The organism is Spirosoma radiotolerans, assembly GCF_000974425.1.
Lineage (GTDB): Bacteria > Bacteroidota > Bacteroidia > Cytophagales > Spirosomataceae > Spirosoma > Spirosoma radiotolerans.
Genome location: NZ_CP010429.1, coordinates 3,056,589 through 3,114,259, shown reverse-complemented (window position 1 = coordinate 3,114,259; position 57,671 = coordinate 3,056,589). Strand labels below are relative to the sequence as shown.

The 57,671-nt window shown below is 51.1% G+C and carries 52 protein-coding genes and 2 tRNA genes (2 of these 54 cut by a window edge); 37 read left to right on the top strand and 17 right to left on the bottom strand.

Annotation, left to right across the window (positions count from 1 at the left end; genetic code table 11):
- The 3 genes from SD10_RS12620 to SD10_RS12610 all read right to left on the bottom strand — a co-directional run.
- Positions 1-9, bottom strand: the beginning of a protein-coding gene (locus SD10_RS12620; protein ID WP_046574112.1) for an MFS transporter. Its footprint begins 1,305 nt before the window's first position; only the first 9 of its 1,314 coding nucleotides appear in the window; its start codon is at positions 7-9; its stop codon lies off the left edge, out of view.
- Between the two features lie 71 nt (positions 10-80).
- The gene (locus tag SD10_RS12615) at positions 81-953 is read right to left on the bottom strand and encodes an alpha/beta fold hydrolase (protein ID WP_046574111.1); all 873 of its coding nucleotides are present in this window, start codon (positions 951-953) and stop codon (positions 81-83) included.
- Between the two features lie 92 nt (positions 954-1,045).
- Positions 1,046-1,504, bottom strand: coding sequence for a hypothetical protein (locus tag SD10_RS12610; protein WP_046574110.1), 459 nt, complete (start codon positions 1,502-1,504; stop codon positions 1,046-1,048).
- A gap of 125 nt (positions 1,505-1,629) precedes the next feature.
- Between SD10_RS12610 and SD10_RS12605 the strand changes: the two genes are divergently transcribed.
- The 3 genes from SD10_RS12605 to SD10_RS12595 all read left to right on the top strand — a co-directional run bounded on the left by SD10_RS12605 (position 1,630) and on the right by SD10_RS12595 (position 6,509).
- Positions 1,630-3,273 carry a T9SS type A sorting domain-containing protein gene (locus SD10_RS12605; protein WP_046574109.1) on the top strand — a complete coding sequence of 548 codons (1,644 nt, stop codon included), beginning with the start codon at positions 1,630-1,632 and terminating at the stop codon, positions 3,271-3,273.
- A 97-nt stretch (positions 3,274-3,370) separates the two neighbouring features.
- Positions 3,371-5,440, top strand: a complete 2,070-nt coding sequence (locus SD10_RS12600; protein WP_046574108.1) for a thioredoxin domain-containing protein — start codon at positions 3,371-3,373, stop codon at positions 5,438-5,440.
- Positions 5,441-5,645: 205 nt separating this feature from the next.
- Complete coding sequence (locus tag SD10_RS12595) at positions 5,646-6,509, top strand: hypothetical protein (protein ID WP_046579453.1); 864 nt, start codon at positions 5,646-5,648, stop codon at positions 6,507-6,509.
- A gap of 232 nt (positions 6,510-6,741) precedes the next feature.
- Here SD10_RS12595 and SD10_RS12590 read toward each other — a convergent pair whose 3' ends face one another.
- Positions 6,742-7,164 (bottom strand): secondary thiamine-phosphate synthase enzyme YjbQ, encoded by a 423-nt coding sequence (locus SD10_RS12590; RefSeq protein WP_046574107.1) that lies wholly within the window; start codon positions 7,162-7,164, stop codon positions 6,742-6,744.
- A gap of 133 nt (positions 7,165-7,297) precedes the next feature.
- Here SD10_RS12590 and SD10_RS12585 point away from each other — a divergent pair, with 133 nt between their 5' ends.
- Entirely contained in the window at positions 7,298-8,122 is an 825-nt protein-coding gene (locus SD10_RS12585; protein ID WP_046574106.1) for a toxin-antitoxin system YwqK family antitoxin, read from the top strand.
- Between the two features lie 156 nt (positions 8,123-8,278).
- Here the strand turns inward: SD10_RS12585 and SD10_RS12580 are convergent, their stop codons facing one another.
- Complete coding sequence (locus tag SD10_RS12580) at positions 8,279-9,019, bottom strand: dioxygenase family protein (RefSeq protein ID WP_046574105.1); 741 nt, start codon at positions 9,017-9,019, stop codon at positions 8,279-8,281.
- A 289-nt stretch (positions 9,020-9,308) separates the two neighbouring features.
- On the opposite strand from SD10_RS12580, the gene SD10_RS12575 reads away from it, so the two are divergent.
- Positions 9,309-9,875 (top strand): outer membrane beta-barrel protein, encoded by a 567-nt coding sequence (locus SD10_RS12575; protein ID WP_046574104.1) that lies wholly within the window; start codon positions 9,309-9,311, stop codon positions 9,873-9,875.
- 220 nt (positions 9,876-10,095) lie between these two features.
- Here SD10_RS12575 and ruvC read toward each other — a convergent pair whose 3' ends face one another.
- Positions 10,096-10,701, bottom strand: coding sequence for a crossover junction endodeoxyribonuclease RuvC (ruvC, locus tag SD10_RS12570; protein ID WP_046574103.1), 606 nt, complete (start codon positions 10,699-10,701; stop codon positions 10,096-10,098).
- A 45-nt stretch (positions 10,702-10,746) separates the two neighbouring features.
- Here ruvC and SD10_RS12565 point away from each other — a divergent pair, with 45 nt between their 5' ends.
- The 17 genes from SD10_RS12565 (at position 10,747) to SD10_RS12485 (ending at position 26,928) form a co-directional block, all read left to right on the top strand.
- Positions 10,747-11,709, top strand: coding sequence for a lysylphosphatidylglycerol synthase transmembrane domain-containing protein (locus SD10_RS12565; protein ID WP_046574102.1), 963 nt, complete (start codon positions 10,747-10,749; stop codon positions 11,707-11,709).
- Entirely contained in the window at positions 11,706-12,830 is a 1,125-nt protein-coding gene (locus SD10_RS12560) for a glycosyltransferase family 2 protein (protein WP_046574101.1), read from the top strand. Before SD10_RS12565 ends, SD10_RS12560 begins: the two co-directional genes overlap by 4 nt.
- 91 nt (positions 12,831-12,921) lie before the next feature.
- A complete protein-coding gene (locus tag SD10_RS12555) occupies positions 12,922-13,569 on the top strand; it encodes a polysaccharide deacetylase family protein (RefSeq protein ID WP_046574100.1) in 648 nt (215 codons plus the stop codon).
- Positions 13,556-14,587: a glycosyltransferase gene (locus SD10_RS12550; RefSeq protein ID WP_046574099.1), complete on the top strand. Its 1,032-nt coding sequence runs from the start codon at positions 13,556-13,558 to the stop codon at positions 14,585-14,587. Before SD10_RS12555 ends, SD10_RS12550 begins: the two co-directional genes overlap by 14 nt.
- A 13-nt stretch (positions 14,588-14,600) precedes the next feature.
- The gene (locus SD10_RS12545; protein WP_046574098.1) at positions 14,601-15,419 is read left to right on the top strand and encodes a TatD family hydrolase; all 819 of its coding nucleotides are present in this window, start codon (positions 14,601-14,603) and stop codon (positions 15,417-15,419) included.
- Between the two features lie 89 nt (positions 15,420-15,508).
- Positions 15,509-16,594, top strand: coding sequence for an asparaginase (locus SD10_RS12540; protein ID WP_046574097.1), 1,086 nt, complete (start codon positions 15,509-15,511; stop codon positions 16,592-16,594).
- 82 nt (positions 16,595-16,676) lie between these two features.
- Positions 16,677-16,763, top strand: a tRNA-Ser gene (locus SD10_RS12535).
- 37 nt (positions 16,764-16,800) lie between these two features.
- Positions 16,801-16,887, top strand: a tRNA-Ser gene (locus tag SD10_RS12530).
- Positions 16,888-17,394: 507 nt separating this feature from the next.
- Complete coding sequence (locus SD10_RS12525; protein ID WP_046574096.1) at positions 17,395-17,628, top strand: 4a-hydroxytetrahydrobiopterin dehydratase; 234 nt, start codon at positions 17,395-17,397, stop codon at positions 17,626-17,628.
- 109 nt (positions 17,629-17,737) lie between these two features.
- Positions 17,738-18,478 carry a 16S rRNA (cytidine(1402)-2'-O)-methyltransferase gene (rsmI, locus tag SD10_RS12520; protein ID WP_046574095.1) on the top strand — a complete coding sequence of 247 codons (741 nt, stop codon included), beginning with the start codon at positions 17,738-17,740 and terminating at the stop codon, positions 18,476-18,478.
- Positions 18,471-19,700: an Lnb N-terminal periplasmic domain-containing protein gene (locus SD10_RS12515; protein WP_148562438.1), complete on the top strand. Its 1,230-nt coding sequence runs from the start codon at positions 18,471-18,473 to the stop codon at positions 19,698-19,700. Before rsmI ends, SD10_RS12515 begins: the two co-directional genes overlap by 8 nt.
- Before the next feature lie 72 nt (positions 19,701-19,772).
- On the top strand, positions 19,773-21,065 hold the full coding sequence (locus SD10_RS12510; protein WP_046574093.1) for an acetylxylan esterase: 1,293 nt from the start codon (positions 19,773-19,775) through the stop codon (positions 21,063-21,065).
- Positions 21,066-21,182: 117 nt separating this feature from the next.
- On the top strand, positions 21,183-22,115 hold the full coding sequence (locus SD10_RS12505; protein ID WP_052731174.1) for a D-2-hydroxyacid dehydrogenase: 933 nt from the start codon (positions 21,183-21,185) through the stop codon (positions 22,113-22,115).
- A gap of 152 nt (positions 22,116-22,267) precedes the next feature.
- Positions 22,268-24,985: a DNA gyrase/topoisomerase IV subunit A gene (locus SD10_RS12500; protein WP_046574092.1), complete on the top strand. Its 2,718-nt coding sequence runs from the start codon at positions 22,268-22,270 to the stop codon at positions 24,983-24,985.
- 42 nt (positions 24,986-25,027) lie between these two features.
- Entirely contained in the window at positions 25,028-25,393 is a 366-nt protein-coding gene (locus SD10_RS12495; RefSeq protein ID WP_046574091.1) for a VOC family protein, read from the top strand.
- A 4-nt stretch (positions 25,394-25,397) separates the two neighbouring features.
- Complete coding sequence (locus SD10_RS12490) at positions 25,398-26,102, top strand: SanA/YdcF family protein (RefSeq protein WP_179945495.1); 705 nt, start codon at positions 25,398-25,400, stop codon at positions 26,100-26,102.
- A 226-nt stretch (positions 26,103-26,328) separates the two neighbouring features.
- Complete coding sequence (locus SD10_RS12485; protein ID WP_046574090.1) at positions 26,329-26,928, top strand: CAP domain-containing protein; 600 nt, start codon at positions 26,329-26,331, stop codon at positions 26,926-26,928.
- 61 nt (positions 26,929-26,989) lie between these two features.
- On the opposite strand, the gene SD10_RS12480 is transcribed toward SD10_RS12485, so the two are convergent.
- Positions 26,990-28,495 (bottom strand): capsule assembly Wzi family protein, encoded by a 1,506-nt coding sequence (locus tag SD10_RS12480; protein WP_046574089.1) that lies wholly within the window; start codon positions 28,493-28,495, stop codon positions 26,990-26,992.
- 388 nt (positions 28,496-28,883) lie between these two features.
- Between SD10_RS12480 and SD10_RS12475 the strand changes: the two genes are divergently transcribed.
- The 8 genes from SD10_RS12475 to rplT all read left to right on the top strand — a co-directional run bounded on the left by SD10_RS12475 (position 28,884) and on the right by rplT (position 35,972).
- Positions 28,884-29,459 carry a DinB family protein gene (locus tag SD10_RS12475; protein WP_046574088.1) on the top strand — a complete coding sequence of 192 codons (576 nt, stop codon included), beginning with the start codon at positions 28,884-28,886 and terminating at the stop codon, positions 29,457-29,459.
- A 103-nt stretch (positions 29,460-29,562) separates the two neighbouring features.
- The gene (locus tag SD10_RS12470; RefSeq protein ID WP_046574087.1) at positions 29,563-29,985 is read left to right on the top strand and encodes an EVE domain-containing protein; all 423 of its coding nucleotides are present in this window, start codon (positions 29,563-29,565) and stop codon (positions 29,983-29,985) included.
- Positions 29,986-30,046: 61 nt separating this feature from the next.
- On the top strand, positions 30,047-30,940 hold the full coding sequence (locus SD10_RS12465) for a class I SAM-dependent methyltransferase (RefSeq protein ID WP_046579446.1): 894 nt from the start codon (positions 30,047-30,049) through the stop codon (positions 30,938-30,940).
- On the top strand, positions 30,937-32,244 hold the full coding sequence (locus tag SD10_RS12460) for a tetratricopeptide repeat protein (RefSeq protein ID WP_082111585.1): 1,308 nt from the start codon (positions 30,937-30,939) through the stop codon (positions 32,242-32,244). The genes SD10_RS12465 and SD10_RS12460 overlap by 4 nt, the downstream gene beginning before the upstream one ends.
- Before the next feature lie 157 nt (positions 32,245-32,401).
- Positions 32,402-34,345 (top strand): threonine--tRNA ligase, encoded by a 1,944-nt coding sequence (thrS, locus tag SD10_RS12455; protein ID WP_046574085.1) that lies wholly within the window; start codon positions 32,402-32,404, stop codon positions 34,343-34,345.
- A gap of 198 nt (positions 34,346-34,543) precedes the next feature.
- The gene (infC, locus tag SD10_RS12450; RefSeq protein WP_046574084.1) at positions 34,544-35,101 is read left to right on the top strand and encodes a translation initiation factor IF-3; all 558 of its coding nucleotides are present in this window, start codon (positions 34,544-34,546) and stop codon (positions 35,099-35,101) included.
- A 166-nt stretch (positions 35,102-35,267) separates the two neighbouring features.
- Positions 35,268-35,462, top strand: a complete 195-nt coding sequence (gene rpmI, locus SD10_RS12445; RefSeq protein ID WP_012926783.1) for a 50S ribosomal protein L35 — start codon at positions 35,268-35,270, stop codon at positions 35,460-35,462.
- A gap of 165 nt (positions 35,463-35,627) precedes the next feature.
- Complete coding sequence (rplT, locus tag SD10_RS12440; RefSeq protein ID WP_046574083.1) at positions 35,628-35,972, top strand: 50S ribosomal protein L20; 345 nt, start codon at positions 35,628-35,630, stop codon at positions 35,970-35,972.
- An 88-nt stretch (positions 35,973-36,060) separates the two neighbouring features.
- Here rplT and SD10_RS12435 read toward each other — a convergent pair whose 3' ends face one another.
- Positions 36,061-36,501: a nuclease A inhibitor family protein gene (locus SD10_RS12435; RefSeq protein ID WP_046574082.1), complete on the bottom strand. Its 441-nt coding sequence runs from the start codon at positions 36,499-36,501 to the stop codon at positions 36,061-36,063.
- 124 nt (positions 36,502-36,625) lie between these two features.
- Between SD10_RS12435 and SD10_RS12430 the strand changes: the two genes are divergently transcribed.
- Entirely contained in the window at positions 36,626-37,165 is a 540-nt protein-coding gene (locus SD10_RS12430) for a DUF937 domain-containing protein (protein WP_046574081.1), read from the top strand.
- Positions 37,166-37,279: 114 nt separating this feature from the next.
- On the opposite strand, the gene SD10_RS12425 is transcribed toward SD10_RS12430, so the two are convergent.
- Positions 37,280-37,618 (bottom strand): YrdB family protein, encoded by a 339-nt coding sequence (locus SD10_RS12425; RefSeq protein ID WP_046574080.1) that lies wholly within the window; start codon positions 37,616-37,618, stop codon positions 37,280-37,282.
- Between the two features lie 272 nt (positions 37,619-37,890).
- Here SD10_RS12425 and dnaK point away from each other — a divergent pair, with 272 nt between their 5' ends.
- Positions 37,891-39,822, top strand: coding sequence for a molecular chaperone DnaK (dnaK, locus tag SD10_RS12420; RefSeq protein WP_046574079.1), 1,932 nt, complete (start codon positions 37,891-37,893; stop codon positions 39,820-39,822).
- 588 nt (positions 39,823-40,410) lie between these two features.
- Here the strand turns inward: dnaK and SD10_RS12415 are convergent.
- Positions 40,411-41,655, bottom strand: a complete 1,245-nt coding sequence (locus SD10_RS12415; RefSeq protein WP_046574078.1) for a hypothetical protein — start codon at positions 41,653-41,655, stop codon at positions 40,411-40,413.
- Positions 41,656-42,001: 346 nt separating this feature from the next.
- On the opposite strand from SD10_RS12415, the gene SD10_RS12410 reads away from it, so the two are divergent.
- Positions 42,002-42,976, top strand: coding sequence for an aldo/keto reductase (locus SD10_RS12410; protein ID WP_046574077.1), 975 nt, complete (start codon positions 42,002-42,004; stop codon positions 42,974-42,976).
- Positions 42,977-43,137: 161 nt separating this feature from the next.
- On the opposite strand, the gene cobA is transcribed toward SD10_RS12410, so the two are convergent.
- The 4 genes from cobA to SD10_RS12390 form a co-directional block, all read right to left on the bottom strand.
- Positions 43,138-43,896: a uroporphyrinogen-III C-methyltransferase gene (gene cobA / locus SD10_RS12405; RefSeq protein WP_046574076.1), complete on the bottom strand. Its 759-nt coding sequence runs from the start codon at positions 43,894-43,896 to the stop codon at positions 43,138-43,140.
- A 75-nt stretch (positions 43,897-43,971) separates the two neighbouring features.
- A complete protein-coding gene (locus SD10_RS12400) occupies positions 43,972-46,146 on the bottom strand; it encodes a nitrite/sulfite reductase (RefSeq protein ID WP_046574075.1) in 2,175 nt (724 codons plus the stop codon).
- A gap of 242 nt (positions 46,147-46,388) precedes the next feature.
- Positions 46,389-49,445, bottom strand: a complete 3,057-nt coding sequence (locus tag SD10_RS12395) for a CheR family methyltransferase (RefSeq protein WP_052731173.1) — start codon at positions 49,443-49,445, stop codon at positions 46,389-46,391.
- Positions 49,446-49,622: 177 nt separating this feature from the next.
- On the bottom strand, positions 49,623-49,874 hold the full coding sequence (locus SD10_RS12390) for a hypothetical protein (RefSeq protein WP_046574074.1): 252 nt from the start codon (positions 49,872-49,874) through the stop codon (positions 49,623-49,625).
- Between the two features lie 21 nt (positions 49,875-49,895).
- On the opposite strand from SD10_RS12390, the gene SD10_RS12385 reads away from it, so the two are divergent.
- The gene (locus SD10_RS12385; RefSeq protein WP_148562437.1) at positions 49,896-50,990 is read left to right on the top strand and encodes a tetratricopeptide repeat protein; all 1,095 of its coding nucleotides are present in this window, start codon (positions 49,896-49,898) and stop codon (positions 50,988-50,990) included.
- Between the two features lie 167 nt (positions 50,991-51,157).
- On the opposite strand, the gene menD is transcribed toward SD10_RS12385, so the two are convergent.
- The 3 genes from menD to SD10_RS12370 all read right to left on the bottom strand — a co-directional run bounded on the left by menD (position 51,158) and on the right by SD10_RS12370 (position 54,552).
- Positions 51,158-52,912: a 2-succinyl-5-enolpyruvyl-6-hydroxy-3-cyclohexene-1-carboxylic-acid synthase gene (gene menD / locus SD10_RS12380; protein WP_046574073.1), complete on the bottom strand. Its 1,755-nt coding sequence runs from the start codon at positions 52,910-52,912 to the stop codon at positions 51,158-51,160.
- 103 nt (positions 52,913-53,015) lie between these two features.
- A complete protein-coding gene (locus SD10_RS12375; RefSeq protein WP_046574072.1) occupies positions 53,016-53,423 on the bottom strand; it encodes a response regulator in 408 nt (135 codons plus the stop codon).
- Positions 53,389-54,552 (bottom strand): sensor histidine kinase, encoded by a 1,164-nt coding sequence (locus SD10_RS12370; protein WP_046579440.1) that lies wholly within the window; start codon positions 54,550-54,552, stop codon positions 53,389-53,391. The genes SD10_RS12375 and SD10_RS12370 overlap by 35 nt, the downstream gene beginning before the upstream one ends.
- A 326-nt stretch (positions 54,553-54,878) precedes the next feature.
- On the opposite strand from SD10_RS12370, the gene SD10_RS12365 reads away from it, so the two are divergent.
- The 3 genes in view from SD10_RS12365 to trmB are tightly spaced (at most 5 nt apart) and all read left to right on the top strand, a layout consistent with a single transcriptional unit that may run on beyond the window.
- Positions 54,879-55,823 (top strand): energy transducer TonB, encoded by a 945-nt coding sequence (locus tag SD10_RS12365; RefSeq protein ID WP_046574071.1) that lies wholly within the window; start codon positions 54,879-54,881, stop codon positions 55,821-55,823.
- On the top strand, positions 55,823-57,109 hold the full coding sequence (locus SD10_RS12360) for a bifunctional folylpolyglutamate synthase/dihydrofolate synthase (RefSeq protein ID WP_046574070.1): 1,287 nt from the start codon (positions 55,823-55,825) through the stop codon (positions 57,107-57,109). The genes SD10_RS12365 and SD10_RS12360 overlap by 1 nt, the downstream gene beginning before the upstream one ends.
- 5 nt (positions 57,110-57,114) lie before the next feature.
- Positions 57,115-57,671 carry the 5' portion of a tRNA (guanosine(46)-N7)-methyltransferase TrmB gene (gene trmB / locus SD10_RS12355; RefSeq protein WP_046574069.1) on the top strand. It continues 106 nt past the right edge of the window, so the window shows 557 of its 663 coding nt (coding positions 1-557); the start codon lies at positions 57,115-57,117; the stop codon falls past the right edge of the window.

The following is a 57,671-nucleotide window of genomic DNA, read 5'->3' as shown; positions in this document are numbered from 1 at the left end:
GTTTTTCATTGCTCAATGAGCGAAAGGTGAAAGAGTGAATGGTGAAAGCGGTGAAAACTTACCCAATTTACTGCGCTCTTTCACTCATTCATTCGTTCGCTCTTTAAAAACTCGATAACCGCCTTAGTGAATGCATGATTTGAGTCACCGGCAACCATATGACCCGCATTGGCAACATTGACGCTTCGCACGTGTGGAACGGCGTCAATGAATTCGGCCATTACTTTTTCGCTCACTACATCGCTGATGCCCCCGCGCACAATAAGTGTCGGGACGGTAAGCGCCTGAGCGGCCCGATACAACCGTTCTTCATTGCTGGTCTGCTGATCGGGGCCGGTGTGCTGCCGCCAGAGTGCCAGCATCTGCGGGTCCCAATGCCAATAGTAGCGGGCTTCGCCGGTTGCACTGGTACGAAACCGAAGGTTTTTCTCCAGACGGCTGTTGTCAGACGGGCGGGGGCGGTTAGGTAAATAGGCGGCTACCGCTTCGGCCGCGTCGTCAAGGGAGGCAAACCCATCCTGATTGGCACTCATGAACGCAAAAATCCGCTCGATGCCTTTCTGCTCAGAACGTGGGGCAATGTCGACCAGAACAATGGCTGAGCAAATGGACACCGTGCCAGCGGGTCGCTCGCCTTCCGCTATGAGGGCTGTCATACCGCCCATCGATGCGCCCACTAAGGCGGGTTTGCCGGAAAGTTGCGCGCAAACAGCTCGTAAATCACTGGCGAGGTAATCAATACTGTAATGCCCTTCGGCCGACCAGTCGCTATCGCCATGTCCGCGGGCATCAAGCGCGATGGCATACCAACCCGCATCGGCTAGCCGTTGGGCTGTGTCGCCCCAGGAATGCCGGGTTTGGCCGCCCCCGTGTAGCAGAACGACCGTCGGGTTTGCCGGGTTTCCCCAGGCATCGGCCGACAAAAAGAACCCCGGCTCAGTTTCGAATTTCATGTAAGCTGAATGCTGGAATGCGTGATGGATAGAATGAGTGAATAGGGATGCGCCAGCTATTCACTCATTCTATCTATCACGCATTCCAGCATTTATAGAGTTGGGTTAAATTCGAGGTTGATGTCGGATGTTTTGCCATCGACAGGCGCGCTTTGCCGAAGGATCAACTTGCTTTTGGTAAGTTGAATAATCGGGAAATTACCCTTAAACCCTTGCACATCGACGTCCATTGACTGGTTGTCGGCAGTTAGTTTCCAACTGCCCCCATTGACAACGGAGTTAGACTGACTAGGATCTAAAGCACGAACAGACCCATCTTTCCGAAACTGCATGTTCAGATCATAGAGTACCTGCGTGTTCAGATTTAATCGGCTTTTGTTAATTTCCTGCCCATCGGGGGTCGTTACCCGAACTGTTCGCCAGTTATTGGCTACCAGTAAGTCAGTTTGGGAGGCAGCCGTGGGGTTAGGGTCATTGCCATCGTCTTTTTTGCAACTGATGAGCGCGACAAGTAGAACCGAAATGAGAACAAAAATGCGGAGTGTATGCATAACCGGAAGAGGTAGTATTGCGTATCGTTGTTAGGATAAGTAACGAGCAGCGTCACGGTATTCGTTTACCGCGTAAGAACGTTATTCGCCCCTAAAATTCCGTAGTTTTGGCGAAACTTCAAGCAATGCGTATCCCTTTTGGCTTTTTCTTATTCTGGATAAGTGGGTTTTGGTTGACGAATCATTCAGCCGCCCTGGCTCAACAGCAGTGCGCTGAGCGGCTTACCTTCACGCCGGTAAGTCAGCCAAACCAGATTGAATGGAGCAAATTTCCCGAGTTTTCCCTGCCGTTTCCGATTGTTTATGGTGGCCCTCGCTTTGCCGATACGCAGGCCAGTCCCCTCAAACACGGATTTAGCCAACTGGTTGACATCAAGGACAGTGAATATGGTACGCTGGTGCAGCCTGCTCAACGGGCTGTTGTGTATTACGGCATCGCGACGGGCCTCAATCAGCCCTGGGAAACCATTGAAAGCCCCTGGGCGAACGACCTGACGGCCTATCGCGCAAAGTGGGATAACTTCCTGTCCGGGATTGCCGGGGGGCAGAAAAACGCGTCTGGTTTGTATAAACTCCCCATTGGTCGACTGGCGCTGGATTATGAGCGTATTCTGGAAACCGACAGTCGGATTTTAACGATCAAGCGGGATAGTCGCGTACCGGACATCTACCGAAATTTAAGTGATGCCGACTTTGTCGCTGCTTACAAAAAAGCCATGCGGAACCTATACGCCGAAGGCATACGCTACATTCGTCAACATGCCGATCTGACGGGCATCAGCGTGACCAGCTATGCCGACACACCCGTGCTGAACAACTACCTGAACGTACCCACCTACAGCTGGACCGATTGGACAACGAGCCTGAGCCGGACCAATTACTTGGTTCAGGATTCGACCGGGCGGGGCATTGGCGGGCCTTATTACGAACAACTGGACGCCCTGTCGCCCTCGGCCTATTATTATTACGATTACCCAAATCCCCTGGCGAAGGATTACCTGGCTTACCTGTTGTTCCAGGTGGAGGTAAATCGGGCGTGGAGCAGCAAACCCGTGATTCCCTGGGTCTGGCTGCGGTATCATGATAGTTCGAGTAGCTTTCCCAATTTCATCCAGCCCTTTATGGCCGAGGCCATGGCTATCTTTCCGTTTTTTTCGGGAGCCGCCGGTCTTTGGCTTTGGGATAATCCAACCCTGGCACCCGCCCGAACGGATATCTATGCGGCTTATGAGCATTTCACTCACGGCCTATATCGGCTGTCGCGCTTTGCCGATATGTTTCAGGGAAGTTACGAGCGCGTCATCGAAACACCCGCCCGCGACCTGATGGACAAACAGCTACCTGTCTGGCGGGGGGTGGTTAAGGAGAATAAAATCCTGGTGGCCGCTCAGAATCCATATGCGGATGAGACCCAAAAAACAAGCCTGACGGTTCGGTATAAATCCTGGCAGCAGACCATTGAACTGACTGGGCGGGAAGTCTACTTGTGTCGATTCGATATGGGGATGGTGACCGCTATTGAGCCTGCTTTTGCCGATCTGATGGTCTATCCGAACCCGGCCCAAACGACCCTTACGGTTACTTTTGGGCACCTGCCTGCTCCCATTACCGAACTTGACTTGATTAACCTAACCGGCCAATCCGTTGTCAGGAGGCAGGTTAACAGTGTTAAGGAAGTTCTGAATGTGGCCAATTTGCCTACTGGACAATATATCCTGCGCATTAAAAACGGAACCGGAATCCAGACGAAAAAAGTAGTTATCCATTAGAACAGTTAGTATAGAGGACCAGGTTGAAGTAATCCGCAAAATGCTTTAATCTGGCTTTTCCTGCTACTCTGTTTATCGCTCTGTTAGTCTAATTAGTATGTCGAATCAACTTCAATACGAAACGAGTCCCTACTTGCTCCAACATGCCGAAAATCCAGTGAACTGGTATCCCTGGGGCGAGGAAGCGCTGAATAAAGCCATCGACGAAGACAAGCCCATTCTGGTCAGTATTGGCTATTCGGCCTGTCATTGGTGCCACGTGATGGAACGGGAATCGTTCGAGAAAGAGATGGTGGCCGAGGTGATGAATGCTCATTTCGTGTGCATCAAAGTGGATCGGGAGGAGCGTCCTGATGTCGATGCCATTTACATGGACGCTGTGCAGGCCATGGGTGTACAGGGTGGGTGGCCACTCAACGTATTTCTTATGCCCGATGCCAAACCGTTTTATGGGGTCACCTACCTGCCACAGAAAAACTGGATGCACTTGTTAGACAGCATCCGGGCTGCCTTTGCCGAACATCGGACAGATTTGGTGCAGTCGGCGGAAGGGTTTGCCCGCGAATTGAATCTGACCGATGCCGAACGATATGGCCTGTCGCCGAATGACCCGCTCTTTGCCCCCGAAATGCTCGACGTGTTGTATCGGAAAGTAGCCGTCAAGTCCGATGATGAAAAAGGCGGATTACGTCGTGCTCCCAAGTTTCCAATGCCCAGCGTCTGGCGGTTTTTATTGCGGTATTACGACGTTACGGTGGCTACCGGTATCGATAATGAATCAGCGCTGCATCAGGTTAAGCTGACGCTGGACCGCATGGCGCTTGGCGGTATCTACGATCAGCTAGGTGGTGGGTTTGCCCGCTATTCGACGGATGCTGACTGGTTTGCTCCTCACTTTGAGAAAATGCTTTATGATAACGGGCAATTGCTAACGCTTTATGCGGAAGCTTATAGTTTAACTCGAAGTCCTTTATATAAACACGTTATATACCAGACGGTTGGATTTTTGCAACGAGAGTTACTTAGCCCTGAGGGCGGATTTTACTCAGCCCTGGATGCCGACAGTGAAGGTATAGAAGGGAAGTTTTATACGTTCACGACACCTGAACTAAAGCAAACACTCGGAGTCGATAATGACTGGTTTGCTGAGTTGTATAGCTTAACGGAGGAGGGGAACTGGGACCCCGGCCACGGTGGACTCCGGACCAATATTCTGCACCGAACCGAATCCGACGAATCTTTTGCCGAACGTATGGGCTGGTCATTGGGAGACTTAGGCGTTCGTCTGGATGCTACACACACTCGGTTGTTACGAATCAGAAATGAACGGATCCGTCCGGGGTTAGACGATAAGATACTGTGTTCCTGGAATGGCCTGCTGTTGAAAGGACTCGCCACGGCCTACCGCGTTTTCGGTGAACCCGAATTTCTGACGCTGGCCCTTAGGCTGGCCTATTTCCTGCTCAGAAAAATGCGGGACAGTCGAAATGGCCGGCTTTGGCATACTTATAAAAACGGCAGAGCGCGCCAGACAGGTTTTCTGGATGATTATGCCACGGTAATCGACGGGCTGCTGGCCTTGTATCAGGCTACCTTTACGGAAAGCTGGCTGACCGAAGCGGACCAACTGATGCAGTATGTACTGACCAATTTTGCTGATAACACGGTCACCGACGAAACCGGGGCAGACCCGATGTTTTTCTTTACGGATAAAAACGGGGAGGAGCTTATTGCCCGGCGCAAAGAGCTATTCGATAACGTCATTCCCTCGTCGAACTCGATGATGGCCGAAAACCTATATGCGTTGAGCTTATTGCTCGATAGGCCACAGTATGCCGAACGCGCCGACCAGATGCTGGGTCGCGTGCAACCCCTGGTGCAGCAAAACGCCGATTACCTCACAAACTGGGCCTCCCAATTTGCCCTGCGTGCCCGGCCCACAGCCGAAATTGCCATTGTAGGCCCCGAGGCTGCACAGTTTCGGGCGGAACTGGACGCTGCCTTTTACCCGAACAAAGTCGTATGTGGCACGACGGATAGGAGTGAACTACCTCTTTTACAACAACGGGGCCCTATTAACGGACAAACGGCTGTTTACGTCTGCTACAATCGGGCCTGTCAACTTCCTGTTACCCGCGTAGCTGACGTCTGGAAGCTGGTTCGGTAAACTACCTACCGAATACTCACTATGTAGGACGTATATACGCTTATATAGTGAAAAAATAGGAATATACGTTTGTGGTCAATACCTTCATGCCGTATTAATGAGCAGCAGTAAGTCCTGGTCTACCTATAGTTCCGGTTGATTTACAAGAGATTATTCTGTTGCTAATTTAATGCAGAACTAAACACACTAAAAAACATGAATGGGTATGAAGATCACAGGATTGCGTTCGGGAGTTGTGTATTTGTTGTTGGTTCTTGTGTTTGCTGGCTGTGGTGACCACCGCATTCCATCGATAACGCCGGGGACCAGTCGTTTGCGGGTTATAAAGATAACCCAGGACATGCCGAACAATATGGCTAAGGTTAGTGCTTTTCAATACGATGCTCAGGGCCGTCTGGGGGCGATTATCGCCTATCAAACGCCCGACAGCACGGTGGCGCCGGTGGATAATAATGTGTATACGTACGATGCGCAGAACCGACTCATTCAACTCAATCGTACTATTCGGGGAAATGCGTCTGGCTTTGAAACCTATACTTTTTCGTACAATGCTTCTGGTCAGGTAGGGTTCGGCTTTCGTAACAGTAATCCAATCTACGTCTGGTCGATAACGCCGGTTTATGATGCGGATAACAGGGTAGTGGGTTCGTCCAAAAGCTTCAGCGTTTCAGGGGTTTCGGCCAGAGAAAACGACACATTTAGGTATACGGGAAACAATTTGACGAGTGCCACTATAATAGGAAATGCCAATCAGAAAGGTTTCCAATTTCCTGAGCAGACTGTCAATGTCACCTATACCTATGATACAGGTATAAACCCATTTTATGGTGTATTCGTTATTCCCGCCCCCGCCCAATACGCTTCTCCACCCTCGGGCGGTTTCATTGGCTCGTATACCTACTATGGCGGGCTTTCCAACCTGCTCAATTTAAGTCAGAATAACGTCCTATCCGACGGGGCAAATACGTACACATATACCTACAACGCGGCCAATCTGCCCACGAGCCGAACCACAACGAGCAACGGTAACGTAACGGAAACATTACATTATGAATACGAAACGTATTGAAGAGCTATAGGATGTAGGGTGTAAGATGTATGATATAGGGTGTACAGCGAGGACACTCTCTGCAATTTATGAGTTTGTATCCCATGTCTGTTCAATCGGCGTATTGATCCTCGCCGAATTAATAGGCTGGGATACAAAACATAGAGAAAATTAACGTAAAACCTACCAACTAAAGCCAGGCTGAAGAGTAATAAAAAATATAAATATTTTTTGTAAAATATCATACATCATCTCACTCTCCCCAGGCAGTAAGGACCAAGGTTCGCCGACCGCCCTGGTTGCGGTGTTCGCCTAGGTAGATACCTTGCCACGTTCCTAGATTCAGACGCCCGTTTGTAATGGGAATCGTCACGGAATTGCCCAGCATAGCGGCTTTCAGGTGAGCAGGCATGTCGTCTGAACCCTCGTAATCATGCTGATAATAGGGTTCATTCTCCCGAACCGTTCTGTTAAAGAAGCGCTCGAAATCCCCGCGAACAGTCGGGTCCGCATTCTCATTAATGGTCAGGCTGGCTGACGTATGTTGAATAAATACGTGGAGCAGACCTGCCTTCAGTTGGCGCATGTCCATAAATTCTCGCTCGATTAGGGTTGTAATCAAATGAAAACCACGCGTATAGGCAGGAAGGTGAATCGTATGCTGGAAAATGGCCATAGCCGATACATCAAGACTAGCTTAAAATTATATTAAGAAATAACTATATTACTGCTCATTCAGTTGTGGAAAATAGCGGGTTAAACGCCCCTGAATTGAAGTACATTAAGCGAATTTATAGAACGAGACGTTTATGTATGCCCTTTATCTACTACTGCTCGGCCTGGTGGTCAGTCAGTCTGTCGTGGCACAAACTGATTTGGCACCGGTGAACCATGTTATTCGCCATTCGTACGCCGAATACGACGAAGAGATTCTTTATTTTGGTAAACACGACCAGTACTTTACCGTTCGGACGTATCTGAAAAACGGGTCATTGTTTCGGCTTGATTCATACACGATCCAGCCGAAAACACTTCCCAATGGATTCCAACTGGATAGCCTAAGCCGAATTGTCCGGTATGGCCCCACAAAAATCATGTATCCCAACGGAAAGGTATACATAAGCTGTGAGTATAAAGGGGACATGTTGCATGGTCCATTTATGGTGTTGTATGAAGATGGCTCCGTCAAACGCCGTGAATATTACCGGGGCGGCATCTTGGGTAAGAGTGAATGTTATACCCCGGACGGTGCGAAACAAACCTGCGCTCCGTTTTATCAGGTAGCTCAGTTCCAGGGTAAGCCAAACGAGTTGTCGGCGTATTTGAAGCAAAAGCTGAGTCCGGTTTTGGATGGTGAGCGTATCCGCCGAATCACGGCTACCCTGACAATCAATGAAATCGGTCAAGTTATTGGCGTGAAGGCCATCGTCAATGGAAATCCGGCCGAAAGTGTAAAAATGCCGGATGTGGTGAGCTATGCCCAGCAGGTCATTCGAAATATGCCCGAATGGACGCCCGACAAGTTGAATTGGAAACCTGCCCTGAATGATGGCGTGGCTACCGCTTCAACCTGTGTGTTATCGGTCTATCGGGTATACGGGTCCGTTCAGTATAATCTTTTCTATCGAATGTAACGTCTTAGCAGCGAAAGGTTTAGGAAATTTCGAACACCAAAACGATTGCCGCATTGGTAAGAGTCTGGCTTGGCCCGAGCGGAACTTATTTAGCTTTCTACACAGGCCAAGCCAGCACTTGGCCCAGGCAAATTCGAGAAACTCAATAATTGATTGCTATGCGCTGACCACAATGGTGTGCGTGAGGGTATAACCGGCCGATGAATTGCCCGAAAGTGTCGCCAGTTCGGTGGTAAATCCATCCGAAAACACATTATCCCGCTCGTTTGTGGTGTCCTGGCTCCCCTTCGTATACCCGTACGACTGACCGGTAGTGTATACGCTATTGGTGATCTCGTAGGGAAAGGCAATTTGCGTGACCAGTAGGGATTTACCGGCAGCGTTGTAAATATGAACGTGAATGTGGGGGGCTCTACCCGAATACCAGCCTGGAAAAATGGATGTAAATGCAACCAGGCCATTGGCATCCGTTGTCTGGCGGCCTCTAAGAAAGTCTACATTTGTTAAATTGACAGATTGCATGCCACTGCCGCCATATTCCGAATAATATCCGTCTTTATCACAGTGCCAGATGTCGACCAGGGCGCCGGCAAGAGCGGCACAACTGCTATTGCTGTTTTTAATCGTAAGGTTAATGGTGAGGGCAACGCCCGTTCGGTCCGACCGAATATCCCTGATAACGAAGTTGGCCGGTACTTTTGTCGGGAAAGGCCCTTCCGTTTCGCTGGGTGTAACACTGCAATTGCTCGATGAACTTCCGTTTGTGGAGCCAGTTGAGGTGCCCGTGCTGGTTGCAGGGTCGACGGTGGAGGATGAACAAGACCCTACAAGCGGAACTATCCCTGAGAGACCAAGTAAACTACCAAAACCGCGTCTTAAAAATTCTTTACGTTCCATTCGGTTGGGAAACAGATTTAGTAGCGAATAACCAGTGAATCAACAGATCGTGTACTGGGGCGAATCAGCGTGTGTCTGTTTATCTTATTATCGCAGGGCGGGGGTGATTCGTTGCACGAACGGGGCAATGACAGCTAAATAGACTGATTCTGTTGGTAAATGTGCGCTCTACGAATGATAGCGACTCAGGGAATTCAGCTTGCGGCTGTTAAAAAGGCTTAAATGCGTCAATGCTTTACAACGGTATCAATCCTGAAAGCGTCTCCAACTCAAACAAACAAGGTTTATTATGAGACGGTATTCAGTATTACTTTTCCTGACGCTACCCTTAGTTGGAAGAACCCAAGTCCTGACTCACGACAAGCAACAGGATCTATTGGGAAAGGGACATCTGAGTGTAGGTATCTCGGCCGGACAAGGTTACAGAGGAAATTACTCGACAACAAACTACTTTGTACCTCGAATTCAATATTTTCTCGCCAGCGGATGGTCAGTTGCATTTGAAGGACGTTACCTGAAGTCAAACTCTTATTATCCCTTCACTTATTTAGGTGCTGGTTTATCAACCCGGTATTATTTTTTTCGGGGGAGCCGGTTAGCGATTTTTGCACAACTCGGTGCTGTATACGGGCAGAGTAAATACGACAAATTTGACCCGGCAGATTATATCGCTTCGATAAATGGAATTCGCAACAACAATTGGCAAACAAACGCTGGTTTGGGGGCACATTACCGACTGGGAAAACGCTGGTCTGTAGAGGCAACTTTTGACCGAAGTTGGCTGCAATCTTCTTATTTAACCCCGGATTACAACCGTTGGCAAGCCAGTGTGGGTATTAATTACCGTTTGAAATAAGGCCGGATTAGTAGTTGCTTCCCAGGCTGGACGATGGGATCTTTTCGAGCCCGTGTACTAAACTCGGGCTTACCTTTTCCTCTAAAAATCGGATACCACGATTCTCGTATTCAGGCAACCTGTTACCGTTCATAAGAGTATAGGCTCGTTTCAGCTATACTGCTAGGTAGACAATAAAGAACGGATAGATGGAAAACTCCCTTTGATTGAATGGAAGGTGTTACAGAACCCGGTTGGCATTCTCGCTTACAAACGCACCCCATGCGCCCTTTTTGGTCTTCTTACTCGATACAACGGGTAAGGCATTTTCGTGAAAATGATGGCAGATAGCAATCGCCAGCGCATCGGTCGCATCAAAAAACTGGGGATCCAGGCTCTCTTTCAGCAGATGCCCGACCATTTGGGAAACCTGGTCTTTCGACGCATTCCCATTGCCCGTAACGGACTGCTTGATTCGCCGGGGAGCGTATTCAACAATGGGAATGTTGCGCGACAGGCCAGCCGCCATAACCACTCCCTGTGCCCGGCCTAATTTCAGCATCGACTGTACGTTTTTGCCGAAAAACGGGTCTTCAATCGCCATTTCGTCGGGGTGGTACTCGTCGATCAGCCGAAGCATGGTTTCATGAAGTTTCTGGAGCTTCAGTTGGTAGGTCGTATATTTGCTCAACTGAACCACCCCATACTGAATCATGGTCATGACGCCCCCCTTCACCGAAATGATGCCGTAACCGGCAACCTGCGTACCAGGATCTACCCCTAATATGACTTTCTCAGATAGTCGGCTATCTGGGGTAGTAGTGGATGAAGTTGGATGAATGAGCATGCCTGGGCGTTGGGTCTATTGCAAAGTAACGTGTTCTCTTCTGTTTTGTCGCTGAAACCAGATAAAAAAATCATCTTTTGGGTTAAAATCGTCGTCTTTGCTGCCTTGCTTGCCTACATCGGGCATGTTATACGGCAGCAATCGTTCGATTGGTCCACCTTGCAAACCCAACTGCGGGCGGTCAGCCACCCCGAGCAATGGGCGATATTATTGCTTTTGCTCACCCCCATCAACTGGGGACTGGAGGCTCTCAAATGGCAAATCCTGCTTCGGCGGGTTGAATTTGTCACCTTTGGGGAGGCCTGTAAGGGTGTGCTGGCGGGTGTCTCGCTGGGCTTTGCCATGCCTGCCCAACTGGGCGACACCGCTGGCCGGGTACTCTCTCTGCGAACCAACAGGGCAGGGGCTGTGGGGGCTTCACTGGTCTCGGGCGGGATGCAATTTTATGTGGCTGTCGTCTTTGGCACCATAGCCTGGGCGCATCACCTGACGCTAGTGCCCGAACGTAGCCATGCAGCCGGTAACTGGCTTTTGGTGTTACTAATCGGTTTATCGTTCGGGGGCGTTGTGTTCGGACTGCTTCGAAAGCTGCTTATTCATTCTTTGTCAGGTCGCCCCGCCCTCCAGCGATTTGCTGACTACTGGCAGGTGGCCGGGCTCTATTCAGACCGGGAAATCGTACTGGCGCTGGGAACGGCTGCCCTGCGCTACCTGGTGTTCTCTCTACAATTTTATCTGGCAATGCGTGTCGTTGGCCTGATGGTACCGGCCAAGGTGGCTGCATCGGGCATCGGCCTGGTTTTTCTGGCTAAAACGATCACGCCCGCCTTTAATCTGTTGAGTGACCTTGGCGTACGGGAAGCCGCTTCGCTGTGGGTTTTTTCACCCTTTGAGGTCAGCGTCCCTATCTTGCTGACGGCCACCCTGACGCTTTGGGTAGCCAATGTACTGATGCCTGTACTCGTTGGACTAATCTGGGTCTGGAAACTAAAAATTACCGCTCAATGACAATTATACTGCTCGTGGTTAGCGGCCTGTATGCGCTCTTTACAACGGTACTTGGGTTCACTTGGCGCAGCATGCTGCCTTTCCGGTCGGCAGCAACTGTAGCGCCAGCGGGTCCGGCCATCACTGTTGTTATTCCCGTTCGAAACGAAGCAGAAAACATCGAAAATTTGCTGAATGACTTTAGCCATCAAACCTATACCCGTTTTGAGGTAATTGTTGCCGACGATTCATCTACAGACAGTACTCTGGCAATTCTTTACCAGTTTGCCCAAACGGCCTCTTTTTCCCTGCGGCCGTTGCCGTTATCCAATGAGCGGACCGCATCGCCCAAAAAGCGGGCCATCACCCAAAGTATCGCTATCGCAACGGGCGACCTGATCGTGACAACTGACGGCGACTGCCGGGTTGGTCCGGAGTGGCTAGCTACCATCGCTTCGTTTTACGAACGAACCGGCGCAAAACTGATTTCGGGGCCGGTTACGTTTACAAGGGAGAAAACGATTTTCGATGCTTTGCAAACCGTTGAATTCGCCAGCCTGATTGGAAGCGGAGCCTGTACCATGGCCCTGGGTGTGCCAACGATGTGCAACGGAGCCAACCTTTGTTATGAAAAGCGGGTCTTTGCCGAAGTAGATGGATTCGCCGGAGTTGATCACCTGGCTTCGGGCGATGATGAGTTGCTGATGCACAAGATTGCCGTAAAGTATCCAGCCGGGGTCCATTTTTTGAAAAGTCCGTTGGCCGTTGTCCAAACGAATGCACATCAGTCCTGGCGGGGTTTTTACAACCAGCGCAAACGATGGGCGAGTAAATGGCGGGCCTACAAGAGCTATTTGCCGTCAGTTCTGGCGGTGTTTGTTTTTCTGAGTAATGCCGCGCCGATGGTGGCCGTTGGGGGCTGGTTGCTCGGTTTTTTAAACGGAAATGCAACACTGGCCGTTATAGGGCTGAAGCTTCTGCCAGAGTTTTTGTTTTTACGACAGATTCTTGTTTTTTTACAAAAAAAATCGTCGGTATGGGTAATCCCGCTGACCCAGTTAGTATACCCGCTATATGTACTTTTCTTTGGGTTAGCCGCTCAGGGAAAAGGATACAGTTGGAAAGGACGAAACCTTAACTGATGTATGCTGTAAGGGCTAGTTTATAGGATTTGTAAATCAATTACATGCTATAGGCTATACTATACATTATGCAGCTAAAACGTTTATTATCTTGTCTTTTTTTCTGCATAAGTCTAACTTTTTGCTCCGGACGGTATACCCTGAGTTCTGGTGGAAGATCGAAGAAGCCGCTGAACCGACCATATACCTGACGTTCGATGATGGGCCTATCCCCGACGTGACGGAGTTTGTTCTCGAACAACTGGATAAATTTGCCGCTCAGGCAACCTTTTTCTGCATCGGCGACAATGTTCGGAAACACTCCGATATACTGTTTAAGGTGCTGGAAGCTGGCCATATGGTTGGAAACCACACGTTCAACCACCTCAACGGCTGGAAGACCGATGATCTAACCTATCTGGAAAATATCCAAAAATGCCAGGATCAGCTAAACGTAGAAACATCCCTGTTTCGGCCGCCTTATGGGCGTATAAAAAAGACGCAGGTGGCCGAGGTTATTGAGCACTATTCGATTGTTATGTGGGACGTTTTGACGGGTGATTTTGACCGTAGTTTACCCGCTGATGTGTGCCTCCGGAAAACTATTCAGTACACACGGCCTGGTTCTATTGTGGTGTTTCACGATAGTCTGAAAGCCTGGCCGACGATGCGTTACGTGCTGCCCCGAATGCTGGCCTATTTTGCCAATCGGGGCTATTCATTCCGCGCTGTTCCGCAACCTGTCTATGCCGGTTATTGATGAGCCTGCCCGAGATCGACCCGGTCCAGACTTCCCGTTTGTTAGTATTCTGATTGCCGCCCGAAACGAAGAGGATACCATTCTGGACTGCCTGCGGGCTATCACCCAGCTCAATTATCCACCCGAGCGCGTCGAGGTGCTGATTGGCAACGACCAGTCCACAGACCAGACCCGGACGCGGGTGGCGGAGTTCATTGCCGACAAACCGGCCTTTCACCTGATTGATATTGCCCCATCCAGCACAGGGTTGCTGGGAAAGGCCAACGTGCTGGCGCAACTGGCCAGGCAGGCGCGGGGCTCCCTGTTCTTTTTCACGGATGCCGATACCCAGGTTCCGGTAAACTGGCTAACTGAAATGAGCCGTCAGTTTATTCAACGAAGGGGTATTGTGACGGGGGTTACGCTTCCGAAGGGATCGGGCCTGTTTCAACGGCTTCAGACCATCGACTGGCTTTACAATCTGACGCTGACCCACCTGGTTAGCCTGGTCGGGATTCCGGTCACGGCCATGGGCAATAACATGGCCGTCAGCCGGGCCGGGTACGAGGCTGTTGGTGGCTACGAATCGTTGCCGTTTTCGGTGGTGGAGGACTACACCCTGTTTCAGGCTATCGTTTCGAAAGGATACGGCTTCAGGAACCTGCTGAACGAACAGGTGCTGGCCGAAACGAAGCCGGTATCGACCCTGCGAGCCTTTCTTCAGCAACGCAAACGGTGGATGCGGGGCGCTACGGATCTACCCAACTGGATGGTCATTTCGCTCTACACCCAATATCTCGTGGGGCCGCTTTTGCTGCTGATCGGGTATTTTTCGCCTGAGCTGGCTATCGGCCTGTATGTGATCAAACTTTTAATCCAGACCATGCTACTCTCGTTTGGCTTGAGCCGCCTGAAGCAAACCAACTTAGGGTTATTCGCGTTGCTTTTTGAACCTTACCAACTCCTTATCGGGCCTCTGTCCGTGGTTTTTTACCTGCTACCCACGCCCATTGAGTGGAAAGGGAGGCAGTATACCTAACTGAAAACAACAAATGATTCTTATTGATACCCACGCCCATATTTACGATCCGCAGTTTGACGAAGATCGGGATAAAATACTGCATCAGGCTGAAATGCAGCAAATTAGCCAAATCTGGATGCCCAACTGCGCCCGTGAAACCATACCGGGCATGATGGCGCTGGCCGACCAATATCCTGAGCGGTGTCTGCCCATGATGGGATTGCACCCCGCCTATGTGACGGCTACCGTGAATGAGGAACTGGCCGCTGTAGAAGACCATCTTGATCGCCATGCGTTCATGGCTGTTGGTGAAATTGGTCTGGATTTTTACTGGGATATGACCTTTGTTGACCAGCAATTCACTGCTTTTGAGACCCAGCTTCGGTGGGCAGCCGAACGGAACCTGCCCGTGTCTATGCATACCCGGTCGGGTCATGACCGAAATGCTTTTGCGGAAGCGGCTGACCTGATTGAAAATCTAAGGACAAGTGCCCCGGAAATGCAGAATCTGACGGGAATTTTTCACTGTTTCGTGGGTACCCTCGATGAAGCAAACCGAGCCATCGATCTGGGCTTCAAGCTGGGCATAGGGGGCGTGTCTACCTTTAAAAATGGTGGACTGGGCGCTGTGCTGCCGCACGTCAGTCTGGAACATATTGTTCTGGAAACTGATAGTCCTTATTTAGCGCCCGTACCGTATCGAGGTAAACGAAATGAGCCGTCTTATTTGCGGCTGATTGCGCAGCGCATTGCCGATTTGAAACAGGTTACGCTGGATGATGTGGCGCGCCATACAACCGCCAACGCGTTGTCGCTGCTACCAACCTTATACGCGAACCTGCTGCCTTAATTGTTTCATAAAATACAGCCGAATCGAAAGTTTACTAGCCCTAAGGTGACTAAAAGCAGGATTCGGTTCTTCAGAAAAACCAGTCAAGCATGCCCTACAAAACGGTTCACATTAACCCAGTTTCACCTACTTCTTCCCGTGCCTCGGTGCTGGTTATCTATACCGGCGGCACCTTTGGAATGGTATATGACCCTAAAGCCAGCCAACTCGTGCCTTTTGATTTTGACCGGGTATCTGAGCGTCTACCCGAACTGAACCGCCTGGATTTCGATATCACCCTCATCACCCTGAATGAAATTATTGATTCCTCGAACATGAAACCTGCCGTATGGGTCGAATTGGGGCAAATCATTCAGACCAACTACGACCAGTACGATAGCTTTGTGATTCTTCACGGCACAGATACAATGGCGTATACGGCGTCGGCGCTGAGTTTTATGCTGGTTGGCTTATCGAAGCCTGTTATTCTGACCGGAGCCCAACTGCCGATTGGAGTAGCCCGCAGTGATGCCCGTGAAAATTTCATCACCGCCCTCGAAATTGCGGCCGCCGTGGATTCGGCCGCCGTGGGGGAGGGAAAACCTATGGTCCCGGAAGTTTGCGTGTACTTCAACTCGTTACTGCTGCGCGGTAACCGATCCACTAAGCACGAGAGCGTCCAGTTCAACGCCTTTGCGTCCGAAAATTATCCACATCTGGCCAACGCTGGCGTTAGTATCGACTACAACCGACCGTACATTCGGGCTTATCAACCGGATCAGACTCTACACCTGCGCACTGAAATCGACACGAATGTGACGATTCTCAAACTTTTTCCCGGTATCACCCAGCCCGTCGTCGAATCCATTGTCAATATCCGTAACCTGCGGGGTTTGGTGCTCGAAACGTTTGGAGCTGGCAACGCCCCGACGGATGCCTGGTTTCTGGATACTCTCAAGGAGGCCATTGATCGGGGCGTCCTGATTTTCAACGTATCGCAGTGCGAGGGCGGGCGGGTGACGCAGGGCCAATACCAAACCAGCAAACAACTTTTGCAGATTGGTGTGGTCAGCGGAGCCGACATTACAACCGAGGCCGCCATTACTAAACTCATGGTATTGCTTGGTCAGGAGCGCGACCCAATTCGATTACGAGCCCTGATGAGTCAGTCAATTAGTGGCGAAATGACCGCTTAGGCCAGTCGTTGTTCCGTATTTTTTTGTGATAATTATTGCGTATCTACCATCAATCGTGCATCTTTGCACTCCCAAACGATACAGAGAGCTGCCAGAGTGGTCGAATGGGTCTGATTCGAAATCAGAAGTACTCGCAAGGGTACCGGGGGTTCGAATCCCTCGCTCTCTGCCGGAAGTCAGCAAACCAACTTGCTGACTTCGTTTTTAGAGAGGTGTCCGAGTGGTTGAAGGAGCACGCCTGGAAAGTGTGTATGCGGGAAACTGTATCGAGAGTTCGAATCTCTTCCTCTCTGCATAGAAGTCCGCCAATTCATTGGCGGACTTCTTTTTTATACGGCCACTTGAGCATGTTTGGAAAGTGTGTACAGGGCAAACGGTATCGAGCCGGGGTCGCGCTCGACTTCGAATGGCTGACGTTCTGCATAGAAGGCCGCCAATCCATTGACCTAAATCAAACAAGTGCCGGTTTTTTTTGAGTGTTTTTATAATACATCTCGTGTAAAGTAAAAACCCCACACAGCTTCATAGCCTATAAATACAAATACCGGGCAATCTGCCCGGTATTTGTATAAATCACCCATAAAACTATACCTGCCATTATATACGAAGATAGAATTATTTTAGTTTTTAATTGAACTTAAAAAATGCTTGTTTCAGAAAATATTTTTTTACGACGGCTAAAACGCATTGAGTAACCTTGTCTGGCGTAAGTAATCTATGCCGTATAAAGCGCTTTCAGGATTAAAACACTTCTGTAATGTGGGCGTTGGTAGAAACAAAACCAGTAAAGACAAATTTTTATGTGGCAGGAGAAGGACAACCAACTTACCCGTGATTTTCAGTTTGCTAACTTCAGTGAGGCTTTTGCCTTTATGACCCGCGTGGCGCTTGTCGCGGAGAAAATGGATCACCATCCCTGGTGGTCGAACGTCTACAATCAGGTAACAATCAACTTATCGACCCACGATGCAGGCAATACGGTAACCCAAAAAGATCATCAACTGGCCGCTGCCATTGATAAGCTACTCAGTTGATGTTTATGGCGGTTCATCGCTATGGTTTACTGGTCTGCCGGCCCGGTCCACCAACCGGGTATGGGACCGCTACAAACCGTAAACTGAAAACTGTAAACTATCTTGCGGCATGAAATTGTACCTCGTGCCGACTCCCATCGGTAATCTTGACGATATCACCCTGCGGGCCATTAAAATCCTCCAAGGTGTCGATACCATTCTGGCCGAAGATACCCGGACGTCGGGTGTATTGTTGCGGCATCTTTCCATTAACAAACCGCTTCACAGTTACCATATTTTCAATGAGCATCAGACCGTGCAGCGACTGGTGAATCAGATGAAAGAGGGCAAAACGCTGGCTCTGGTCTCAGACGCAGGGACGCCGGGTATTTCTGATCCTGGCTTTCTGCTGGTCCGGGAGTGTATCAAAAATGACATTCCGGTCGAGTGCCTGCCCGGTCCAACGGCCTTTGTTCCGGCTTTAGTCAATTCAGGGCTGCCTAATGACCGCTTTACGTTCGAGGGATTTCTGCCGCATAAAAAAGGGCGGCAGACCCGGCTGGCCGAACTGGCGGGGGAGGAACGAACCATGGTGTTTTATGAGTCGCCCCATCGATTGCTTAAAACCCTGCAGCAATTTACGGAAGTGTTCGGGCCGGAACGACCCGCCAGCGTCTCACGCGAGCTGACCAAATTATTTGAGGAAAATCAACGCGGGCCATTGTCCGAACTAATTGCTTATTTTGCTCAAAAAACGATAAAAGGTGAAATTGTCATTTGCGTACAGGGAAAAGAACCCAGTCGTGGGAAAGCCAAACGAGTGTATGAAAACGATGCGGATGACAACGAAGACGATGGCGAAGATGACTAGAAAACCTGGATTAAACCGATTGTTGAGCTTTCTGCTCATCCTTCTCTCCTCCTTTCTCGTTCCGCCTTCCTCATTCGCCCAAACCCTTTCCCCATCGGCTCAGGTCAGCCTGATTACGTATGGGCCGGGCACAGATGACATCTCTTCAGCGTTTGGGCATACCGAAATACGGTTCGTTGATCCGGCGCTGGGGCTTGATCGGGACTACAGTTATGGTGGCTTCGATTATAACGCCGATTCGTTTATCCTGAAATTTTTGCGGGGTACGTTGCCTTATTTTTTGTCGGTCCACAACCTGTATCAGGTGATGTACTATTACCAGCAGACAAACCGAAGCATTCGGGAACAGTACCTGAACCTGTCGCCCACGCAGCGGCAACGGTTGTTTACGGCGCTGGAACAGAATTACTTACCCGAGAACCGGACATACCGGTATAAGTTTTACTACGACAACTGCGCGACTCGTCCCCGCGATATGATTGCCAACGCCTGTGGCGATAGTTTGCTGATTCCCTCGCGTTCGCGCATGACGGGTAAATCTTACCGCGACTGGATGAACGATTACCTGAATGAGCAACCCTGGTACCAGTTAGGCATGAACCTGGCCATTGGCCGTCCGGCGGATGAGCAGACCGATGGCTGGCGCGCTATGTATTTGCCCGATCAGGTACATGACCAACTGGCCCGTGCGACAGTACGGCAGGCGAATGGGCAGTTTATTCCACTGGTTCGGGGGGAACAGACACTGTTTTCGGGCCAGAAGACGTTTCGTCAGCAAGTGCCCCTGCTATTCGACCCCAATGTTGTGTTCGGTGTTCTGGGGGTTGTCATTGCCCTCTTTACGATCCGGCGTTATGTGAGTGCCGGGAAAGTTGACCGCTGGCTCGACCGGCTCCTGTTTGGGGTGTCGGGATTTCTGGGCTGGTTTCTGCTCTTGCTCTGGATCATGCGAGATGATGGTGTTACGGGCTGGAACCCAACCTTACTCTACCTGATGCCGCTGCATTTGCCCCTAATTTACTGGGCGACGGGCTCAACCGCCACGGCCCGGCGTCGGACGCTGTATTTTAGCCTCACGGCCATTCTGGCTGCGCTCGGCATATTTCTGTCGAACATTCCGGGGGGCTTTGACGTGGTATTCCCGCTGACGTTGCTCGTCCGGTGCATTGTAAACCTGCAGCCTACTCGTCGGGGGCAGCAAACCCCGATGCGGGTTGCGTAAAATTTGTTTAGTTATAAACCCGCCTAAACGTGCTTTGTCTGGATTATAGAACAAAATGTTGCTCTAAAATCCATGAAAAAACTACTATTGCCTGGCCTGCTGCTGATTTGGGTCACCAACGTGCTGGCCCAACCGGTTGAGCGGCTCGTTAAAGTCATTGTCACCCCCGATCATACCGACTGGCTGTATAAACCCGGCGAACCAGTCAAGCTGACTATCTCGGTTTACCGGAATAATGTGCTGCTGAAAGGAGCCAGACTCCGCTACGAAATAGGGCCGGAGAAGATGACGCCCACGAAAAAAGAAACGGTTACGCTGAAGGAGGGAACCCTGGCACTGGATGCCGGTACGATGAAAACGGCGGGTTTCCTGCGGTGTATTGCTACGGCTGAAGTGGACGGGAAAGAGTACCGGGGCCTGACAACCGCCGGGTTTGACCCCCAAAGCATCAAACCGACCGTTGCCAACCCGGAAGATTTTAAGGCATTCTGGGATAATGCCAAAGCTGACCTGGCAAAAGTGCCCATGGATGCCCGCATGACGCTGCTGCCCGAGCGCTGCACTGAACTGACAAATGTGTATCATCTCAACCTGCAAAACGTCAATAACTCCCGATTTTACGGGATTCTGTGCGTACCCAAAAAAGAAGGAAAATACCCTGCCATTCTGCGGGTGCCCGGCGCGGGGGTTCGCCCGTATTACGGTATGATTGCTGAAGCCGACAAGGGATTTATCACCCTTGAAGTGGGCATTCATGGCGTTCCGGTAACGATGGAGCCGGCGGTTTATGAAAGTCTCAGCCGGGGTCCGCTCAATGGCTACCCGGCCGCTAATCTGGACGACCGGGATCGGTATTATTACAAACGGGTGTATCTGGGTTGCGTCCGGGCGGTCGATTTTCTGGCGAGTATGCCCCAATACGATGGGCAGAACATGGCTGTTACGGGCGGAAGCCAGGGCGGGGCGCTCAGCATCGTTACGGCTGGTCTGGACAGCCGAATAAAGTGGCTAGGCGCTTACTATCCGGCCTTGTGCGACGTAACCGGTTACCTGAATGGCCGGGCGGGTGGCTGGCCCCACCTGTTTGCCGGCAATGATATGGCCTACAATAATAAACCCGACCGGGTTAAAACAACGGGCTACTATGATGTGGTTAACTTTGCCCGTCAGGTGAACGTACCCGGTTATTATTCCTGGGGTTTCAATGATGAAACCTGTCCGCCCACGTCTATGTATGCCGCTTACAACCTGATTCCAGGCAAAAAAACACTCGAACTTTATCTGGAAACCGGCCACTGGACGTTTCCAGAACAAACCGAGAAGATGAACAGCTGGTTGCTTGGGCAGTTGAAAGGCGTGAAGTGACGCGAACCTCCGGTCCGCCAAGCCGTAGGCTAATTAGTAATGTAAGTCTACGGCTATGCGGACTGGATGGCCGCGTTACAGAAGCAACCAAAACGTTTGACATTTCGTACTCATAGCATGCAACTCTTCGTCAACCCCGCCCTTAGCGATACGCTTAAAACGAGCTTACAGCAAAACCTGCCAACCGATATAACCGCCGTTTTTCGGCATGATTTACCCGAGGCCGATCAGCAGGCTGCCTTTCAGTCGGCCGACTTCGTACTGGGGAACCCGCCGGTTGCCTGGTTTAGTAATGGAGCCCCCCGATTAGCCTTCTGGCAACTGGATTCGGCGGGCTTCGATGGGTTTAAAACCATTCGTGTGCAGGCGGTCATTGCCAACATGGGCGATTATTTTGCCCGCCCCTGTGCCGAAACCATGATGGCGGGTATTCTGGCTATGTACCGCGCCATTCCCGAACTGACCCTGTTACAGAGCAAATCGGACTGGGTTGGCGCACCCATTCGTGCCCGGACGAATCTGTTGTGGCAAAAGCAGGTGGTTATTCTTGGAACCGGTACCATTGGCCAGGCCGTTCGGCAGATGTTGAGTGGGTTTGGCTGCACCACCACGATGCTGGCCCGCACCGATCCGCAGGCCGATCTGCATTCGGCCGAGGAGCTTATTGCCATACTCCCTCAAACGGATATTGTTGTGAACTGCCTGCCCGGAACCGCTGCTGGCTTTGTGTCGGCGGAGGTAATCGCGGCCATGAAGCCGGGGAGTTTATACGCCAACGTAGGACGCGGTACGACAACCGACGAGCCCGCCTTGATCCGTGCGTTGCAATCCGGTCAACTGGGCGGTGCCGTACTCGACGTAACCGCCCAGGAGCCGCTGCCCGCTGATAGCCCGCTCTGGGAAATGCCGAATGTTCTGCTGACCCAGCACACCGGGGGCGGCCAACCGGACGAAGACGGAGGGAAGGTCGATCAGTTCCTGCGCAACCTGACCCGATTTCGGGCAGGACAGCCGCTGGAAAATGCGGTTGAGTTGGGGAGAGGGTATTAGGCTCGGGCAAAATTTAGGCACTTAAATTGCCTTTTAACGGTCAGAATGCCCGTTTTTCAAGTTTTCTTTGTATATTTAAGGAGCCGAATGAGATGACAAAAGTTCGTTAACCCTGTGTACTTATCCACTGGAATAGTTCCTGAAACACGTCAATGATAAACGAAGAAAATGAACAGCCGATAGACGACGATAGCCAGCAGCCTGAAGCAGGGTCACCTGATGATGGGACCGAGCTGACCAGCGCCCTCGAACCGGACGACGAGCCAACAGATATCATCACCAAAGAAGTCCTGCACGACCAGACGGTAGTGGCAGGCTTATACGAAAATTACTTCCTGGATTACGCGTCCTACGTTATTCTCGAACGGGCAGTGCCCGCCGTAGAGGATGGGTTGAAGCCTGTTCAGCGCCGGATTCTGCATGCCCTGAAAGAAATGGACGACGGTCGCTTCAATAAAGTGGCGAACGTGATCGGGCAAACCATGCAGTTTCACCCGCACGGGGATGCCTCCATTGGGGAAGCCTTAGTGAATATTGGTCAAAAAGAACTCCTCTTCGATACGCAGGGTAGTTGGGGCGACGTCCGGACGGGCGATGGAGCCGCTGCCCCCCGGTACATTGAAGTGCGGCTATCCAAATTTGCCCAGGATGCCATTTACAACGACAAAACAACCGAATGGCAACTGTCGTATGATGGCCGCAAACGCGAACCCATTACTTTGCCCGTCAAGTTTCCGCTCTTGCTGGCGCAGGGTGTCGAGGGAATTGCCGTCGGGTTATCGACCAAAATTTTACCTCATAATTTTAATGAACTGATCGAGGCTTCCATCAATATATTGAAGGATAAGCCCGTGTCGCTCTTCCCCGATTTTCAGACGGGGGGGCTCATCGACGTCAGCAACTATAACGACGGTCATCGGGGCGGTAAGGTTCGGGTTCGGGCCAAGATCGAAGAGGTCGATAAGAAAACCCTCGCCATTCGCGATGTGCCGTTTGGCGTGACAACGCCACAACTGATCGATTCCATTGTGAAGGCGGCTGAGTTGGGGAAAATTCGCATCAAGGCGCCCAGCCGGACAACGGCTGCTGTGGTTGACAATACGGCAAAAGACGTCGAGATTCTGGTGCACTTACAGCCGGGTGTTTCCCCCGATGTGTCCATCGACGCGCTCTATGCGTTCACGGACTGTGAGGTCTCCATTTCGCCCAATGCCTGCGTGATCATTGGCGACAAGCCGCATTTTGTGAGTGTCACGGATATTCTGCGCGTCAATACGCATCAGACGGTTCAGTTACTGCAACGCGAACTGGAGATTCGGCGTAGTGAGTTGATGGAGCGATTGCTATACAGTTCGCTCGAAAAAATATTCATTGAGAACCGGATTTACCGGAAAATTGAAGAGTGCGAAACGTTTGAGGATGTTATCGCCACCATCGATAAGGCACTCAAACCCCATAAGAAGCTGTTTTACCGCGTCATTACGGAGGACGACATAATCCGCCTGACCGAAATAAAAATTAAGCGGATTTCGAAGTACGATGGGTTCAAGGCTGAGGAGTTGATGCGTCGGCTGGAGCAGGAATTAGCCGAGACCGAAGACAACCTGGCCAATATTACCCGATTTGCCATTGCCTATTACAAGGATTTGCAGAAGAAGTATGGCAAAGGTCGCGAGCGCAAAACGGAGATCCGGGCGTTCAATACAATTGCCGCCAGTGTGGTAGCTGCCGCCAACCAGAAACTGTATGTCGACCGGGAAGGCGGCTTTATTGGGTACGGGCTCAAAAAGGATGAGTACGTGAGCGATTGTTCCGACATTGACGACATCATCGTTTTCCGGCGGGATGGAAAATGCATGGTCGTGAAAATTGCGGAAAAAGTATTTGTCGGCAAGGATATTGTGTATGTTTCGGTATTCAAGAAAAACGACGAGCGTAAGATTTATAACTTGGTTTATTTGGATGGTAAGTCGGGCATCTCGATGGCGAAGCGGTTCCCTGTGACGGGTGTTACCCGCGATCGGGAATATGACCTGACCATGGGAAATCCGAAATCGAAGATGACCTATTTCAGTGCCAATGACAATGGCGAAGCAGAGGTCATTACGATAAACCTGACGGCCCAGTGCACGGCGAAGATCAAGCAGTTCGACTACGACTTTGCGTCTGTTGGCATTAAGAACCGGTCGGCGCAGGGGAATATCCTGACCAAATATCCGGTTCGGAAAATTACCCAGAAATCAGGGGGGGTATCAACCCTAGGGGGGGTCGATATCTGGTACGATGAACACCTTGGACGGCTTAACCGGGATGAGCGCGGTCGTTTGCTGGGTAATTTCGATGCGAAAGACAGCATCCTGGTAGTGTATAAGGATGGGCAGTATGAATTGACGAGCTTTGACCTGACGAACCGATACGAGCCAAACGATATAGCCCTGCTGCAGAAGTTTGATCCCGATACAGTCCTGTCAGCCGTTTATTACGAAGCTAATCAGAAAGCCTGGTATGTGAAGCGGTTTAAAGTTGAGACGACATCGCTGGATAAAAAATTTAGCTTTATAGGTGATGGAAAAGGATCGAAAAGTCTGGTTATCACCAATGACCGCTACCCACGCATCGAGGTTGTTCACCAGGTAAAAGATCGCGGTCCGTTCGAGTCGATGATTTTGGAACCAGAAGGGTTTATTGATGTTCGCGGCTGGAAGGCACTGGGAAATAAACTGCCCTTTGCCAAAGTAAAAGAGGTGAAGTTGCTGCCGCCAAAGATTGTTAAAGAACCTGCAAAAGCGGCCCCGAATGTTGAGCCTGTTGCGCTGGTCCCAACGGAACCTGAAGAAAAAGAGTCTGTGCAGTTAGGGTTGTTTTCCTGACCTATTTGAGACGAACCCGACGGGGGTATTTGGCTGACGAATATGGAAAAGACGAAACTTTTAGGCCTGCGAACGGTAATTTACGCTGCTCCCGAGCTTGTTCAAGCGAAAGCGTGGTACACGGAAGCCCTGGGAATTGCCCCGTATTTTGACGAGCCTTATTACGTAGGCTTCAGCGTGGGAGGCTATGAATTAGGCCTCGACCCAAATGCGCAGGTTGTTGCTGGCAGCACGCTCACCTATTGGGGTGTTGCCAGCCTGGAGGCTTCGGTACAGCAGTTTATGGCGATCGGGGCACGGATACATACCCCGATCCAGAACGTAGGTGACGATATACTTGTTGCCACCCTGGAAGACCCATTTGGTAATGTGCTTGGATTGATTGAGAATCCACATTTCAATCGTTGAGTAGATGAACACGACCCTGGCTAGCGATTACAGCAATGACCAGCCGCGCGAAGCGGTCGGCATTCGCGTGGTCAAGTGGGTCATCAAACTGACAATTGTTGTGATTTTTTCGGGCGCAACGATTGTCTTGGTTAGTAACTGGTGGGTGGTGTACAATACCCGCAATCAAATCTATTTTAGTATTGACGAGCTACCGGTCAATGATGTTGGGCTTGTGCTGGGCACCAGTAAATTTGTTCGAACGGGAAAAGAGAATCTCTTTTTTCGCTACCGCATGGAAGCTACGGCCCGATTGTGGAAAGAAGGCAAAGTAAAGTACTTGATTCTGAGTGGTAACAATGACTCGGAATACTACAACGAGCCGGTAGACATGCAACGGGCTTTGGTCAGATTAGGCGTACCTGCCTCGGTCATGACGCTCGATTATGCGGGGTATCGAACGTTCGATTCGGTCGTTCGGTGCAAAGACGTATTCAATCAGGAAAAGATCACCATTATCTCGCAGAATTTCCACAATGCCCGCGCCCTCTACATTGGTAATCACGAGGGCATGGAAGCCATTGCCTTTGCGGCCCAGGACGTGCCTGATGGCTACTCCCTTCGTACCCTGATTCGGGAATATCTCGCCCGCCCCTACGCGTTGCTCGACGTGTACCTGATTCGCCCCCAGCCCGAAAAGGGAAACTGGGAACGCAAGCGTAATCCGTAATCCGCTCTTTATCGATTTACACAACGGACGTAACGCATGCGTCTGATTGTTTTTATGGGCCTATGCACCCTAAGTAAAAATACGTTAGTTCGTCTTCCTTAATTGTGTACATTCTTTGTTTATGATTACCTTATAGGATAAATTAGTATGTAATAAAATAGGAAAATAATAACAATATTAAAAGGTAATCTACCGTTTAATCAACAAAGAAATCTAATATACCTCTATGAAACTTACGTACCTAGTCGGCCTAACAGCCTTGTTGGGAGCCTTGGCTTCCTGCCAGTCGGATCAGGAAACTACCCAGACACCCGCCCCGGTTTCGTCGTCCGTTTACAAAGAAGCAGGGGTGGGGACAAGCGCTTTTACGCCGAATCTGGCGGGCGCGCGCGCTGCCCTAGCAACCTCAACCCAACAGCAGGAAGTGCTTACCTACATCAATCAGGCCCGATCAAAACCCTGTCAATGTGGAACAACCGTTTATCCAGCCGTTCCGGCGCTAACGCTCGATGCGCAACTCAATGCAGCGTCGGATAAATTCGCGGTCGATCTGGCGACCTACAATTACTTTAGTCATACCGGCCGCGACGGTTCACTGCCCTGGGATCGGATGACTCGCGAAGGGTATGTGTGGCGGGCTGCTGGTGAGAATATCGCAGCTGGTTACACAACCACGCGGGCTGTTGTCGATGGCTGGCTCAAGTCGCCTGGCCATTGCGCCAACATTATGAGTGCCAATTTTAAGAACGTTGGCGTTGGCTACGGCTATAGCGCCACCAGCACATACAAAGCCTACTGGGTAACGGATTTCGGTACCCGTCAGTAAGAGATAACGGATTGGTATGGGTGTACTCACGGGCTTCAGCCCGTAGGTACACCCATACGTACTATTCCCGTTTCCGGCTTTGGCCTTCCTTGCGAATGCCTACGTAGAAACCAACGCTGTTGGAATAGAGGTCACCGATGTCGGTGGCAATGGCTGCGTTTGCCGTTATGCCGTTCAGTATGGGTAAGGGAGCTGATACCGTAAGCGCTGACGAAAACTGACGCACGCTATGGCCAAAAGGGACTTCATATGTGCCCAGGTTTTCGCTATATGACGCTTTCAGTTGAAAGCGAAAAAAATCATAGGCCTGCCCCGACAGCCCAATGTGCATAACCGATACGCGGTTGTTGTTCGTAAACCCGTATTTAGGTAAGTTCCCCTGACTATCGGTAGAGGGTGTGATGAAGGGCGTTCCCATCGTCAGACCAAACCGCGACCAGCCATCCTGGTACTGGGAATGGTTGAAATAATTGTCACGGCCTCGCTGGGATGCTTTTTCCAGGAACAACGCACCGCCCTGGCTCTCGGTATTCAGGTACTCAAAGAGAATCGACCGGATTTGAACGCCATTGGGGTTGACGGGTCGTCGGTTATTGATGCGCAGGCCATTCAAGCCGTCGCTGATGTTGATTAGGTAAAAAAGTGATCCGTCTTCGTAAATATTTTGGCGATAAGCAAAAAAAGAAAAATGCCGCCCGGTGTATTCAAAACCCAGGTCGACCGTGCCCAGGTGATTCCCGATGCGGTTTTCGCGGTCAAAGGAGCTGATTCGATTGGTATCAAGATCGGTTCGATTTCCTAATGAGCTGGCCGTAATCACGTCGATGTAATCACTGAACCGGTTAGGCAACTGGTTATTTTTAATCACCGAGCCGGGTAGGCGTTCCGTATTGCCCCCCCACATAACCTGATGATTAATGCCGCCATACAACTTGAGCCGCCAGTGTGGTTTGCCGAAACGGCCGTACAGGGCTTTCTGGTGCAACATGATGTTGTTGATGAACCGCTCTTCTTCGAACCAGCCATGTGCGTAAAAACCTTTAAACCCAAACAGACTGTTTCTGGGTAAATAATCGGGAACAGCAAGCTGGATTTTTAACATGGGCAGGGTATTGCCCGACCAGGCGTAGGAGCCCGAAGTAAGCGTTGAATCGACGAGGCCAATGATTTCTCGTCGACGACCCGCCCAGACTTCCAGCCCTTTTCCGAACTTTACTTTAACATAAGCTTCCGGAATCAGCAGTTTGTAGGTGTACCCCGCATTCAGCACGGCCTCCGCTCCCCAACCCCAATCGACTCGCCGATTGACCGTCCGTAAACTATCAAGTTTGGTTTTTGGCGCATCATGATAGTCGACCCGGATGGCCTGACGCAGAGTCATTAACGCGGCTTCGCGGGGCACAATGCCATATTGGTTGGCTCGTAGCCAGAAGGGTGTCTCGCCGGAGGTGGCAAAATAACTGCCCAGTTCGGTACGGTATCGAACTGGCTTGAGCGTCTGCCCTTGGCAGTTGGCAACAACGGCCAGGTAAATGACCAGTAGACGGACAAGGCTGTGTTTTAACATAAACTTGCTTTATAGACTTCCGACCGTGTGCTTGTTTGTTGGTCACTTAGGAATCGGCGGAGGTCTACAAGTTTGCTCGTTACATAAAACATGCCAGTCTATTTTCAGTTTTACACGAGTGAAAAAGATGGCTGACGTCCGTTGTCGAAGAAAAAGTGGTTCCGAGTTTTCGGAAGCCCTAAGATATTACCTTACCTTTGTTGTTTCGTTCAGCGTTTACAATCGGATGTCGGTCTACCGGGATACGTTACCGGAAAACCCTTGTTGCCTGACGGAATTACGTGATCGTTTTAGACAGCTATTTACCCAAAAAAGTACGTTGTTGACTTGTATCCGGCGTATGCGTTTACGCCCTTATTGAGTTGAAAAGGCTACTACCCAATTAATTATGACCCCTAACGATGAACTCATCCGCATCATTGATTTATTAAATACGACCTATGAAGGCGAAGAAGCCTGGCATGGTCCATCGGTCGTTGATGTATTGAGAGGTGTAACCCCTGATATGGCCGGACGCCGGATTTCTCCGAACACGCACAGCATTGCCGAACTGGTCTTTCACATGACCAGCTGGCGAATTTTCTGCGTTAAAAAGATGCAGGGTGATGAACTGTTTGATATTGTAACCCCAGGCAAAAATTTTGGCGCCCTGCCCGATAAAATTGATGATTTTGAGTGGGAAGCTCTCGAAATGGAATTGAGCCTGAGCCAGGAAGAACTCATTAATGAACTCGACAAGCGCGACGACGACGAGTTCCTGGAAGACATCGTGCCCGGTCGTGACTATACGTATTATGATATGCTGCATGGGATTATCAATCACGATATGTATCATACCGGCCAGATCATGATTATGCAGAAAGCCCTGGCGCAGCGGGGAGGCAACTCCCGCTACGAAGACGATGACGCCGACGAATACGGTTCCCCTTTCGGCAGCAGCAGCGAACACGACGATTATTATTGATAAAGAGCGAAATCGGACTGCCGAAGCGGAGCGAACGTAGGTACGCCAGCACTCATTCAGGCCGCTTCGGCGGTCCGATTTCACTCACTCACTCATTCACTCCTTGAATTACTGGCTCGTTAAATCGGAACCCGAAACATACGGGTGGGATAATTTTATCATACAAGGCCGCGCAGTATGGGATGGTGTTCGCAATTACCAGGCTCGTAACAACCTGAAAGCCATGCAACTGGGTGATCAGGTCTTGTTTTATCATAGCGTTACCAAACCCGGTGTGGTAGGACTGGCAACTGTTGTGCGGGAGCATTATCCCGATCCAACCATACCCGACGACGCACGCTGGGTAGCCATCGAGCTGGAGCCGGTGATGGCCCTGAACCGCCCCGTAACGCTGGCACAGATTAAAGCCGAACCCCTGCTGGCCAACATTAGCCTCATCAAGCAATCCCGCTTATCCGTTATGCCCATCCGCGTCGACGAGTTTGAACTGATCCTGCACCTGGGGCAACAACACAGCGTCGTTTAAACCGTTGGGAATGAGAGCACACGGCCTGGTTCATCGGCTGAATGCTGCACAAAAGAATAGTATGACTGATATTAAACTGATTATGCCCGAGCCCTGGGCAGACTACGAATTGATCGATTCGGGTAATTTTCAAAAACTCGAACGCTTTGGCGAGTTCGTGCTGTCCCGTCCTGAGCCCCAGGCCATTTGGGATAAATCACTGTCGGATGCTGACTGGGAGCGGCAGGCTCACGCGACGTTTCGGCGCGACCGTCAATCACCCGAACGGGGCGACTGGCAAACGTCGCCCACCATGCGTGATCCGTGGTACGTTTCTTTCAAACAGGGGGGCTTGCAGTTAAGATTCAAACTGGCTCTGACCACCTTCAAGCACGTAGGGATATTTCCGGAGCAGGCCAATAACTGGCAATACATTCACGACCGGGTAACCGCTATCTCGGCCGACGTTCCCCGGCCTAAGGTGCTTAACCTGTTTGCTTATACGGGTGGAGCATCCTTGGCGGCCCGTCAGGCGGGTGCCGATGTCACACACGTTGATGCCGTCAAGCCTGTAATCAGTTGGGCCCGGGAGAACATGGATTATAGCGAACTGGATAATATTCGCTGGGTGGTTGAAGATGCCGTCAAGTTTGTTCGACGGGAGGTTCGGCGGGGAAATCGCTACAATGGCATCATTCTTGATCCGCCCGCCTACGGCCGTGGCCCGGATGGGGAGAAGTGGGTACTGGAAGAACACCTCAATGACCTGCTAAAATCCTGTGCCGACCTGCTTGATCGGACGGACTTCTTTTTTATCATTAATCTCTACTCACTCGGGTTTTCGTCGCTCATTCTGGACAACCTGATGGGGCAGATTTTTGGTACCGTACCCAACCCGGAATGGGGCGAGTTATGCATGACTGACAGCCATCAAAAACGGCTACCTTTGGGGGTGTTTTACCGATTCGCGTCATGAGGAGTATAAAAGAGCGAACGAGTGGTGTAAAGTGCGAAAGCGCGAACGAACGGAAGAACGCAATTCATCCGGTATCAATCGCTTATTCACTCATTCACTCATTCGCTCTTTCACTCTTTATACTGCTCGTTATGGCTTCCTGCGGGGGCGACGACCGACAGGCAGCCCACATTCCGGATTTTCCGAAACCAGGCGACAGCAGCCGGGCGGAGGGAGCACTACGGGCACTAACGGTAGCCATCAACCAATCGTCGCCCGCGTCAGCCTATGCGAAGCGAGCCGCTATCTTGTTGGCCATGGGGCGGATGAATGAAGCGCTCGCCGATATTGAAGAAGCCATTAGCCGAAATGATAATGCCGGAACTTACTACCTGACGCGCGCCCAGATTCTGCGGGCCTTGCAGCAACCGGCAAAAGCGCTGCAAAATGCCCAGCGAGCCGAAATCCTGGGTGTCGATACGCCTGAACTATACACCTTGCAGGGCGATCTGCTTCAGCAGCAAAATCAGTTCGACAAAGCAAAACTTTACGTTGCCAAAGCCCTGCAAATGGCTCCTTACGATGGAGAAGCTTACTTTTTCAATGGATTGATGGCCGCCCGGCAAGGGGATACGGCCCAGGCGATTACACTCTACCAGCAGTCGCTTCGGTTGAAGCCCCGCTACCTGGAAACGTATAATCAATTAGCGTCGGTCTACCGAACCCTCGGTGATCAAAATGCCGCACTGGCCTATAACCAGCAGGCGTTGCGGTATTTTCCCGGCAACGCCCGGCTTTATTATGGCCGGGGGCTAATCTATCATTCAATCGGGCAGCTCGACAGTGCGATGACGTACTATCGTCAAACGATGAAGCTACAGCCGGGCTACTACCAGGCTTATTTTCAGGTGGGATTGATCAACCAGACCTACCGGAACTACTACGAAGCCCTGGGAAATTATCAGCGGGTACAGCAACTAAGACCGCAGTTTCCGCGTATTGATACATACATTGGCTATTGCCACGAACAAATGGGACAATATGACTTAGCCATTGCAGCCTACACAAAAGCCACGCAGCAAAATGCCACCGATCAGCAGGCAGCTGCGGGTTTATGGCGTTCGCAACGAAGACAATACACGCAAAATTCGTATAACTCCTTATTTTTGCCGGATACGGCGGCAAAACCAGTGACCCAGGCCAAAAGCAGAACCGTGATCGACACGACTCGTGTTCGCATTACGACCATTCAGCCCAAAGCCAGGGTAATGACCAATGCCAACGATTCGCTCAAACGGTCCATAAAGCCGATTGGACAAAATTAGGTTTACGGTTTGTGGTTTATGGTTGGCTGACGCATGAGTTGCTTTCGCCGGTTCGCTGGCGCGTCAGCCAACCATAAACCACAAACCGTAAACTTAAAATTAAGTGGCTTACAGTTGTAGGTAAGCTGCGGGTGCCACTAACTAACTTAGTAAACGTATGATTGCGCAGGACGAACAAATCCGCGTGACGCTGCCTGATGGAAGCGTTCGGGAATATCCCAAAGGAAGCACCGGGCTGGATATTGCCACAAAAATCAGTGAAGGACTGGCGCGCAATGTGCTGGCGGCCAAAGTGAATGGGGTGGTGCAGGATGCCACACGACCCATTGATGAAGATGCCAACGTCCAACTGCTCACCTGGAACGATGCCGAGGGGAAAGCGACCTTCTGGCACTCGTCGGCGCACTTGCTGGCCGAAGCACTTGAAGCCCTCTATCCGGGCGTAAAATTCGGCATTGGGCCAGCTATTGAAACGGGTTTCTACTACGATGTCGACCTCGGTGGACAGCCCTTTTCGCAGGAAGATTTCAAAAAGGTAGAGGATAAGATGCTCGAACTGGCTCGCCAGAAACAGCAATACATCCGCAAACCCATGAGCAAAGCGGAGGCCATTGCTTATTTTGAAGAAAAAGGTGACCCCTACAAGCTTGATCTGCTCGAAGGGCTGGCCGACGGAACCATTACTTTCTATACTCAGGGCGATTTTACGGACCTTTGCCGGGGACCACACATTCCGAATACCGGATTTATCAAGGCCGCCAAACTCATGAATGTGGCTGGTGCTTACTGGCGGGGCAACGAAAAAAATAAGCAGTTAACACGTATCTACGCCGTTACTTATCCTAAACAGAAGGAACTCGACGACTACCTGTTTCTGCTGGAAGAAGCCAAAAAGCGTGATCACCGCAAACTGGGGAAAGAGCTGGAGTTGTTCGCGTTTTCAGAAAAGGTAGGCGCGGGGTTGCCGCTATGGTTACCGAAAGGAACTGTCTTGCGCGAACGACTGGAAAATTTCCTCCGGAAAGCCCAGGTTCGGGCGGGTTACTCCCCCGTGGTGACGCCCCATATCGGTAGCAAGCAACTCTATGTGACATCGGGTCACTGGGAAAAATACGGCGAAGATTCATTCCGGCCCATTAAAACGCCCGACCCGAATGAGGAGTTTCTGCTTAAACCCATGAACTGCCCGCACCACTGCGAAATCTATAAAACTAAACCTCGTTCTTACCGGGATCTGCCCTTACGGCTGGCTGAGTTCGGAACGGTTTATCGGTATGAGCAGTCGGGTGAGTTGCACGGGCTGACACGGGTACGTGGGTTTACGCAGGACGATGCGCACATCTTCTGCCGTCCCGACCAGGTGAAAGAAGAGTTCATGAAGGTGATCGATCTGGTGCTGTACGTATTTAATTCGCTTGGTTTCTCGGATTATAGCGCCCAGGTTTCTCTGCGTGATCCTGAGAATAAAACGAAGTACATCGGTTCCGATGACTTGTGGGAAAAAGCGGAGTCGGCCATTATTGAATCTGCCGCCGAAAAAGGACTCCCGACCGTTACCGAATTGGGCGAAGCGGCCTTTTATGGGCCTAAGCTTGACTTTATGGTACGGGACGCCCTTGGCCGGAAATGGCAGTTGGGAACCATTCAGGTCGACTACAACCTTCCCAATCGCTTTGAACTGGAATACATTGGCGCCGACAACCAGAAGCACCGGCCTGTGATGATTCACCGGGCCCCATTTGGGTCGATGGAGCGATTCATTGCTATCCTGATCGAGAATTCGGGGGGGAACTTCCCGCTCTGGCTATCGCCCGAGCAAATTGCGATCCTGCCCATTTCCGAAAAATACGAAGACTATGCCAACGACCTGTTTTTTACCTTGCAGGAAAACGATATTCGGGGCTTCGTCGATTTGCGCGATGAGAAAATCGGCCGGAAAATACGGGATGCTGAAGTGAACAAAGTACCTTATATGCTGATCGTTGGCGAAAAAGAAGCCGCCGAGGGTGCCGTGTCCGTCCGGCGAAAAGGCCAGGGCGATCTAGGCAGCATGCGCGTAGAGGACTTCATCCGGACATTCCAGGCAGAGGTGAAGGTGTAAGGTGGATTGTCCTGGTTTATGGTTTGTGGCTTACGGTTGGCTGACGCATGTAGTACTCTACCGTCAGTCAACCGTAAACCACAAACCAGGACAAACCGACATAAACTTGCACCGGATGAGTATTTTCAATAGATTCCCGAACTTTTTAAGATACTGTACGTTTTCAAAACGAGTAAAATAGCACACTAAACACAATTTATGGCATTACCCCAGCGGAGACCACCCCGTCGCGTGGTTGAAGAACCCTACAAAGTGAATGAGCGTATCCTGGCTCGCGAAGTGCGTGTGGTCGGCGAGAATGTAGAGCAGGGCATCTACGAGATTAATAAGGCGCAGGCCATGGCTAAAGCGCAAAACCTCGACCTGGTTGAGGTATCTCCCAACGCTGTGCCGCCCGTCTGTCGTATAGTAGACTACTCCAAGTTCAAATACGAACAAAAGAAAAAGCAAAAAGAGATCAAGGCGAACGCAACGAAAGTTGTGATCAAAGAAATACGCTTCGGCCCCAACACGGATGATCACGATTTCGAGTTTAAGCTGAAGCACGCTATAAACTTTCTCAAGGAAGGGGCAAAGGTGAAGGCCTACGTCCAGTTCGTTGGGCGGGCCATCGTCTTCAAAGACCGTGGTTTCCAACTGTTGGAGCGCTTTTCCAAAGGCCTGGAGGATTATGGCAAGGTGGAGGCCGAACCGAAGCTGGAAGGCAAACGAATGAGTATGTTCCTGTCCCCCAAAGTTGTCGTCGCTAAAAAATAGTAGATTTAGCCGTAATACTGCTCCCTGCTGAACAAATAGTCTGAACCATAAAGACCTGACCAGAGTGATCTGGTCAGGTCTTTATGGTTCAGACTGGTCTATATAACTTTTTTTCGTATCTTTGCGGCCTGTTTACTTAATTTTCAATACAAAGCGGTTTACTATAATGCCAAAAGTAAAAACCAATTCAGCCGCCAAGAAGCGTTTCAAGCTGACAGGCACTGGAAAAATCAAGCGGAAGCATGCCTTCCACAGTCATATCCTGACAAAAAAAACAACCAAGCAGAAGCGTAACTTAGTGCATGCTGCCCTGGTTGATGGGCCTGACGAGCGTCGCATCAAAGCGTTGTTAAACGTCTAGGCCGAAAAAGACGCAGTTGCGTCTGGTTTAAGTTTCACCCGATTACTGGCTCAAAAGAGAATGAAGAATGAAGAATTATGAATGAAGAATAGTAATTTTTTACACTGTTCATTCTACACTCTTCACTCCTGATTCCGCCCGTCGTCAAAAAACAAGTCACATAAAATGCCACGTTCCGTCAATCACGTAGCCTCACGGGCGCGCAGGAAGAAAGTAATGAAGCTTGCCAAAGGATACTTTGGTCGGCGTAAAAATGTTTGGACGGTTGCTAAGAACGCCGTCGAAAAAGGTCTGGGTTATTCGTACCGCGACCGTCGTGCCAAGAAACGCGATTTCCGGAGTCTCTGGATTCAGCGGATCAACGCGGGGGCACGTCTGCATGGTATGTCTTACTCGGCTTTCATGGGTGCTCTCAACAAATCGGGCATCGAACTCAACCGTAAAGTATTGGCCGATCTGGCCATGAACCATCCGGAAGCATTTGCTGCCGTTGTGGGACAAGTAAAGTAAACAGACCCTATAATACCCGAAGCGGGGAGGTAGTAACAGGAGTGCCTGACGTAGGTCGGTTCCCTGTTAGCACCTCCCCACTTTTTTATTACGTCTGGATAATTTTCGTTTTAATGCCCGCCCGTTCGCCATCGCTCTGACGGCCCAGTAAATAAACGTCCATTTCGGACTCGCCGACGCGGAATACCTGACGCACGGTCAGCGTACTTTCGACTGTTTCTTTCAGTTTCTGGAAGCTGGCTGTACGGGCTTTTTCCTCGTCGCCATACCAATCCTGTTCTGTCGTTACCGGCTCCCAAAAATCGGCTTCGGGTTGTTCCTCGACGTAAATGGAGGGCGGCAGCATCAGCCAGTCCTTGATCTGGCTAACGGTAAGCGGGTCAGTCTGTTTAAGGTAACAGGTTACCGGTTCAATAGACTCATCGGATTCACTTGGGTACAGTAAATCGGAAAGCAAAGGGCCAGCCTGTTCGCGAAAGGAACTATTTTTTAAAACCTCATCGCTACTTTTCGAGTTTTCGTTCGTCATAGGGGGAAGTAGATTCAAGTTAAAATTAACCGATTCAGGTTAAACTATACTGGCGAATCTATCTAATTTTAGGGCAGGTACCCAATCATCTATACTCGTTAACCAGTACTAAACGACTAAAATCATGTTAGAAACCTTATTGAATCTGGTGCAGCAGCATTCAGGTCAGGCTGTGATCAATAACCCCGCTATTCCAAATAGCCAAAACGAAAGCGTGATGCAGACCGTTGCTGGCAGCATCATGAACGGCTTAGGGCAACAGGCTCAGGGTGGTGGTTTGGGTGGCCTGCTAGGCATGCTCACAGGTCAGGGAAACGTAACTGATCATCCGGTAACGCAGGGTGTTCAGCAGAACGTCCAGCAGGATCTCATGAGTAAACTGGGTATTTCGCCCCAGGTAGCCATGTCTGTCGCGAGTGCGGTGGTACCCATGGTATTAAGCAAACTGATGCACAAAGCCAACGATCCAAACGATTCCAGCGTGGACGGAAACACCATTATGGGCGCGGCTACCGGTCAGCAAGGGGTTGACTGGATGGGCATGGCCGGTTCAGCCATGGCCGATGGCAAACTCGATATGAACGACCTGATGCGCGTTGCCGGTCAGCAGGGCGGTGGGAGTGGCCTGGGCGGTATGCTGGGTGGCCTGTTCGGCGGTAAATAAACAGAACCGATTTTGATAAGGAGGCAGGCCACGGTGGTCTGCCTTTTTTTGTGGAAGAGGGCGGCCGTCATCTAAACGAAACAGTAAAATCAGGGTCCGAATACGTGAAATTGTTTAGTCGAAAACCAGTTCCAGCAACGCACTGATAACCGCGACGCCAGCAAAGACATAGGCCAGCCTGGGGTAGCCCATTTTATAGAATGAAGCTGCCGCCATACCGAAAAGGGTAAGGCTAAACAAAAGCCGGTAGGGTAACTCCAGCCGATGCGACGATCGGGGAGCGGCCCATACGCCCCATAAACCGGCTACCAGGAGCGGCAGCCCCAGGCCCATCAGGTATTTCAACCCGGTCGATTTGTCACCGTGAAAGCCCCACATGCCCAGCGAAATGAGCATGGCTATCTCCAGCGAGAATGCAACAAGCTGATGAATCACTTTAAGGAATGCCATCATTAGTAAGTACTTTAATTAATCCAGGTGCCGGTTAATTCGTTTGCCGTGCACCCATGGGGAACACGCTGGCTTACCCACATGCATGTGGGCCGTAAAACTCTGCCATCTATTTTGAAAGACTGGTCGATAAACGTCATAATGGCCCATAAAAGTAGATTATTATGACAATCTGACAGCAATTTAAACATTTTTCCGAGCTGGCATTTGTATTGTTAGATAGGTTGTGTCTGTCAGTTTACAACCACAGCATTATAAAGAAACTAAATCCAATTATGGGAAAAATTATTGGTATTGACTTAGGCACCACGAACTCGTGCGTGGCCGTGATGGAAGGCAACGAGCCGGTCGTGATCCCCAATTCTGAAGGAGCACGGACCACCCCCTCGGTAGTCGCATTTATGGATAACGGCAACGGCGAACGCAAAGTAGGCGCACCCGCTAAACGTCAGGCCATCACCAACCCGAAAAATACGATCTCCTCCATCAAGCGTTTCATGGGTAAACGCTACAGTGAGGTAACGAATGAAATTAAAAACGTCGCTTATGACGTTGAAAACGGCCCGAACAGTACGCCCCGCGTTCGCATCGGTGATCGTCAATATACGCCACAGGAATTATCGGCTCTGATTCTACAGAAAATGAAGCAGACTGCCGAAGATTACCTCGGCCAAACGGTAACGGAGGCCGTTATTACGGTACCCGCTTACTTTAACGATGCCGAACGTCAGGCAACCAAAGAAGCCGGTGCAATTGCTGGTCTGGATGTAAAACGGATCATCAACGAGCCAACGGCAGCCGCTCTGGCCTATGGATTGGATAAAACCAACCATGATCAGAAAATCGCCGTATTTGACCTGGGTGGTGGTACGTTCGATATTTCGATCCTGGAACTGGGGGATGGCGTATTCGAAGTGAAATCAACGGACGGGGATACACACCTCGGTGGGGATGATTTCGACCAGGTTATCATCGACTGGCTTGCCGACGAATTCAAGAAAGACGAAGCGATTGATCTGCGTCAGGACCCGATGGCCCTGCAACGCCTGAAAGAAGCCGCTGAAAAGGCAAAAGTTGAACTGTCGAGCTCGAACTCAACGGAAATCAACCTGCCATATATCATGCCGGTAAACGGTATCCCCAAACACCTGGTACGGACGCTGAGCCGGGCTAAATTCGAGCAACTGGCCGATTCGCTGATTCAGCGTAGCCTGGAGCCTTGCCGCCGTGCGTTGAAAAATGCGGGTCTGTCGGCGAATCAGATTGACGAAGTCATTCTGGTGGGTGGATCAACCCGGATCCCGAAAGTACAGGATGAAGTAGAGAAACTGTTTGGCAAGAAGCCATCCAAAGCCGTTAACCCCGATGAAGCCGTAGCCATTGGTGCTGCCATTCAGGGGGGTGTGTTGACGGGTGAGGTTAAAGACGTACTGTTGCTCGACGTTATTCCGCTTTCACTCGGTATTGAAACGATGGGTGGCGTATTCACCAAAATGGTGGACGCCAACACGACGATTCCAAGCAAGAAAGTGGAAGTATATTCGACGGCCTCGGACAACCAACCCAGTGTTGAAATTAACATCCTGCAAGGTGAGCGCCCCATGGCGGCTCAGAACCGTCAGCTAGGCCGGTTTATCCTGTCGGATATTCCACCAGCACCCCGGGGCGTGCCTCAGATCGAAGTAACTTTCGACGTCGATGCCAACGGTATCCTGCACGTAACGGCCAAAGATAAAGGCACCGGTAAAGAGCAAAAAATCCGGATCGAAGCATCGAGCGGGTTGACCGACGCTGAAATTAACCGGATGCGTGAAGAAGCGAAAGCCAACGAAGCGGCCGATAAAGCAGAACGCGAAACGGTTGAGAAAGTCAACGCGGCTGACTCGATGATCTTCCAGACCGAGAAGCAACTGAAAGAGTACGGGGATAAATTGTCGGAAGGCAACAAGTCAGCCATCGAAGCAGCGCTTGCTACGCTTCGTACGGCCCACGGCGCCCGCGACGTAGCCGGTATCGACAGTGCTTTGGAAGGACTGAACGCTGCCTGGGCAACGGCATCGACCGAAATGTACAGCGCTACCAACGGTGCTGGCGCGAACCCTGCCGACGGTGCTGGTTTCACCGGAAACGGAGATGGAGCCGCTAACGGACAAGGACAGCCAACGGGCGATAACGTCTCGGATGTGCCTTACGAAGAGGTGAAATAAACTCCTGATTTAGTTGATTTTATTGATCAATATGATTTTGCGAAAGCCCTGCACCGTTTTGGTTGCAGGGCTTTCGCTTTTTATCTCTATAAGGAAATTTACTCTTTTGCTATTCGTAATCTGTACTGTACCAGTAGATTTTATGATTGTATTTAAACTGCCAGCTCATGCGTCAACTTCAATAAATTTGTTGCCGCAACAGCACAAGTCGTAATCGTTCGGCCTTGAGTATCGGCGAATTTTACTTCGTAGACATCCTCCGTGAGTTCTTCTACAATTTTTTAGCTCGTCAGCGTCCGATGCTGTTATACCTAGAACAACGTTAAAGACAAGAGCTTTGTGTTTTCCCTCTTCATGAATATCATTCAAGACATAGTTTACTAATTTTCAGCTGTCACTAAATGCCTGATGAGCGTTTGGTCATTCCGACATCGGTACGGTAGTGTCAGGCCAATGTAATTAAATTTAGTCTGAAAGTTTACTAGCCAGGTAGGTCGCTGTAAAGCGATCGCTTATCTATTTTAGTTGTGTGAGGAGAAATGAGACATCATGAACATACGCAATGACTCCCGCTTTTACCCAATCCAATCACTTGAAGGCGAAGAGTATGGGAAAGAAAAAGGTGACGACAAGAGCCCATAACCCATAAAGGGGTAAGAAAGAAGCCAGGCTACGTTCTACCTGTTCGATTTCGTAGCGGTTCCTGACTGTTCGAATGAGTCGGTAAGTAATCATCAGCAGGTTGGTTAAAATCAGTAGGTTACTTCCTAAAACCGCCAGCTTGTTGGGTGTAATTCCCCATTCTGAAATACGGAATAGAATGGCTGAAAGGGCTATCCCGTTTAGAATGATTGTTACGATTGACAAACCGCACAGCATCAGCGTATTAAGCCGGCTTCCTGCGCTTTTAGCCGTGCCGGCAATGGAAAATAAGATGATGGCCATTACGCCAATCAAAAGCAAATTGAATATCAGAAGGAATTCCCGGTTATTGTAAGGGTCTTTGCCGGTGTAAATAACAGCAATCAGGTAAATGATCAAGGTGACAAAAACCAATGGGGTAAACACTTTTGCGATGACAGGGGAGACCAGGTTGACCAGTTGCGGATTGGACTGAACCAGGTAGGTGCCTACAACAGGGGCGGCAGCTAAGCCCCAGATCGCGATGTGCTGGAAATAGAACTTCTCTATCTTCAGGTCAATAAGGTTGAAAAGCCCCAGCGTAATGCCGGTCAACCCTCCACCCGCAATCAGTATTAGTGTGGTCATGACAACCAGATCGCCATTATAGCGCAGGAAATTTAATCGGCCCTGATCGTTTCTGAGATGGCCTCCTGCATAAGTAAAACCCAGCAGGGTCCATAAGAAAAAGGGCAGGTGAATACAGGCTAAAAGCAAGGTATCGCTTTTGTGATTGGCTGGCAAAAAATTAATGTAGAGTGCAGAGGCCGCAATGACGAACGAACTCATGATCACCGTTTTTAAAGGAAGTTTTTGCCTCCAGGAGAAATAGGCCGTCAGGACTGGAAAGACAATAAACGCACTATTTCGGGGATAAAAGTACTCCGGTTTTATGCCGGTAAAGTCGGGAAGTTTAGCGAGTAACCCGGCGATGAAAGAGGCCCCCATCACAACTATCAATTCGTTGACCGATCCCCAGGAAATCTCTTCTTTCTCAAAATTCAGTCGCTCATGCCAGATCTGAGCGGACATATTTTCCTGAATATCGGGATACATACCAGTAAAGGCTCGCCTGAAGGCCATCTTGTTGTTCCTATACAATTGCTCGAGTTGTACGGGGTTACCCAGGTTTTTCCTGATCTCTGCTTGCATGGTAGGTTTGAGTTAAGCGTATAAATTGATGTCAGTCGTTTTGCCTTGGTTATGAATGGGGAGGGGTAATTTTTAAAGTACTTTGTTTAGCAAAGTAAAAAAGCAAAAACCAGATAAACAACTCCTTTAGGGGAAGGAAATCACTAATTGGCCAGTTTTTTAGGTCTAAACTGCCTTCGAGGGGTGAACGGCTGCATGGCACTAGCCTCAAAAAATAAATCAGCCCGCTACCGATCGAAACAAAATCCCCGCAAAGAGGGTAGAACACTGTTATATACGTGTCGGACAGACAACGTTGTAGAGATACAAGAGCACACAGATGTCGTTAACATAAGTATAAAACCGTATGGAATACAGTCGATTTGGAAATACCGGTATGATGGTTTCCCGCATTTGTCTGGGAACAATGACCTATGGAATACCAACCGAGCGCTGGCCCTGGGCGCTGGATGAAGAGCAAAGTCGTCCGTTTATTCAAAAAGCGCTGGAACTGGGCATTAACTTTTTCGATACGGCTGATGTGTATTCAGGCGGGATGAGTGAAGAAGTGGTGGGGCGTGCGTTGCGCGATTTTGCCCAACGCGACGAGATTGTTCTGGCCACCAAGGTATATAACCCCATGGGCCCCGGACCCAACGATAAAGGCCTGTCGCGCAAGCACATCATGAGTGCCATTGATGCCAGCCTCAGGCGGTTAAATACCGACTATGTGGACCTCTACCAGATTCACCGCTGGGATAACAACACACCCATTGAGGAAACCATGGAAGCCTTGCACGATGTCGTGAAAGCCGGAAAGGCCCGCTACATTGGCGCTTCGTCCATGTATAGCTGGCAGTTTGCCAAGGCTCAATACACGGCTGACCTTTATGGCTGGACCCGGTTTGTATCCATGCAGCCCCACTACAATCTGGTGTATCGGGAAGAAGAACGGGAAATGTTGCCCTTTTGCACCGACCAGAAGATTGCCGTCATTCCCTGGTCGCCACTGGCGCGGGGCCTGCTGACCGGCGGCCGTAGCAAAGAACGAAACGAAACCGAACGGGCACGAACCGATTCGTTCGGTAAATCCTTGTACAGCGAAGCGGACTTTGCCATTGCCGACCGCGTTTCTGATGTGGCCCAGCAGCGCGGTATTCCCAGTGCGCAGGTAGCACTGGCCTGGATGCTAAGCAATCCAGTCATTACCGCACCGATTATTGGTGCCAGTAAACCAGGGCATATCGAAGATGCAGTGGCTGCCTTATCAGTGAAACTGTCCGATGAAGAAATCCATCACCTAGAGGAACTGTATCAGCCTCACCCGGTGCGGGGTATGTGAAAAGGGACTTACTTCCCGACTATGAATAGGGTTTACGTTTTGTAAAAAGGGTTAGCGTCAACGTCGCCATGAGAAAGATAAAGGCACTGCCTGAAATAACCCATCAGTTAGTTATTTCAGGCAGTGCCTTTTCGTAAAGGAAAGTAAAGGATGCGTTCGTATCAATGCTGATTGACAACCGTGTTGGCCTGGGTAACCGCCTGGACATCCGCCAGGGTAAGCCCCGCAACCTCGCCAACGACAATGATCGCCGGGTTGTCAACCCCCGCTTCCTGGGCCCGATCAACAATATCCTGCACGTGGCCAACAACCTGTTGTTGATCGGCCAGGGTCCCATTCTGGATAATGGCCACCGGTGTCTCGGCTTTCCCGCAAGCCGCAAAAACCGCCATGATGTCCGCCAGTTTATGCATCCCCATCAGAATGACAACGGTTGCCGTAGACTGGGCGGCCAGATGGAGGTCGGCAGAGAGTTGTCCCGCTTTGGTCGTTCCGGTTACTACCCAGAAGCTTTCCGAAACACCCCGGCTGGTGAGGGGGATATTCGCCGAAGCGGGTACGGCATAACTACTCGACAAACCCGGTACAACCTGAGTTTCAATACCATGCTGACGCGCAAATTCGATCTCTTCGAAGCCCCGGCCAAACACGAACGAGTCACCGCCTTTCAGCCGGACGACGTGCCCGTACTGCTGAGCATAATGTACAATAAGCGGATTAATGTCTTCCTGCATGCAGGAGTAGGCACCCCGCCGTTTTCCTACGTACACCTTCAGGGCGTCAGGGGGGCAGTAGTCGAGCAAGTCCGGGTGAACAAGGGCGTCGTACATGACCACATCGGCCTGTTGCAACGCCTTAATGCCCTTAACGGTGATCAAATCCGGGTCGCCTGGGCCCGCGCCTACGAGCGTAAGTTTCATATTATGTAGGGTGTATGATGCAGGATGTATGATGTAGGATATGTCATACATCCTGCATCATACACCCTATATCAACTAACTGTCTTGTGCCTGAGTCAACTCCTGAAGTTCGGGAGCGCCTTCCCGCTCCAGCTGCTTTTCGCGATGGGCCTGCACGGTTTGCAGGAACGCATCAGCCTGGGCCAGGAACCGAGTAGCAAACTCTGCTGACGGTTCTTCTTTGTTTATGCTGAACACCAGATGTTTGAAATCACCTTCTGCCCGGTGGAAACCTGGTTCGCCCTGCGACGGACTGCCTACAAAGGTTTTGTCAAAATCACTGACAATCCCGTGCTGGGTATTGGTTGGCATGTCGTGGCTCATCAACGCAGCCCGGGCACCGGTAATGAATACGTTGTAGGCATGGTAGAGAGCATCGGCCCACCGGCCTTCGGCCAGTGCTTCCCGAGCCCAGCCCAGTTTTTCAGCAGCTTCGGTTAAGGTGGTGGCCACCAGGTCGATGAGTACACTGGCACATTCGCCCACCCCAACTTCCGTCACATACTGCTCGGTATGGTCCCAGTCGATGTAATCACTGTCGACGAGGGTTTTCAGGTCCGCGAGGGGTTTCAGTAACTGGTAAAAATAGTTCTTCCCCTGCCGGGCGTAATAATCGCTGTAGTATTCCCCATCGAACGCATTGGCTTCGAAATCGCGGAGTAGATACCGCAGCGAATCGGGCCCGCGTTTGGCCGGAATCTTAATGACTTTGTCGGCAATCAAGCCTTCGCCTTTTCCATTAAAGCCACCGCCCAGTAACACCTGTAAAGCCGGAAGTACATAAGCCCCATTCTTAAGGGAGGAGCCGTGGTAGCCAATGTTGGCGACAGAGTGCTGTCCACAGCCGTTCATGCAACCCGAAATCTTGATCTTGATGTCGTCGTTGAAGACCAGATCGGGAAACTCGTCGTGCATCATACTTTCCAGCGCCCGGGTAATCCCGTAACTGCTCGAAATGGCCAGGTTACAGGTATCCGTACCGGGGCAGGTCGTAATATCGGCGGTTGTATCGAAACCCGGATTGGCCAGCCCTAATGCGTCCAGAGCCTCGAAAACGGCGGGCAGATCCTCGGGGCGGATAAACCGCAACAGGTAGCCCTGATTGACCGTTACCCGAATGTCATCGGCAGCGTATTGCTTCACGATGGCGGCTAACGCCCGTGCCGTATCCGAATGCATGTCGCCCAGCAACACCCGCAACTGCACAGCATACCAACCAGGCTGTTTCTGCTCGAAGACGTTGGTTCTGAACCAGGTCGTAAACCTGGGGTTTTCGGACGATGCCGGTCCGACGTTCGGTTGGTAGTTGCTTACTTCGGAGCGATCCGGGTACAGCTCACCTACGGAAGCTGGTAAATCGTTCACCTCAACTGTTTTATTCTTTAAGGCGGGCGTTTCGGCTTCGACCCGACGCAGCAGTTCGTCCAGCCCAATGTCATTGAGCAGGTACTTCATGCGGGCTTTATGACGTTTCTGACGCTCGCCATAGCGATCAAATACCCGAATAACTCCTTCAATAAAGGGGATCACCCGATCTTCTTCCAGAAACTCATAGGCCGTTTGGGCGGAAAACGGCTGTGCGCCCAGGCCACCGCCCAGCATCACCTTAAAGCCTCGTTTTCCGTCCTGTATGCGTGCGACCAGACCCACATCGTGCATATAGCCGTAAGCAGAATCCTTTTCGCTGGAGGAGAGAGAGATCTTGAATTTTCGGCCCATATCCTGGCAAATTGGGTTGCGCAGGAAGTAATCGAAGATGTGATAGGCGTGGGCCGTAATATCGAACGGCTCCAGCGGGTCAATGCCCGCCCGCGCTGAGCCCGTCACATTGCGAACCGTGTTTCCGCAGGCTTCTTTCAGAGTAATTCCCGCATCTTCGAGTTCGGCCCAGAGTTGGGGCGAGTCGGCCAGTTTGACGAAGTGCAACTGGATATCCTGCCGGGTAGTGGCATGGAGATTTCCCGTTGCGTATTTATCCGACAGGTCGGCAATACGCACCAGTTGATCCGCCGTAATGCGACCGTGGGGCAGCTTAATCCGAATCATCTGAACCCCCGGTTGCCGCTGGCCATATACGCCCCGCGTGAGCCGAAACTTACGGAAGGCCTCATCGGCTATATCGCCCGCGCGAAAGGAACTGATTTTTTGTTCCAGATCCAGAATATCGCGCCGAGCGGCCGGGCTAACATTATCGGTCAGTTGAATCGCCATGAGTTAGGTATATTGTCTATAGATTTAATCAACTAATTCAGTAAAACGAAACGCCGGTAAGCCCCGGCGTCCTGTTTCTATTGCAAGTATAAGCGTTTTTACCCCTATTTTGGTTCGCCTTTTGCCCAACTTATCGTTATCGACCATAAGGTGTGGTTATGATAAAGGAATGGTAGCTCATCCGGTTGCGTCAATAAATAGGAGCGCCATCGGCGGGTAACTGCTTTGTAAATAGCCGCTTCTTATGCATTCTTCCTGTCAGTAATGTCGGACGTAACCAGCAGAAATCCATCGTTGAACCGATTGGCCGAGACCAGATGCCAGCCCGGCTGTTCACCCTGTTCAACAGGCACTTCCAGTTGGAGCGGGGTACCGGTTTCAACGACCTGGATATAGTGTGAAAACAGGGCACTTTGCTCGGTATCACTGTAAAGCGCTTTATAGCTGTTTTTATAGAGGTCTTCCGCCGACTGCTTATCCCACTGACCGACTTCACCGGTCAATGGAACCAACTGAAAATCAACGATATTTCCGCGCTCATTCCGGACGGATCGGAACAACCGGATCGACACGGGGGCATGGGTGATGATGCTCTGCAAAAACTCCAGCAGGCGCTCTACCTGCTTATGCTGGGTAATGTCTTCGATGGCCAATAGAATGGCCGCCTGTCCCTGAAGCCGAATCACCTTGCGGGCGTTAAGCCGAAGGACTTTCTCTCCCAGTTCGGGAAAGTAATGGGTTAATTCATAACCCTGGACGATTGTATTTTCATTGATAACCTGTTCGAGCAGCTTTCGCAAGGCCGGAATATCCCATTCCCGATTACTCAGTTCGTAGAGCAGGCGGCTGATGGCGTCTTCGGGTTCAAGTTTAAAGGTTTTATAAAACGCCCGGTTGGCACTGCGTATCCGAAGGTCTTTATCCAGGATAATCACCGTTTCGCGGATCGCCCCGAAAATCGCATCAGAATAATCGTAGGCTTCCGACAACTGATCGTTGCTGATCTGTAACTCCTGGTTAATCGTCTGTAGTTCCTCGTTATTGGACTGGATTTCCTCCTTACTGGTTTCCAGCTCCTCGTTGATGCTCTGTAACTCTTCGTTGGAACTGATAATTTCTTCATTGGCTGACTGGAGCTCCTCCCGGCTTGCTTCCTGTTCTTCGAGCATCGACCGCATGTCATCGCGGAGGGTAGCCAGTTCTTCTTCCAGCTGTTTTATTCGTCGGTTACGCAACTGGGCCGGGGCCGTCGGGGGGAGCACCCCCAGCGTAATCTCCTCGAAAAAAACCAGCGTAAATTGTTCCTGATTCTGGGATTGAAACGGAACGGCGTTAATGGCCACGTGGTAGGTCTGCTGCCGAACCAGAATCTGCAAACCGGTTTTGGAAACGGCCTGGCCGGTTTTGTTGGCTTTGCTGATGATGCTTCGTAAATCGAAGACCAGTTCAGGCCGGGCCATCTTCAGCAGATTGAAATTGACTTTACCCGGCGCTGGTTCCAGAAACAGGCTGGTTGCTCCCCGGAACCGAATAATTTCCATATCCTTGTTGACCACAACGGAGGCTGGCGTGTACTGACTCAACAATTCATCGACCCGAAAGTCCAAATCGTCCGGATGACCAGGTGTTAGCATAGAAACATTGGGTAGCGAAGCTCGTTCGAACGCTTTCGTTCGAACGAGTTGGGTTGGTTGATCCGTCGTGAACGGATCCATGATGGTTGATGAAGCGGGCAACCGCTCTTCGCCCGGTTTGGGCGTCATGGTTTGAGCCAACCTAGTCCTGCTTCGATCGGGTGGCTCGACCATGGGCATCACCGACCGAACTCCGTTATTTTTGCGCAGGTAAATTTTGTGGTTTTTAACTACCTGAGCAAACAGGCCGGTCGATGATCCAACTGTTTCGGCTTTCCCTAACAATAAATACCCCGTCGGATTGAGCGCATAGTGGAAGGTCGCAATGGCCTTTCGCTGTAAACTATTGTCGGTATAGATCAATAGGTTGCGGCAACTGATCAGGTCGATCCGGGAAAAGGGCGGATCGGCAAAGACATTGTGAGTGGCAAAGACGCAGAGGTCGCGAATCCCTTTGTTGATCCGGTAACCCTCCTCATCCTTCGTAAAAAAACGCTTCAGCCGTTTAGGAGAAACCCCGGTCAACTGACTGCTGGCGTAATGCCCGAGCCGGGCCTTGGCAATGACCCGCTCACTCAGATCCGTGGCAAAAATCTGAATGGGGAGGTGAAGCTCCTGTTCCTCAAGCACTTCCTGGATCATAATGGCCAACGAATACACTTCCTCGCCCGTGGAGCAGGCTGACACCCACAACCGAAACGGTTCATAGGGCGATTTGGCCTGGAGCAACTGGGGGAACAGGACCTGCCGTAGGTAATCCATTGTTTCGGTATCCCGAAAAAAACTGGTGACGTTGATCAGCAGGTCGTTGTACAGCAACCCACCTTCCGCCGGATGTTTCCGAAGGTATTCGGTGTATTCCCGGAGAGTGGGTAATTTATAGATCGCCATGCGCCGGACGACCCGACGCCAGATCGTGGCCATTTTATAGTGACTAAAGTCGATCCCAATTGTTTTGCGGAGCAGCTTTAACAGGGCACCCAGGTCCTCGCTATCGGTATTGGGTTCTATTGGCAATGGAATCTCTTCTTCCGGTTCTGTCATGGCCGTTTGCTGAAACAGGCCTTTCTGGTGGCTAAACCACTCAATCTCCTGGGCTATGTCCTGCAAGGAAAGGACCTTGTCGACAACCCCTTCGTGGATAGCTGATTTGAGCATACCCTGAAACTTGGCCGATTCGTCCTGGGCAAAGGTGATTCCTCCGGCCGATTTGATGGCCTTCAACCCAAGCGTTCCATCATTGGCCATGCCGGAGAGGAGGATGCCAATGGATGCAGCCCGGTAACGTTCGGCCAGTGAACCGAAAAACTGATCGATCGGGAGAAGATGGTCGGATGGCCGTCGACGGGATTTCAGCACCAGTACTCCGTCAATTACTTCCACCAACTGGTCCGGGGGGATAATATAGAGGTGATTCGCCTTGATGGGGGTTTGGTTTCTCGCTTCCCGAACGGGCATTTCAGTTAACCGGCTCAGTATATCCGACAGCTGCCCGATATGCGTGGGGCCAATGTGTTGAATATACATAAAAACCAGCCCTGTCGTTGGCGACAGGTGTTGCAACAGACTGGACATAGCCTCCAGGCCACCTGCCGACGCGCCGATGGCAACGATGGGGACTGGCGGGGTTTGGGGCTGCTGTTTGCGGATATCTGGCTGACTCATGGTGTGTATCCCGTTCAACATCGGTATAAGTACGGAGTAGCTACCGATCGAGGGGCTTCTTTAGGGGCTGGTTGTCCGTGTTTTCTATAGGGGTTCAATCACAGACTGGTTTATGTTGTAACCTGAATTTGGAAGGGAAGTTATAAACCGGCTAATTAAGCCACTATGGCAGAACGCTTATGAATCGTAATCATACCGTTCGCCTGCCTCCTGCCAGTCCTGATCCATCTCCTGAAAACGCTTGGCTACCCGGCTCAGAAAGGGTTCATCGAGCCTGTTGGGAACGGATTCAGGATCGGTGATGTCCATTTCGCTAATCTTATACGTCTGCTCATAGGGTCCGGCTTCGATTTTGACGATATATTTGCCATTCCAGGCGTACAGACCAATGCGGAAATGAGGGTGGGGAATATCCTGAACGAAACGCATGCTAACAAGGATGAATTAGTAATGATGACTACTGTATTATTTTTCTCAGGGTGGCTCGGCGGGGCAACGGGAATGGATCGACGCGCCCGCGTGGTTAGCTGGCTGGCCGTTAGTCTGGTTGGCTTGCTCCTCAATTCATCCTGTAAAAACGATGCGACCGATGAAGCTGCCCAGTTTTTCCTGAAAGGGAATGTGCAGCTCCAAAAACGCGAATATAAAGAGGCTATCCGATTTTATTCCGAAGCCATCAGTAAAAAGCCAGACTTTGCCGATGCCTATAACAACCGGGGGTTGGCTAAATTCCGGGACGATGATCGGGAGGGGGCCCTGGCTGACTATACCCGCGCCATCCAGATCGACCCCGATTTTGAGACGGCTTACTTCAACCGGGCCGAGGTGTTGCTGGAAACCGGGGATGCCGCCGGGAGTGTAACGGATTTGCAACATATAGAAAAACGCTATCGGGATTCGACCTTTTACCAGACTCGGCTGGCCGATGCCTACGTCCGGCTCAACAACCCGGCGCAGGCACAGGTCGCTTACGATAAGGCCCTCCAGCTGAATCCGGACAATGTCGAAGCCCTGACGAATCGGGCGGCTTTCTATTATAGCCAGAAAGCCTATGACCAGGCAAGTCAGGATATTAAGCGGGCTCTGGCGCTCAACCCGAGACAGGATGCGGCCCTCAACAACCAGAGTTTACTGCTGGCGCATGCAGGTAACGTCACGGAAGCCTTGGCGTATGTAGACCGGGCGCTGGCGGTACAACCTCGTCAGCCTTATTACCTCAACAATAAGGCGTACCTGCTGCTCAAACTAAACCGTCCGGCCGATGCCCTGCCACTGGTCCGGGAATCCCTTCAGCGGGATAGCCAGAATGCCTGGGCGCACCGAACCCTGGGATTGTACTACCTCGGCCAAAAGCAGGCGGCTCCGGCACTCAACTCCTTTCGCCAGGCTGAAAAACTGGACGCATCGGTCGATCAGCTCTATTCTTACATCGGTACGGCCGAACAGGCACTCGGCCATTCGGCGGAAGCCTGTGATGCCTGGCGCCTGGGCGAGCTGGCTGGTGATGAGCAGGCGAAACGCGAACGGGCTTTGCACTGTCGGTAAGGGTATACGTCGGGCATACCTAAACAAGCAAGTCTACGGACCGGTCAATGTGAAACCACACAATGATAAAAAAGGCAAACGGATTCCCATCGAGGGGGTAAGTCCAAGCAACACCCATTTGGCGAACGACCTGGTAGGGGTGATTGGATCAAACTATAACTATAGTTTTAGTTTGCTTTGTTTGCCTGTAGGTTTCGTATCTGCATTTTGTAAGCCACAAACTGGTCCTGATTCACTCGTTTATCCGTCGTGATTTCCAGTAGCCTGGCTGAGGGACTGGTCTGGAAGAAGTCGGGGAGGAGGGTGGTGAGCGTGTCGAGCGCGTCACAATGGGTATACACCAGTTTCGCATCATCGGCCGTGTTTTGGGCTGTATACCCGTGCGGGGTTTCAAAATAGGTTTCCAGCTCGGGTTGGCGGCCTGGTCCGTCAATCATTCGAAAGATATGTCCGCTGTCGTTGTTTAGTAAGACAATGCGCAGGTTTGGCGGCACGGGGGCCGACCAGAGGGCATTGCGGTCATAGAAAAATGCCACATCGCCAATCAGCAGGGTAACCAGTTTATCGCTCATCAGCGCAGCCCCAACGGCGGTGCTTAGACAGCCGTCAATGCCACTGACCCCTCGGTTGGCAGACACCCGAATCTGTTTTTCTTCGGCCAGTCCGCAGAGGTTAGCATACCGCACGGGCATACTATTGGCCAGGTGAAGCAGAGACTGTTCAGGCAGGTGTTCCAGAATAACCTGTACCGCCGACCAATCGGTCAGCTGGCCAGAAGCGGGTCGAAGCGTTTTTTCAATGAGTCGGGTCGCCTGCCGATCAAGGGTTTGCCAGCGATGCAGGAACGCATGCGGTTCGTCGTCGTCATCGCCCCGTAAAAATCGCTGGTAGTCCAGGTCGGAGTAGAGTTTCTCCAGGAAAGACAGCGGGTCAGCGGGGATAAGCTTCGTCAGGCTCTGCAACGAATCATTGATCCGGTCCGTGGCGGGCTGAATGTGCCAGTGTCGGTGCGCCGGAAACTGCCGGAGAAATGTTTTCAGGTTTCGGGTTAGAAACGAGTTGCCAATCGTAAGGAGTAAAGTCGGCTGGAGCGACTGGCCGGTTTGCTCATCCAGGCCAGACAGGAACGTATCGGACCGGGTAATGAACACCTCGTTGCGGGCAATCTGACTGACGATTTCCCCCACAACCGGAATCCCCATGTCGTCACTCAGTTTCCGCAGAACAGCCAGCAGGGCCGGATCATAGGGAATCTGACCCACCGCAATGAGCGTCCGCTCACTCTGTTCCCACTCCGTCATCAGGTCGCGCCAGGTGTCGGTCGGCAGGGTAAGCTCGGTCGGGCAGGTATCGATGACCCGGACGGGCTCCGCCAGAAACGGTTCATCGGAGCCGGGGTAGAACGGTTCCCGCAGAGGCACATTGATGTGGACCGGTCCGGCTGGATGCCACTGGCTTAAATTGACGGCTTCATTAACGCAGCGGTCGATAAACCAGCGGGTGTCCGGGTGGGTATAGTCGGCGGGAAGATCGTAACTGCGCTTCACGTGCGAGCCAAAGATACCCACCTGGTTAATGGTCTGCCCATCCTGTTGATAAAGCCACTCATGGGGGCGGTCGGCGGTAAGGAGCAGGAGGGGAACCTGCCCGAAAAAAGCTTCGACCACCGCCGGGGCCAGATTATAGACCGCACTTCCCGACGTACAGATCACCGCTACCGGCCGCCTGGATTGCATCGCCATACCCAGGGCAACAAAGCCGGCGGATCGTTCATCGGCCATTACCCGAACCCGGAGGTGAGGATGCCGTGCTACCGCCAGGGTCAGTGGGGCCGAGCGCGAGCCTGGGGAGACAACGACATCGGTAATGCCTTTCCGGTAGAGAAGTTCGGCAATATTGACAATGGGTTGAAGAATGGGCATACGAAAGCAGCAATAAGAACGAATGATCAGGCTAGTTACCTGCGATAAAGCCGGATAACGGGGTTTTGTTTACGAATCGATGAGGCCCCGATGACTCAACTGCTCATGAAAAATAGGTAGCTACCAGTTCGTTGAGTAGCGTAGTGGTGAGGGGTTTGGACCGGAACATATTTATTTCGGGTAAAGCATTTGCCCGTTGCCGATCCAGCATACTGATCGACGTGGTGAGCATCACGACAACCACCTGTCCTTTTAAGGGTGCATCGAGCTGTTGATACTCGGCCAAAAACTCGAAGCCATTCATACCCGGCATATTAATATCGACAAACAGGACATCCGGTTTACTGTATTCGGGATGGCTGGTTTCCTGTAAGTACGTCAATGCCTGGGTGCCACTGGTTACCACCCGAACCTGATCGCACTGATCCGACTCGTCAATAATCAGTTGGTGAATGAAGTTGTCATCCGGGTCATCGTCAATGAGTAGGATACAGTGAATGGGCCTGGGCATAGTGCTGACTCGTTTTAATAACCTTAGGAATAACGACAAAAAAAGTTGTACCAACGCCAACCGTACTGTCGAGGCCAATCTGACCGCCGTAAATATCGATTACTTTCTTGCAGGTGGCCAGGCCAATGCCCGTACCCGGGTACTCATTTCGGCCGTGTAGCCGCTGGAAAATCTGGAAGACCCGGTCGTAGTATTTCGCTTCGATCCCAATGCCATTATCCCGTACGGTAAACCGAAATTGATTCCCCTCATCGACGGCTCTGATTTGGATATGCGGGGCCACGCCCGTTCGTCTGTATTTCAACCCATTGCTAAGTAAATTCTGAAAAACCTGTTTGAGATCGGTACGATGAGCCCTGATGGCAGGAAGGGGGCCGATGTCGATGGTAGCCCCTGTCGACCGAATTTCCGTTTGCTGGTCTTCTACGACCTCTGCCAGGACCTCGTTCAGGTCGACCTGTTCAAAGTCGATCTCAGTTCCCACCCGCGAAAAATCCAGCAGATCATGGATGAGTACCCGCATTCGTTCGGCGGCAGCGGTCGATACATGAATCAGTTTGAGCGCTTCCGGATCGAGTTGTTGCTGGTGTTTGTTTTCCAGTAACGACAAATAGTTGACGATCGTTTTTAGGGGAGATTGTAAGTCGTGGGAGGCTATATAGGCAAATTGCTGTAACTCTTCATTCGATCGGGATAACTCCTGCATGGCCTGCTGCCGGAAAGCGAGTTCGCGGTCATACTCCCCGGACGTGCGTAACCCAACGGCTTCGTCAAAATACCGGATCAGGGCGATAACCGTAGCAATCGACACGCCCGCCGTCAAAAATCGGATGAGCGCATTAATGCGGTAGGCTGGCCACCAGAACATGACGGCATCCAGTAGGTGAGTAAGGCCACACAATAAAATGAACGCGCCGAACAGGACAAAAACGCCCGACAGAGGCACCCCTTTCTTAACGAATATAAACCGAATCAGGATGAGCGGGATCGCCATGTAGGCTAACCAGATGGTTAAGTCGGACAGGATATACAGCCAGCCGTGAAAGTCTGTCCACCGACCACATAGCCAACGGGGAGGCCAGTCGCTAACATCCGTAAGTCGTTGAAAAAACTTGTATACTTCTTCCATATAGTACCGGTAATGAATGCGTTTACGTAGGGTATCGTTACGGACCAACTGCATACCATCCGGAGCAATCGGCTAACCAAAGATACGGCTATGGCCGAAGTTCTCTCATTTATGGCTACGAAATGTATACTTTTCCTGCTTCTGAGGGCTTCTCTGGTCGATCAGACTGACCTACACCGGAACGATCCACTGGCCAGCAAACCGCTAGTAAACCCGCTTCTCTCCTAAATTTTACGTTACTTTGTTCGCCTACAGACGGGCTGTCTGTAGGGATTACTAAACGAAGTCGCTCATTCCAGCGTTATTAACGAAAAACCATCCCCTGCATGAACCGTATCACCTTTGACAACGAGGATGAAATTCGGGTAAAGTCCTTTGTCGGTGCCTTACTCATCAATGTCCTCCTGGTGGCCCTGCTGTTCCTGGTCAACCTCTCCCATTCGGTTCCCAATCCGCCCCCCATTCAGTTTGTCGAAGTTAACTTCGGCACCGATGCCCGGGGGAGTGGTCGGATTCAGACGTATAATAAAGCGTCGGATTCGCCCAATCCGGTTGATGTGAAAGCGGCTGACAAGCGCCCCAATCCAAAAGTAAACACGACACCCCGGCTCGAAAAGACCCGGGTTACCCCGTCGCCTAAAGTGGAGGAGGCTAAACCAGCCAAAACGGCTACGGAGAAGCCACTGATTGCCAGCAAAGCCGAAAGCCCCGTCACGACGCCTGAACGGCCCGAGCCCAAGCGGGCGGAATCGCCCAAAGCAGCCGTCCCGGTAGAACGGCCGGCTCCACCGGCCCCGCCTAAAAAAGTGGAGACCGTCAACAACGATGCCCTGTTCAAGAAATCATCGGGTGGGGGTGGTTCGAATGGCACCGTGGGTAAAGCCTCGGGGACCGGAGGGAATAACAATGGCGACGATGCCAGTGGTGTTGGCGACAAGGGAAATCCCAATGGCAAAATCAACGCCAAGGAGTTTTACGGAACCCCCGGTGGATCGTCATCCGGAGTAGCCTTCGACGTGTCGGGCTGGTCGATGGCGAGTCGCCCCAGCGTGAATGACGACTCTGACGAGACCGGCAAGATTGTGTTTAAGATTACGGTGGATGATGGGGGCGACATAACCCGGATTCAACAATTGCAAAGTACCGTTAGCCCATCTGTTGCGGAGGTCTACCGCAAAGCGGTGCAGCGGCTCCGGCTGCGTCCGAAAGGGGGCGCCACGCCACCCACAGCCACTGGTACGATTACCTTTATCATTAAGTCTAAAGATTAATGCAGTACGCGGAAGCGATCGACTATTTATACAGTCGGCTCCCGGTTTTCCACCGGATCGGTGCCAAAGCGATTAAACCCGGTTTAGGGAATACCCTTCTGCTGTGCGAAGCGCTCGGCAACCCCCAGCATCAGTTTACCAGCATCCACGTCGCTGGCACGAATGGGAAGGGGAGCACTTCCCATATGCTGGCCGCTATTTATCAATCGGCCGGGTATCGGGTTGGTCTATACACATCCCCACACCTTCGCTCATTTACCGAACGCATCCGGCTCAATGGCCAGCCCATTCCAGAGGATGAGGTGGCCCGCTTTGTAGCGCAACACCAGGGACTGATCGAGCGGATTGAACCATCTTTCTTTGAAGTGACTGTGGCCATGGCCTTTGCTTTCTTTGCTCGGGAAACGGTCGATGTTGCGCTGATTGAAGTGGGATTGGGCGGACGACTTGATTCAACGAATGTCATCACCCCCGTTGCGTCCGTCATCACAAACATTGGGTACGATCATACCGACATACTGGGGGATACCCTCCCGCTGATCGCCGGAGAAAAAGCCGGTATTATCAAACCCGGGGTTCCGGTACTGATTGGCGAGACGCACCCGGAGACAGAAGGCATATTCCGGGGCGTAGCCGAATCACTGCAGGCTCCCATTGCTTTCGCTGATCAACAGTACACCCTGCGGGATAACGGGATTGTAGAGGGGTTACGGCAGGTTCAGGTTTGGCAGGACAGTGGATCGGTTTATTCGCTCGCACTTGATTTGTTAGGGGACTATCAATTGAAAAATCTCCCGGCGGTGCTGGCTACTGTTGCGGTGCTGCAGCCCCTGTTTCCCGTTTCGCCTGCTGCTGAGCAGGATGGACTGGCCGCCGTCACCTCATTAACGGGACTCAAAGGGCGGTTCCAAACCCTACAAGATCATCCCCGTGTCATCGCTGATACGGCCCATAACCGGCCGGGTCTGGAAGCGTTATTCCACACCATCCGCTCCCTGGCGTATACTCAACTGCGTATTGTGATCGGTCTGGTAGCCGACAAAGACCGGAGCCATATTCTGGATGTACTGCCTCAAACGGCCGCCTATTACTTCTGTCAGGCTCAGACACCCCGGTCCTTACCCGCTGACGTTTTACAGGCAGAAGCTGCCTTGATTGGTCGGAGGGGGCACGTTTTCACCGATGTGAATGCGGCCTTGTCGGCGGCTTTACAGGATTCGGCTGCTGATGATTTAATTCTGATAACCGGCAGCAACTACACCATTGCCGAATTACCTAATTTATAACCACCGTGACACGTAGAAAAACACACCGCTTTCTGCAAAACGCAGAAAGTACAAATGTTATTCAAGTTGGTAAACCTCTTTACAAAACCATTCGTGGGAACTGGCGAACGGACTATTTCAAAAACAACAACCCAATCGTTCTTGAGTTGGCCTGTGGAAAAGGAGAGTATACGGTTGGCTTAGCACAGGCCTTTCCAGAAGTAAATTTTATAGGGGTCGATATCAAAGGAGACCGGATTGCTCGTGGGGCCAGGGCGGCTCAAACGTTGGCGTTACAGAATGTCGCCTTTTTGCGTACGGACATCAATTTCCTGACGGAGTTTTTTACCGACGGAGAAGTTAATGAAGTATGGATCACCTTTCCTGATCCGCAGCCCCGGCCAAAGCAGGAGAAACATCGATTAACCCACCCACGATTCTTGTCAACCTATCAACGTTTGTTAGTGCCTGGAGGCACGCTGCACCTAAAGACAGATAGTCCTGATTTGTTTGCGTACAGTCTTGAGCAGGTTAAACAGGCGCAGGTCACTAATTTACAATATACAACTGACTTGTATAGCTC

Excerpts from the sequence above, each read along its gene's own strand:
- SD10_RS12605 (WP_046574109.1), top strand. The coding sequence starts at position 1,630 with ATGCGTATCCCTTTTGGCTTTTTCTTATTCTGGATAAGTGGGTTTTGG.
- SD10_RS12585 (WP_046574106.1), top strand. The coding sequence starts at position 7,298 with ATGTATGCCCTTTATCTACTACTGCTCGGCCTGGTGGTCAGTCAGTCT.
- SD10_RS12370 (WP_046579440.1), bottom strand. The coding sequence starts at position 54,552 with ATGGAAGAAGTATACAAGTTTTTTCAACGACTTACGGATGTTAGCGAC.
- SD10_RS12385 (WP_148562437.1), top strand. The coding sequence starts at position 49,896 with ATGATGACTACTGTATTATTTTTCTCAGGGTGGCTCGGCGGGGCAACG.
- SD10_RS12365 (WP_046574071.1), top strand. The coding sequence starts at position 54,879 with ATGAACCGTATCACCTTTGACAACGAGGATGAAATTCGGGTAAAGTCC.
- SD10_RS12510 (WP_046574093.1), top strand. The coding sequence starts at position 19,773 with ATGAAAAAACTACTATTGCCTGGCCTGCTGCTGATTTGGGTCACCAAC.
- rsmI (WP_046574095.1), top strand. The coding sequence starts at position 17,738 with ATGAAATTGTACCTCGTGCCGACTCCCATCGGTAATCTTGACGATATC.
- SD10_RS12500 (WP_046574092.1), top strand. The coding sequence starts at position 22,268 with ATGATAAACGAAGAAAATGAACAGCCGATAGACGACGATAGCCAGCAG.
- SD10_RS12475 (WP_046574088.1), top strand. The coding sequence starts at position 28,884 with ATGACCCCTAACGATGAACTCATCCGCATCATTGATTTATTAAATACG.
- SD10_RS12590 (WP_046574107.1), bottom strand. The coding sequence starts at position 7,164 with ATGGCCATTTTCCAGCATACGATTCACCTTCCTGCCTATACGCGTGGT.
- SD10_RS12600 (WP_046574108.1), top strand. The coding sequence starts at position 3,371 with ATGTCGAATCAACTTCAATACGAAACGAGTCCCTACTTGCTCCAACAT.
- SD10_RS12360 (WP_046574070.1), top strand. The coding sequence starts at position 55,823 with ATGCAGTACGCGGAAGCGATCGACTATTTATACAGTCGGCTCCCGGTT.
- SD10_RS12460 (WP_082111585.1), top strand. The coding sequence starts at position 30,937 with ATGAGGAGTATAAAAGAGCGAACGAGTGGTGTAAAGTGCGAAAGCGCG.
- SD10_RS12560 (WP_046574101.1), top strand. The coding sequence starts at position 11,706 with ATGACAATTATACTGCTCGTGGTTAGCGGCCTGTATGCGCTCTTTACA.
- menD (WP_046574073.1), bottom strand. The coding sequence starts at position 52,912 with ATGCCCATTCTTCAACCCATTGTCAATATTGCCGAACTTCTCTACCGG.
- SD10_RS12550 (WP_046574099.1), top strand. The coding sequence starts at position 13,556 with ATGCCGGTTATTGATGAGCCTGCCCGAGATCGACCCGGTCCAGACTTC.
- SD10_RS12430 (WP_046574081.1), top strand. The coding sequence starts at position 36,626 with ATGTTAGAAACCTTATTGAATCTGGTGCAGCAGCATTCAGGTCAGGCT.
- SD10_RS12610 (WP_046574110.1), bottom strand. The coding sequence starts at position 1,504 with ATGCATACACTCCGCATTTTTGTTCTCATTTCGGTTCTACTTGTCGCG.
- SD10_RS12575 (WP_046574104.1), top strand. The coding sequence starts at position 9,309 with ATGAGACGGTATTCAGTATTACTTTTCCTGACGCTACCCTTAGTTGGA.
- rplT (WP_046574083.1), top strand. The coding sequence starts at position 35,628 with ATGCCACGTTCCGTCAATCACGTAGCCTCACGGGCGCGCAGGAAGAAA.
- SD10_RS12425 (WP_046574080.1), bottom strand. The coding sequence starts at position 37,618 with ATGATGGCATTCCTTAAAGTGATTCATCAGCTTGTTGCATTCTCGCTG.
- infC (WP_046574084.1), top strand. The coding sequence starts at position 34,544 with ATGGCATTACCCCAGCGGAGACCACCCCGTCGCGTGGTTGAAGAACCC.
- SD10_RS12395 (WP_052731173.1), bottom strand. The coding sequence starts at position 49,445 with ATGAGTCAGCCAGATATCCGCAAACAGCAGCCCCAAACCCCGCCAGTC.
- SD10_RS12490 (WP_179945495.1), top strand. The coding sequence starts at position 25,398 with ATGAACACGACCCTGGCTAGCGATTACAGCAATGACCAGCCGCGCGAA.
- ruvC (WP_046574103.1), bottom strand. The coding sequence starts at position 10,701 with ATGCTCATTCATCCAACTTCATCCACTACTACCCCAGATAGCCGACTA.
- rpmI (WP_012926783.1), top strand. The coding sequence starts at position 35,268 with ATGCCAAAAGTAAAAACCAATTCAGCCGCCAAGAAGCGTTTCAAGCTG.
- SD10_RS12495 (WP_046574091.1), top strand. The coding sequence starts at position 25,028 with ATGGAAAAGACGAAACTTTTAGGCCTGCGAACGGTAATTTACGCTGCT.
- SD10_RS12390 (WP_046574074.1), bottom strand. The coding sequence starts at position 49,874 with ATGCGTTTCGTTCAGGATATTCCCCACCCTCATTTCCGCATTGGTCTG.
- SD10_RS12515 (WP_148562438.1), top strand. The coding sequence starts at position 18,471 with ATGACTAGAAAACCTGGATTAAACCGATTGTTGAGCTTTCTGCTCATC.
- thrS (WP_046574085.1), top strand. The coding sequence starts at position 32,402 with ATGATTGCGCAGGACGAACAAATCCGCGTGACGCTGCCTGATGGAAGC.
- SD10_RS12410 (WP_046574077.1), top strand. The coding sequence starts at position 42,002 with ATGGAATACAGTCGATTTGGAAATACCGGTATGATGGTTTCCCGCATT.
- SD10_RS12480 (WP_046574089.1), bottom strand. The coding sequence starts at position 28,495 with ATGTTAAAACACAGCCTTGTCCGTCTACTGGTCATTTACCTGGCCGTT.
- SD10_RS12545 (WP_046574098.1), top strand. The coding sequence starts at position 14,601 with ATGATTCTTATTGATACCCACGCCCATATTTACGATCCGCAGTTTGAC.
- SD10_RS12415 (WP_046574078.1), bottom strand. The coding sequence starts at position 41,655 with ATGCAAGCAGAGATCAGGAAAAACCTGGGTAACCCCGTACAACTCGAG.
- cobA (WP_046574076.1), bottom strand. The coding sequence starts at position 43,896 with ATGAAACTTACGCTCGTAGGCGCGGGCCCAGGCGACCCGGATTTGATC.
- SD10_RS12540 (WP_046574097.1), top strand. The coding sequence starts at position 15,509 with ATGCCCTACAAAACGGTTCACATTAACCCAGTTTCACCTACTTCTTCC.
- SD10_RS12505 (WP_052731174.1), top strand. The coding sequence starts at position 21,183 with ATGCAACTCTTCGTCAACCCCGCCCTTAGCGATACGCTTAAAACGAGC.
- SD10_RS12485 (WP_046574090.1), top strand. The coding sequence starts at position 26,329 with ATGAAACTTACGTACCTAGTCGGCCTAACAGCCTTGTTGGGAGCCTTG.
- SD10_RS12465 (WP_046579446.1), top strand. The coding sequence starts at position 30,047 with ATGACTGATATTAAACTGATTATGCCCGAGCCCTGGGCAGACTACGAA.
- SD10_RS12615 (WP_046574111.1), bottom strand. The coding sequence starts at position 953 with ATGAAATTCGAAACTGAGCCGGGGTTCTTTTTGTCGGCCGATGCCTGG.
- SD10_RS12400 (WP_046574075.1), bottom strand. The coding sequence starts at position 46,146 with ATGGCGATTCAACTGACCGATAATGTTAGCCCGGCCGCTCGGCGCGAT.
- SD10_RS12580 (WP_046574105.1), bottom strand. The coding sequence starts at position 9,019 with ATGGAACGTAAAGAATTTTTAAGACGCGGTTTTGGTAGTTTACTTGGT.
- SD10_RS12525 (WP_046574096.1), top strand. The coding sequence starts at position 17,395 with ATGTGGCAGGAGAAGGACAACCAACTTACCCGTGATTTTCAGTTTGCT.
- dnaK (WP_046574079.1), top strand. The coding sequence starts at position 37,891 with ATGGGAAAAATTATTGGTATTGACTTAGGCACCACGAACTCGTGCGTG.
- SD10_RS12595 (WP_046579453.1), top strand. The coding sequence starts at position 5,646 with ATGAAGATCACAGGATTGCGTTCGGGAGTTGTGTATTTGTTGTTGGTT.
- SD10_RS12435 (WP_046574082.1), bottom strand. The coding sequence starts at position 36,501 with ATGACGAACGAAAACTCGAAAAGTAGCGATGAGGTTTTAAAAAATAGT.
- SD10_RS12375 (WP_046574072.1), bottom strand. The coding sequence starts at position 53,423 with ATGCCCAGGCCCATTCACTGTATCCTACTCATTGACGATGACCCGGAT.